Origin of the sequence: Chryseobacterium salivictor, from assembly GCF_004359195.1 — a bacterium.
Lineage (GTDB): Bacteria > Bacteroidota > Bacteroidia > Flavobacteriales > Weeksellaceae > Kaistella > Kaistella salivictor.
Map to the genome: position 1 here is coordinate 115343 of NZ_CP037954.1, position 57671 is coordinate 173013.

General features: G+C 38.1%; 61 protein-coding genes and 1 pseudogene (2 of these 62 running past the window's edge). 38 read left to right on the forward strand and 24 right to left on the reverse strand.

The window, feature by feature from the left end; genetic code table 11:
- Both ribD and NBC122_RS00550 read left to right on the forward strand, forming a co-directional pair.
- Positions 1–426 carry the 3' portion of a bifunctional diaminohydroxyphosphoribosylaminopyrimidine deaminase/5-amino-6-(5-phosphoribosylamino)uracil reductase RibD gene (gene ribD / locus NBC122_RS00545; RefSeq protein ID WP_133438506.1) on the forward strand. The gene continues 597 nt to the left of window position 1, outside the view, so the window shows 426 of its 1023 coding nt (coding positions 598–1023); the start codon falls outside the window, past its left edge; its stop codon occupies positions 424–426.
- Positions 427–428: 2 nt separating this feature from the next.
- Entirely contained in the window at positions 429–1037 is a 609-nt protein-coding gene (locus NBC122_RS00550; protein ID WP_133438507.1) for an IMPACT family protein, read from the forward strand.
- Between the two features lie 104 nt (positions 1038–1141).
- Here NBC122_RS00550 and NBC122_RS00555 read toward each other — a convergent pair whose 3' ends face one another.
- Positions 1142–1849 carry a zinc metallopeptidase gene (locus NBC122_RS00555; RefSeq protein ID WP_133438508.1) on the reverse strand — a complete coding sequence of 236 codons (708 nt, stop codon included), beginning with the start codon at positions 1847–1849 and terminating at the stop codon, positions 1142–1144.
- Between the two features lie 109 nt (positions 1850–1958).
- On the opposite strand from NBC122_RS00555, the gene NBC122_RS00560 reads away from it, so the two are divergent.
- From NBC122_RS00560 to NBC122_RS00685, 26 genes are all read left to right on the forward strand, one after another.
- Entirely contained in the window at positions 1959–3098 is a 1140-nt protein-coding gene (locus NBC122_RS00560; RefSeq protein WP_133438509.1) for a GTP cyclohydrolase, read from the forward strand.
- Positions 3099–3105: 7 nt separating this feature from the next.
- Positions 3106–3294 carry a hypothetical protein gene (locus NBC122_RS00565; RefSeq protein WP_133438510.1) on the forward strand — a complete coding sequence of 63 codons (189 nt, stop codon included), beginning with the start codon at positions 3106–3108 and terminating at the stop codon, positions 3292–3294.
- A gap of 116 nt (positions 3295–3410) precedes the next feature.
- Entirely contained in the window at positions 3411–3782 is a 372-nt protein-coding gene (locus tag NBC122_RS00570) for an NADH-quinone oxidoreductase subunit A (protein WP_133438511.1), read from the forward strand.
- 43 nt (positions 3783–3825) lie between these two features.
- The gene (locus NBC122_RS00575; protein WP_133438512.1) at positions 3826–4383 is read left to right on the forward strand and encodes an NADH-quinone oxidoreductase subunit B; all 558 of its coding nucleotides are present in this window, start codon (positions 3826–3828) and stop codon (positions 4381–4383) included.
- Positions 4384–4388: 5 nt separating this feature from the next.
- Entirely contained in the window at positions 4389–4883 is a 495-nt protein-coding gene (locus NBC122_RS00580; RefSeq protein ID WP_133438513.1) for an NADH-quinone oxidoreductase subunit C, read from the forward strand.
- A 42-nt stretch (positions 4884–4925) separates the two neighbouring features.
- Positions 4926–6149 carry an NADH-quinone oxidoreductase subunit D gene (locus NBC122_RS00585; RefSeq protein ID WP_133438514.1) on the forward strand — a complete coding sequence of 408 codons (1224 nt, stop codon included), beginning with the start codon at positions 4926–4928 and terminating at the stop codon, positions 6147–6149.
- A gap of 131 nt (positions 6150–6280) precedes the next feature.
- Positions 6281–6790, forward strand: coding sequence for an NADH-quinone oxidoreductase subunit NuoE family protein (locus NBC122_RS00590; RefSeq protein WP_133438515.1), 510 nt, complete (start codon positions 6281–6283; stop codon positions 6788–6790).
- Positions 6791–6802: 12 nt separating this feature from the next.
- On the forward strand, positions 6803–8158 hold the full coding sequence (nuoF, locus tag NBC122_RS00595) for an NADH-quinone oxidoreductase subunit NuoF (RefSeq protein WP_133438516.1): 1356 nt from the start codon (positions 6803–6805) through the stop codon (positions 8156–8158).
- A gap of 47 nt (positions 8159–8205) precedes the next feature.
- The gene (locus tag NBC122_RS00600; RefSeq protein WP_133438517.1) at positions 8206–9036 is read left to right on the forward strand and encodes a hypothetical protein; all 831 of its coding nucleotides are present in this window, start codon (positions 8206–8208) and stop codon (positions 9034–9036) included.
- A 22-nt stretch (positions 9037–9058) separates the two neighbouring features.
- Positions 9059–10057, forward strand: coding sequence for a 2Fe-2S iron-sulfur cluster-binding protein (locus NBC122_RS00605; RefSeq protein WP_133438518.1), 999 nt, complete (start codon positions 9059–9061; stop codon positions 10055–10057).
- Between the two features lie 2 nt (positions 10058–10059).
- The gene (nuoH, locus tag NBC122_RS00610; protein WP_133438519.1) at positions 10060–11121 is read left to right on the forward strand and encodes an NADH-quinone oxidoreductase subunit NuoH; all 1062 of its coding nucleotides are present in this window, start codon (positions 10060–10062) and stop codon (positions 11119–11121) included.
- Positions 11122–11175: 54 nt separating this feature from the next.
- Complete coding sequence (locus tag NBC122_RS00615; RefSeq protein WP_133438520.1) at positions 11176–11724, forward strand: NuoI/complex I 23 kDa subunit family protein; 549 nt, start codon at positions 11176–11178, stop codon at positions 11722–11724.
- Position 11725: 1 nt separating this feature from the next.
- Positions 11726–12220 carry an NADH-quinone oxidoreductase subunit J family protein gene (locus NBC122_RS00620; RefSeq protein WP_133438521.1) on the forward strand — a complete coding sequence of 165 codons (495 nt, stop codon included), beginning with the start codon at positions 11726–11728 and terminating at the stop codon, positions 12218–12220.
- 4 nt (positions 12221–12224) lie between these two features.
- A complete protein-coding gene (gene nuoK / locus NBC122_RS00625) occupies positions 12225–12554 on the forward strand; it encodes an NADH-quinone oxidoreductase subunit NuoK (RefSeq protein ID WP_133438522.1) in 330 nt (109 codons plus the stop codon).
- Positions 12555–12560: 6 nt separating this feature from the next.
- The gene (gene nuoL, locus NBC122_RS00630; RefSeq protein ID WP_133438523.1) at positions 12561–14456 is read left to right on the forward strand and encodes an NADH-quinone oxidoreductase subunit L; all 1896 of its coding nucleotides are present in this window, start codon (positions 12561–12563) and stop codon (positions 14454–14456) included.
- A 3-nt stretch (positions 14457–14459) separates the two neighbouring features.
- Positions 14460–15953 carry a complex I subunit 4 family protein gene (locus tag NBC122_RS00635; protein WP_133438524.1) on the forward strand — a complete coding sequence of 498 codons (1494 nt, stop codon included), beginning with the start codon at positions 14460–14462 and terminating at the stop codon, positions 15951–15953.
- An 84-nt stretch (positions 15954–16037) separates the two neighbouring features.
- Complete coding sequence (locus NBC122_RS00640; protein ID WP_133438525.1) at positions 16038–17417, forward strand: NADH-quinone oxidoreductase subunit N; 1380 nt, start codon at positions 16038–16040, stop codon at positions 17415–17417.
- Between the two features lie 135 nt (positions 17418–17552).
- A complete protein-coding gene (locus NBC122_RS00645; RefSeq protein WP_133438526.1) occupies positions 17553–18149 on the forward strand; it encodes a TetR/AcrR family transcriptional regulator in 597 nt (198 codons plus the stop codon).
- Between the two features lie 35 nt (positions 18150–18184).
- The gene (locus tag NBC122_RS00650) at positions 18185–19432 is read left to right on the forward strand and encodes a TolC family protein (RefSeq protein WP_133438527.1); all 1248 of its coding nucleotides are present in this window, start codon (positions 18185–18187) and stop codon (positions 19430–19432) included.
- A gap of 58 nt (positions 19433–19490) precedes the next feature.
- Positions 19491–20462 (forward strand): HlyD family secretion protein, encoded by a 972-nt coding sequence (locus tag NBC122_RS00655; RefSeq protein WP_133438528.1) that lies wholly within the window; start codon positions 19491–19493, stop codon positions 20460–20462.
- A 239-nt stretch (positions 20463–20701) separates the two neighbouring features.
- Positions 20702–21634, forward strand: a complete 933-nt coding sequence (locus NBC122_RS00660; RefSeq protein WP_133438529.1) for an ABC transporter ATP-binding protein — start codon at positions 20702–20704, stop codon at positions 21632–21634.
- A gap of 1 nt (position 21635) precedes the next feature.
- On the forward strand, positions 21636–22388 hold the full coding sequence (locus NBC122_RS00665) for an ABC transporter ATP-binding protein (protein WP_133438530.1): 753 nt from the start codon (positions 21636–21638) through the stop codon (positions 22386–22388).
- Positions 22389–22403: 15 nt separating this feature from the next.
- On the forward strand, positions 22404–23504 hold the full coding sequence (locus NBC122_RS00670) for an ABC transporter permease (protein ID WP_133438531.1): 1101 nt from the start codon (positions 22404–22406) through the stop codon (positions 23502–23504).
- A 219-nt stretch (positions 23505–23723) separates the two neighbouring features.
- A complete protein-coding gene (locus tag NBC122_RS00675) occupies positions 23724–24848 on the forward strand; it encodes an ABC transporter permease (RefSeq protein WP_133438532.1) in 1125 nt (374 codons plus the stop codon).
- Between the two features lie 209 nt (positions 24849–25057).
- Positions 25058–25429 (forward strand): hypothetical protein, encoded by a 372-nt coding sequence (locus NBC122_RS00680; RefSeq protein WP_133438533.1) that lies wholly within the window; start codon positions 25058–25060, stop codon positions 25427–25429.
- The gene (locus tag NBC122_RS00685) at positions 25426–25917 is read left to right on the forward strand and encodes a hypothetical protein (RefSeq protein WP_133438534.1); all 492 of its coding nucleotides are present in this window, start codon (positions 25426–25428) and stop codon (positions 25915–25917) included. The genes NBC122_RS00680 and NBC122_RS00685 overlap by 4 nt, the downstream gene beginning before the upstream one ends.
- A 72-nt stretch (positions 25918–25989) precedes the next feature.
- Here NBC122_RS00685 and mazG read toward each other — a convergent pair whose 3' ends face one another.
- On the reverse strand, positions 25990–26760 hold the full coding sequence (mazG, locus tag NBC122_RS00690) for a nucleoside triphosphate pyrophosphohydrolase (RefSeq protein ID WP_133438535.1): 771 nt from the start codon (positions 26758–26760) through the stop codon (positions 25990–25992).
- Between the two features lie 108 nt (positions 26761–26868).
- Here mazG and NBC122_RS00695 point away from each other — a divergent pair, with 108 nt between their 5' ends.
- Together NBC122_RS00695 and NBC122_RS00700 are read left to right on the forward strand one after the other, a co-directional pair.
- Positions 26869–27279 (forward strand): transposase, encoded by a 411-nt coding sequence (locus NBC122_RS00695; protein WP_133438536.1) that lies wholly within the window; start codon positions 26869–26871, stop codon positions 27277–27279.
- Between the two features lie 23 nt (positions 27280–27302).
- Complete coding sequence (locus NBC122_RS00700; RefSeq protein WP_246012477.1) at positions 27303–28109, forward strand: IS3 family transposase; 807 nt, start codon at positions 27303–27305, stop codon at positions 28107–28109.
- A gap of 288 nt (positions 28110–28397) precedes the next feature.
- Here NBC122_RS00700 and NBC122_RS00705 read toward each other — a convergent pair whose 3' ends face one another.
- Genes NBC122_RS00705 through ruvX form a run of 3 tightly spaced genes read right to left on the reverse strand, consistent with a single transcriptional unit; the run spans position 28398 to position 29993 of the window.
- A complete protein-coding gene (locus tag NBC122_RS00705) occupies positions 28398–28949 on the reverse strand; it encodes a DUF5606 family protein (RefSeq protein ID WP_133438538.1) in 552 nt (183 codons plus the stop codon).
- A gap of 58 nt (positions 28950–29007) precedes the next feature.
- Complete coding sequence (gene def / locus NBC122_RS00710; protein ID WP_133438539.1) at positions 29008–29580, reverse strand: peptide deformylase; 573 nt, start codon at positions 29578–29580, stop codon at positions 29008–29010.
- Positions 29577–29993, reverse strand: a complete 417-nt coding sequence (gene ruvX, locus NBC122_RS00715) for a Holliday junction resolvase RuvX (protein ID WP_133438540.1) — start codon at positions 29991–29993, stop codon at positions 29577–29579. The genes def and ruvX overlap by 4 nt, the downstream gene beginning before the upstream one ends.
- 144 nt (positions 29994–30137) lie before the next feature.
- Between ruvX and NBC122_RS00720 the strand changes: the two genes are divergently transcribed.
- Positions 30138–31178: a zinc-dependent alcohol dehydrogenase family protein gene (locus NBC122_RS00720; protein ID WP_133438541.1), complete on the forward strand. Its 1041-nt coding sequence runs from the start codon at positions 30138–30140 to the stop codon at positions 31176–31178.
- A 95-nt stretch (positions 31179–31273) separates the two neighbouring features.
- Positions 31274–31750, forward strand: a complete 477-nt coding sequence (locus NBC122_RS00725) for a SixA phosphatase family protein (protein ID WP_133438542.1) — start codon at positions 31274–31276, stop codon at positions 31748–31750.
- 226 nt (positions 31751–31976) lie between these two features.
- On the opposite strand, the gene gcvP is transcribed toward NBC122_RS00725, so the two are convergent.
- From gcvP to NBC122_RS00820, 19 genes are all read right to left on the reverse strand, one after another.
- The gene (gene gcvP, locus NBC122_RS00730; protein WP_133438543.1) at positions 31977–34835 is read right to left on the reverse strand and encodes an aminomethyl-transferring glycine dehydrogenase; all 2859 of its coding nucleotides are present in this window, start codon (positions 34833–34835) and stop codon (positions 31977–31979) included.
- A gap of 400 nt (positions 34836–35235) precedes the next feature.
- The gene (locus NBC122_RS00735) at positions 35236–35886 is read right to left on the reverse strand and encodes a DnaJ domain-containing protein (RefSeq protein WP_133438544.1); all 651 of its coding nucleotides are present in this window, start codon (positions 35884–35886) and stop codon (positions 35236–35238) included.
- 208 nt (positions 35887–36094) lie between these two features.
- On the reverse strand, positions 36095–36334 hold the full coding sequence (locus NBC122_RS00740; protein ID WP_133438545.1) for a hypothetical protein: 240 nt from the start codon (positions 36332–36334) through the stop codon (positions 36095–36097).
- A gap of 225 nt (positions 36335–36559) precedes the next feature.
- Positions 36560–37003 (reverse strand): SRPBCC family protein, encoded by a 444-nt coding sequence (locus NBC122_RS00745; RefSeq protein WP_133438546.1) that lies wholly within the window; start codon positions 37001–37003, stop codon positions 36560–36562.
- A gap of 17 nt (positions 37004–37020) precedes the next feature.
- Positions 37021–37446, reverse strand: coding sequence for an SRPBCC domain-containing protein (locus NBC122_RS00750; protein WP_133438547.1), 426 nt, complete (start codon positions 37444–37446; stop codon positions 37021–37023).
- A 17-nt stretch (positions 37447–37463) separates the two neighbouring features.
- Entirely contained in the window at positions 37464–38330 is an 867-nt protein-coding gene (locus NBC122_RS00755; RefSeq protein WP_133438548.1) for a VOC family protein, read from the reverse strand.
- Positions 38331–38362: 32 nt separating this feature from the next.
- Entirely contained in the window at positions 38363–38776 is a 414-nt protein-coding gene (locus tag NBC122_RS00760; protein WP_133438549.1) for an SRPBCC domain-containing protein, read from the reverse strand.
- Positions 38777–38838: 62 nt separating this feature from the next.
- Complete coding sequence (locus tag NBC122_RS00765; protein WP_133438550.1) at positions 38839–39252, reverse strand: SRPBCC domain-containing protein; 414 nt, start codon at positions 39250–39252, stop codon at positions 38839–38841.
- Between the two features lie 90 nt (positions 39253–39342).
- Positions 39343–39840, reverse strand: coding sequence for a thiol peroxidase (gene tpx, locus NBC122_RS00770; protein WP_133438551.1), 498 nt, complete (start codon positions 39838–39840; stop codon positions 39343–39345).
- Positions 39841–39953: 113 nt separating this feature from the next.
- Positions 39954–40439 carry a thioredoxin family protein gene (locus tag NBC122_RS00775; protein ID WP_165983170.1) on the reverse strand — a complete coding sequence of 162 codons (486 nt, stop codon included), beginning with the start codon at positions 40437–40439 and terminating at the stop codon, positions 39954–39956.
- Between the two features lie 4 nt (positions 40440–40443).
- The gene (locus tag NBC122_RS00780) at positions 40444–42729 is read right to left on the reverse strand and encodes a TonB-dependent receptor (protein WP_133438553.1); all 2286 of its coding nucleotides are present in this window, start codon (positions 42727–42729) and stop codon (positions 40444–40446) included.
- 151 nt (positions 42730–42880) lie between these two features.
- The gene (locus tag NBC122_RS00785) at positions 42881–43318 is read right to left on the reverse strand and encodes an META domain-containing protein (RefSeq protein WP_133438554.1); all 438 of its coding nucleotides are present in this window, start codon (positions 43316–43318) and stop codon (positions 42881–42883) included.
- A gap of 196 nt (positions 43319–43514) precedes the next feature.
- On the reverse strand, positions 43515–44087 hold the full coding sequence (locus NBC122_RS00790; RefSeq protein WP_133438555.1) for a pentapeptide repeat-containing protein: 573 nt from the start codon (positions 44085–44087) through the stop codon (positions 43515–43517).
- Between the two features lie 68 nt (positions 44088–44155).
- The gene (rlmF, locus tag NBC122_RS00795; protein WP_133438556.1) at positions 44156–45130 is read right to left on the reverse strand and encodes a 23S rRNA (adenine(1618)-N(6))-methyltransferase RlmF; all 975 of its coding nucleotides are present in this window, start codon (positions 45128–45130) and stop codon (positions 44156–44158) included.
- 219 nt (positions 45131–45349) lie between these two features.
- The gene (locus NBC122_RS00800) at positions 45350–45787 is read right to left on the reverse strand and encodes a carboxymuconolactone decarboxylase family protein (protein ID WP_133438557.1); all 438 of its coding nucleotides are present in this window, start codon (positions 45785–45787) and stop codon (positions 45350–45352) included.
- 142 nt (positions 45788–45929) lie between these two features.
- Positions 45930–46439 carry a GNAT family N-acetyltransferase gene (locus NBC122_RS00805; protein WP_133438558.1) on the reverse strand — a complete coding sequence of 170 codons (510 nt, stop codon included), beginning with the start codon at positions 46437–46439 and terminating at the stop codon, positions 45930–45932.
- Between the two features lie 169 nt (positions 46440–46608).
- A complete protein-coding gene (gene hemN / locus NBC122_RS00810; protein ID WP_133438559.1) occupies positions 46609–47967 on the reverse strand; it encodes an oxygen-independent coproporphyrinogen III oxidase in 1359 nt (452 codons plus the stop codon).
- A gap of 151 nt (positions 47968–48118) precedes the next feature.
- On the reverse strand, positions 48119–49147 hold the full coding sequence (locus NBC122_RS00815; protein WP_133438560.1) for a WD40/YVTN/BNR-like repeat-containing protein: 1029 nt from the start codon (positions 49145–49147) through the stop codon (positions 48119–48121).
- Positions 49148–49377: 230 nt separating this feature from the next.
- Positions 49378–51063 (reverse strand): amino acid permease, encoded by a 1686-nt coding sequence (locus tag NBC122_RS00820; RefSeq protein WP_133438561.1) that lies wholly within the window; start codon positions 51061–51063, stop codon positions 49378–49380.
- Between the two features lie 236 nt (positions 51064–51299).
- Between NBC122_RS00820 and NBC122_RS00825 the strand changes: the two genes are divergently transcribed.
- From NBC122_RS00825 to NBC122_RS00850, 6 genes and pseudogenes are all read left to right on the forward strand, one after another.
- Complete coding sequence (locus tag NBC122_RS00825; protein ID WP_133438562.1) at positions 51300–51908, forward strand: Crp/Fnr family transcriptional regulator; 609 nt, start codon at positions 51300–51302, stop codon at positions 51906–51908.
- Between the two features lie 245 nt (positions 51909–52153).
- Positions 52154–52465, forward strand: coding sequence for a rhodanese-like domain-containing protein (locus tag NBC122_RS00830; protein WP_133438563.1), 312 nt, complete (start codon positions 52154–52156; stop codon positions 52463–52465).
- Positions 52466–52469: 4 nt separating this feature from the next.
- Positions 52470–52904 (forward strand): OsmC family protein, encoded by a 435-nt coding sequence (locus NBC122_RS00835; protein ID WP_133438564.1) that lies wholly within the window; start codon positions 52470–52472, stop codon positions 52902–52904.
- Positions 52905–53066: 162 nt separating this feature from the next.
- Positions 53067–54362: a TolC family protein gene (locus NBC122_RS00840; protein WP_133438565.1), complete on the forward strand. Its 1296-nt coding sequence runs from the start codon at positions 53067–53069 to the stop codon at positions 54360–54362.
- 170 nt (positions 54363–54532) lie between these two features.
- Positions 54533–55609, forward strand: coding sequence for an efflux RND transporter periplasmic adaptor subunit (locus NBC122_RS00845; RefSeq protein ID WP_133438566.1), 1077 nt, complete (start codon positions 54533–54535; stop codon positions 55607–55609).
- Between the two features lie 80 nt (positions 55610–55689).
- Positions 55690–57671: pseudogene (locus NBC122_RS00850) on the forward strand (efflux RND transporter permease subunit) (it continues 1248 nt past the right edge of the window).

Sequence of the window (57671 nt, forward strand, 5' to 3'; positions counted from 1 at the left end):
ACCGACAATCCAAGTTTGACAACGAGAGAAATTGTGGGAAGAAATCCGGTGAGAATTTTAATCGATTTTGATTTAAAGGTTCCTGCCCATTTTAATCTATACAATGACGAAGCGGAAACGTTGGTTTTCAATGCTGTGAAAAATTCAGTTGAAAGAAATATTACTTTTATTAAAATAAAAAGGGAAAACTTCATAGAAAATCTAATGGAAAAATTATCTGAACAACAGATTCAGTCGGTTATCATTGAGGGTGGACGTTTTACTTTGCAACAGTTTATCGGCCAAAATCTTTGGGATGAAGCAATTATCATTAAAAATGAAAATCTGCATTTAATTCATGGAACAAAAGCGCCGGTATTTAATTTTGAAAAGTTCGAAACAAAACAATTTCGGGACAATCGGATTGAATTCTATAAAAATTCTTAACCATGGAATTTTCATTTGACACTATAAAATCGCCGGTCGAAAACATTCTTCTTAAAGAAAAAGGAAGCAAATTCATTGGCTTTGCTTTTCCCGTAGAAAATGAAAAAGACATAAAAGCGGCATTGGCGAGAGTTAAGGAAGCACATCCAAAAGCAACTCATCACTGCTACGCTTTCCGATTGGGAATAAATGGTGAAAATTACCGTGCAAACGATGACGGCGAACCTTCCGGCAGCGCAGGATTACCGATTTACAATCAACTGCTGGCGCATAATATTACCCAGGTTCTGCTGATCGTGGTCAGATATTATGGCGGAACAAAATTAGGCGTTTCGGGTTTGGTTAAAACATATAAAGAATCTGCCAAATTTACCTTGGAATCCTGCGAACTGATTACCAAAGAATTGCAGTCTGAAATAGAAATTCAGTTTGAATTTGACCAGCAAAATGTGATTTTCACCTTGTTAAATAAATTTGGCGCCAAAATCATCGATTTTAAAACAGAAGAAAAATGCACTATTACTGCCCAGCTCAAAACTTCTGAAAAAGAAAACATCTCAGAGCAGTTGTCTGAGATGCAGAATATTTCGTTTAAATTCCTGAATTCTTAGGAAACAACTCTTCCTAAATTCAGTTTTGTACCCGATTCTTTTTACTTAGCCTTTTTTACCTAGCTCTTTTCACTTGGTTCTTTTTACTTTTTACCTGGCTCTTCTTAATCTCTTCTCCCCATCAGCAGCGACGCCCAGTATAACAGTTGTGCCAATGAACCCAGTGCCGCAACAACATACGTTCTAGCCGCCCAGGTCAGGGAATCTTTCACCCCTACATATTCTTCTGAAGTCACCGTTCCGGTATCTTTCAACCATTTCATCGCCCGGTTACTTGCATCGTATTCCACAGGCAAAGTCACAAAGGCAAAAAGAGTGGTTACTGCAAACATGGCTACCCCAATAGCAAGAACGGTAGTGTTTCCATTTGGATTTTGGATGGTTCTGGTGGCGCCCATTAAAACGATACCACCGATTAATACAAACTGCATCAAATTAGAACTGATGTTGACCATCGGAACCAATTTTGACCGCAACTGCAACATAGAATAACCCACAGCATGCTGAACAGCGTGACCGCATTCATGTGCCGCAACCGCCGCCGCCGCTGCATTTCTCTGCATATAAACGCCTTCTGATAAATTTACTGTTTTATTTGCCGGATTATAATGATCCGTCAATTGTCCCGGAACTGAAATTACTTTAACATCATTGATGCCGTTATCTTTCAACATTTTTTCGGCGACTTCTTTTCCGGACATCCCGTTGCGCAAATGTACTTGCGAATAATGTTCGAATTTTGCTTTTAATCTGGATGAAACCAACCAACTCACCAACATCGAAATCCCAATAATTACATAATACCCTGTCATTTTTTCTTTTTTATCTAAATTTAATAATCGACTATCTAGCAATAAAAAACGTGCCAAAGTTTTTAGTTTTGGCCGAATGATTTATCTTTGTTTTCTCAAACTAAAACTGATGAATGTGATTACGATTCTTGAAGTAAAAACCGATGCTGATTTAAAAAATTTCATCAAATTTCCGATGGAACTCTACAAAAGTAATGAAAATTATGTTCCGCCCTTAATCAATGACGAAAAAAACATCTGGAATCCCAGGGAAAATGCGGCTTTAGATTATTCAGAATTCAAAAAATACCTGGCTTACATAGACGGAAAAGTGGTCGGCAGAATTGCAGTGATGATCAATCATAAAGAGGTCAATGAATTAAAAATCAAAAAAGTAAGATTCGGGTGGTTAGATTTTATCGATGATATCGAGGTTTCCAAGGCATTGATTTCGAAAGCCACTGATTATGCCAGAGAAAAAGGCATGAGTAAAATTGAAGGACCGATGGGTTTTACCAATTTGGACAAAGCCGGCATGCTGACCATGGGTTTTGATAAGACCGCAACGATGATCGGTTTATACAACTTTGAATATTATCCACAACATTTAGAAAAATTAGGTTTAGTAAAAGAAAAAGAATGGGTAGAATTTGAACTGGATTTCCCGGAAGTTCTGTCAGAAAAAGTACAGAAATTCAGCAATCTGATTGCCGAGAAATATAAATTAAGAGTACTCCAGTTTAAAAATAAAAAGGAAATACTTCCTTATGTAGAACCCATGTTCAGGCTTTTAGATGAAACTTACAAAACCCTCTCAACCTACACTCCCATTACAGATGAGCAAATAAAAACCTACCGGGAAAAATATTTCGGTTTTATTGATAAAGATTACATTGTATGTATCGTCGATGAACATAATGAGCTGATTTCCTTTGCGATTACAATGCCTTCTTATTCGAAAGCACTGCAGAAAGCCAATGGTAAATTATTTCCGTTGGGTTGGTACCATTTTTTACAGGCGGGCAAAAAGAACCTGCGTGCTAATTTTTATCTCATCGGAATTCACCCGGATTATCAAAGAAGAGGCGTAACTTCGATTATATTTAAAGAAATCTGGCGCAATTTCAGTAAAAAAGGGGTTAAAATCCTTGAAACCAACCCCGAATTAGAAGAAAACAAAAGTGTTCAGGTGCTCTGGCAGGATTACAATCCTGTAAATCACAAACGACGCAGAACTTACGCAATGGAAATTGGCAACGAAAAACAATAAGACAAAAATGAAGAAACAACTCTACATCTACATGGCGATGATCATTGCATTCATCGTGTACAACCAGTTTTTTCAGGTCAAAGATGCCCGGCTTAATGAAGCGATCAACATTATTTTTGCCAGTTTTCTTTTTCTGTATATCGGGTATTTGGCGTATCTGGTTTTGAAAAGAATAAAAGATACCGGCAAAAAATAAATTATATGCTTGTCATACATTTAATTTTTGTTTGTTAACAACGATATTTAAGGGTTATAATTTTTTCTATTATACTTAATTCCTTAAATTTGCATGATTAAGAAAATAATGACAAGATGAATCTTCCCGAAAATTATATCCCGATTATTCTTCAGATTGCGGTTGGTGCAGGTTTCGTTTTACTCTCTATCTTAGGAACTCATTTTTTAGGACCAAGACAAAAATCGACGTCTACCAAAAAGAATGAAAGTTTCGAATGTGGTGTAGAAGTAGAAGGAAATGCAAGAACGCCGTTCTCTGTAAAGTATTTTTTAACCGCCGTACTTTTCGTACTGTTCGATATCGAGATCGTCTTTTTTTACCCTTATGCGGTCAACATCCGTGAATTCGGTGTCGAAGGTTTCTTCGCAGTACTTACCTTTATCTCTGTATTTTTCATCGCTTTCGTTTATGTATGGAAACGCGGTGCACTGGATTGGGATAAATAACAGTCTGAAAATTTGAATTTTTAGTAACTTTAAGAAAATTAAAATGTCTGATAATAAACCAGTAATAAGAATGGATGCGGAAGCTCCGGAAGGTTTTGAAGGAGAAGGTTTTTTCGCCACCAAACTCAGCAGTGTGATTGGGATGGCAAGAAAATTCTCGCTTTGGCCATTGCCTTTTGCTACTTCATGCTGTGGAATTGAATTCATGGCTACGCTAAATCCAACTTTTGATGCTTCAAGATTTGGTATGGAAAGAAACTCTTTCTCGCCAAGACAGGCAGATATGCTAATGGTTTGTGGAACCATTTCCAAAAAATTAGGTCCAGTTTTAAAACAGGTATATACCCAAATGGCTGAGCCGAAATGGGTCATTGCTGTGGGTGCCTGTGCCTCAAGCGGCGGCATTTTCGACACTTATTCTGTTTTGCAGGGGATCGACAGAATCATTCCGGTGGACGTTTATGTTCCCGGCTGCCCACCAAGACCTGAACAAATCATTGAAGGCGTCATGCAGGTACAAGCGCTTTGCGAAGGTGAAAGCATCCGCAGAAGAGATTTACCGGAATACCAACAATTATTAGCCTCTTACGACATAAAATAATGGAAATGACGAATGACTTTGTTTTAGAAGCAATTACCAGAGAGTTTCCTGAATCCGTAATTTCGCATGATACGCCTTATGATTTCTTAACTTTAGAAATAAAGAAAGAAGATATCAAAAAGGTGATTCATCATTTAAAAGATTCTTCTCTTCAAATCAATTTCCTGACTGATATTTGTGGTATTCACTACCCTGAAACTCCCGAAAAAGAAATCGGTGTGATTTATCATCTTCATAATATGATGACTAATTTCAGAATACGACTGAAGACATTCATGACCAGAGAAAATGCAGAAGTAGATTCTATGACAGATCTCTACGCAGGTGCCAACTGGATGGAAAGAGAAACTTTCGATTTCTACGGAATTAAATTTAAAGGACATCCAGATTTAAGAGTCATCCTGAATATGGAAGATTTGGGTTACCACCCAATGTTGAAGGAATATCGTTTAGAAGACGGTACCAGAACCGACAAAGACGATAAAATGTTCGGAAGATAATTAGTTGAAAGGGAAATCCTTTTAACTTAAAGTCAAATAATTATGAAAGACAACGCACTCTCAAATATATTGAACCAGCACGATTCCAAGGAACAAATTGACGGACAATTATACACCTTGAATCTCGGCCCAACACACCCGGCGACCCACGGAATTTTCCAAAACGTCCTGACGATGGACGGCGAAAGAATTCTGCACGCCGAACAAACTGTTGGATACATTCACCGTGCTTTTGAAAAAATTTCAGAAAGAAGAAACTTCACTCAGATTACAACATTAACCGACCGGATGAATTATTGTTCGGCTCCCATTAATAATATAGGATGGCACTTAACTGTTGAAAAACTCTTAGGTTGCGAAATTCCAAAACGTGTAGATTATATGCGGGTGATTATGATGGAGTTGGCCAGAATTTCAGATCACCTGATCTGCAACGGAGTTATTGCGATGGATGCTGGTGCGATTACAGGATTAACTTATCTTTTCCAGGAAAGAGAGAGAATCTACGAAATGTATGAAGAGGTTTGTGGAGCAAGACTGACAACCAATATGGGAAGAATTGGAGGTTTTGAAAGAGATTTCACTCCGAAGTTCCATGAACTCCTGAAAACCTTCCTGAAAAAATTCCCGGTCGTATGGCAGGACTTCTGTTCGCTGAATGAAAGAAACAGAATCTTCATGGACAGAACCATTAATGCCGGACCAATTTCTGCGGAAAGAGCTTTAAGTTACGGCTTCACCGGTCCCAATCTACGGGCAACAGGCGTGGATTATGACGTACGGGTTGCTCAACCCTACTGTTCTTATGAAGATTTCGATTTCATAATTCCGGTTGGAACTTCCGGAGATACTTACGACCGATTCATGGTTCGCCAGCAGGAAGTTTGGGAAAGTCTAAAAATTATCGAACAGGCCTACACCAATTTACCGGAAGGACCATTCCATGCTGATCTTCCAGAGTTTTACCTACCGGAAAAAGCAGACGTTTATAACAATATGGAAGCTTTGATTTATCACTTTAAAATCGTGATGGCAGAAACCGAAGTTCCAAAAGGAGAAGTTTACAGTTGTGTGGAAGGTGGAAATGGTGAATTAGGATTTTATCTCGTAAGCGATGGTGGAAGAACTCCTTACCGTCTACACTTCAGAAGACCTTGCTTTATCTATTATCAGGCCTATCCTGAAATGATACAGGGCGGTTTGATTTCTGATGCGATTGTTACTTTATGCAGTATGAACGTAATTGCAGGCGAATTAGACGCGTAAAATTGAGTATTAAAAGAAAATAGATAAAAGATGAAAAATTTTTCAACTTTTATCATTAAAAAATTAAATAGAATACGGAACAGTTTCAGAGTCTTTACTCTTTGTTCTTTGTTCTTTAATCTATAAAAATAATGAGCGAAACGATTGCTTTTAAACCTGAAACCTTAGCTCAGGTCCATAAAATTACCGCACGATATCCTGCAGAAAGAAAAAAATCAGCTTTGATTCCGGTGCTTCATTTGGCACAAAAGGAATTTGGCGGCTGGTTGCAGGTTCCAGTAATGGATTACGTTGCAGAACTGTTAGAGATAAAGCCTATCGAGGTTTATGAAGTAGCGACATTCTACAGCATGTTCAACATGAAACCTGTAGGAAAATATGTTTTGGAAGTTTGTCAAACGGGACCGTGCATGTTAAACGGTAGCGATGAAATCATTCAACATATTAAAGATACATTGCACATCAATGCCGGAGAAACTTCTGCCGATGGACTGTTTACTTTAAAAACAGTAGAATGTCTTGGCGCCTGTGGCTATGCTCCGATGATGCAGCTCGGTAAATTTTATCATGAACATTTAACAAAAGAAAAAGTAAACGAAATCCTTGACCTTTGCAGACAGGGAACTCTTGCTTTGGATTAATTTATAAGAATAATGAGTAAAAAACTTTTACTTAAAGATGCCCATATAGAAGGAATCCGCACTTACGAAGTCTACCGGAAACAAGGTGGCTACGAAGCGGTGGAAAAAGCTTTCAAAATGGCTCCCGACGCCATTACCGAAGAGGTAAAAACTTCCGGATTAAGAGGTCGTGGCGGCGCAGGATTTCCGACAGGAATGAAGTGGAGTTTCCTGGCAAAACCCGAAGGAGTGCCAAGATACTTGGTGGTCAATGCAGATGAATCTGAACCGGGAACTTTTAAAGACCGGTATTTGATGGAACACATTCCCCACCTTTTAATCGAAGGAATGATCATTTCCTCTTTCGCTTTAGGAGCACATACCGCGTATATTTATATCCGCGGAGAGTTTGCCTGGATTCCGGATATTCTGGAACAGGCCATCGAAGAAGCCAGAGCTGCCGGATTTTTAGGAAAAAATATTTTAGGAACCGGTTTCGATTTAGAAATTTATGTTCACCGCGGTGCCGGTGCTTATATCTGTGGAGAAGAAACTGCCCTTTTGGAATCTCTGGAAGGTAAAAGAGGAAACCCGCGATTGAAGCCGCCCTTCCCTGCTGTTAAAGGACTTTGGGAGTCACCGACCGTAGTGAATAATGTAGAAACAATTGCGGCTGTTGTGCCAATTATCAATATCACCGGAGCAGAATATGCGAAAATAGGTGTTGGCCGTTCGACTGGTACAAAATTAATTTCGGCTTGCGGGAATATCAATAAACCGGGAGTTTACGAAATCGACATGACCATTACCGTAGAAGAATTTATTTATTCTGATGAGTATTGCGGCGGTATTCCAAATGGTAAAAAATTAAAAGCATGTATTCCCGGCGGTAGTTCTGTGCCGATTGTCCCTGCCAATTTATTGCTGAAAACCATTAATGGTGAACCAAGATACATGAATTATGAATCCCTTTCAGACGGCGGTTTTGCAACCGGAACAATGATGGGATCGGGCGGATTTATCGTTTTAGACGAAGATCAGTCTGTCGTTAAACACACCATGACTTTAGCCCATTTCTATGCGCACGAAAGTTGTGGACAATGTACGCCTTGTAGAGAAGGAACGCCTTGGTTGTATAAGATTTTGAAAAAAATACACAGCGGTCAAGGAACGCTGGCAGATATTGATTTGTTGTGGGATGTTCAAAGAAAAATCGAAGGAAATACAATTTGTCCGTTGGGTGACGCTGCCGCCTGGCCGGTTGCTGCCGCGATCCGTCATTTCCGCGATGAGTTTGAGTGGTATATCGATAATCCGGAATCTCAAACCCGAAATTATGGTTTGGCTAATTACGCCGACCCAATTCCGGTGGCCGCAAAAGCAGAGTAAAAAGAAGTTTTATTAAGAAGATATAAAGAGTACTGTCTCTTTTAAACATGAAGAAAGTAGTAGTTTTATCAGCGGTATTTCTAGGATCTGGTTTTGGCTTTGGTCAGGATATAACCCCTAAAAATGAACCATTGACCAAAAAAGGTCAAATGTTCGTTTTTTACGGGTGGAACAGAGGAGCTTTTAGTAACTCCGACATCCACTTTAAAGGAAAAGGCTACGATTTTCAGTTGAATAATGTAGCCGCGGCAGACAGACCCACGAAATTCGGATTGGTTTATTTTGATCCGGCCTGGTTTACGGTAACGCAGTATAATTTCAGAATAGGATATTTTATCAAAGATAATTTAGCTTTAGTTTTGGGAATCGACCACATGAAATATGTGATGAACCAAAATCAAACCGTTGGTTTTTCAGGAACGGTTTCCGACCCGAAATATGCAGCTTATGTGCAAAACGGACAGGTGAATTTAGCAGATGAAAATTTCCTGACTTTCGAGCATACCGACGGATTGAATTATGAAAACCTGGGTTTGGAAAAATATCAAAATCTCATTAATAAAGACAAAATAGATTTGGTTTGGTCTTACGGTGCAGGTATTGGAGTGATGTTTCCAAAAAGTAATGTAAAATTATTCGGGAATGAAAGAAGCGACCGTTTTCACGTTGCAGGAATGGGAACCGATCTGAGAACAAGTTTGAATTTAGTATTCTGGAAACACTGGATGGCCAGAGTTGAAGCAAAAGCTGGCTACATCAATATGTGGGACATTAAAACGACTTTAAATAATAAACCTGACAAAGCAACCCAAGACTTTGTTTTCGGACAGATTAATGCAGGGATAGGATACACTTTTAATACAAGAAAAAATAATTAATTCATTTTTGAATTCATCCATAATGAGCGAAGAAGTTAAAAAATTCAAAATAACCATCGATGGTCAAACTACCGAAGTTTTGCCTGGCACTTCTATTCTGGAAGCCGCGAGACAAATCGGCGGTAAATCGGTACCACCGGCAATGTGTTATTACAAACCGCTGGAATCCAGCGGCGGTAGATGTAGAACCTGTCTGGTAGAAGTATCTAAAGGATCTGACGCTGATTCACGACCGATGCCGAAATTAGTCGCGAGTTGCAGAACAAGCGTGATGGACGGAATGGAAGTGAAAAACCTCACCTCCGAAAAAACTCAGGAAGCCAGAAAAGCCGTAACAGAATTTCTACTGATCAATCACCCGCTGGATTGCCCTATCTGTGATCAGGCAGGAGAATGTCATTTACAGGATTTAGGTTACGAACATGGTTTAGAAAGAACAAGAACAGAATTCGAAAGAAGAACTTTTGAGCCGGAAGATATTGGTCCTAATATCAAGTTGAATATGAACCGCTGCATCCTTTGTGCAAGATGCGTTTTAGTGGCCAATCAGTTGACCGAAAACAGAGAACACGGTATTTTGTTCCGCGGAGAACACGCAGAGATTTCGACCAATCTGAACAAAGCTTTAGAAAATGATTTCATTGGAAATGTCATTGATGTTTGTCCGGTTGGTGCTTTAACCGACAGAACGGCAAGGTTCGCGAGCAGAGTTTGGTTCACCAAACCAATGAATGCCACTTGTGAATGTTCAAAATGTGCAGGTAAAGCAGTCGTTTGGATGAAAGGCGAGGAAGTGATCAGGGTAACTGCCAGAAAAGACCAGTATGATGAAGTACAGGATTGGATCTGCGACGACTGTAGATTCCACAAAAAAGATTTAAAATACTGGACGATTGAAGGACCACGTCATATCGACCGCCATTCGGTAATCTCTTTGAACCATTACGAAAAACCTAAAAATATGATCAGTCTTTTGGATAATCCAGATGCAAAAGAACTGAGCGATAAAGACGAGAAATAATTATGGAGTTAATCACTTTTAAAATAATATTAGTTGTTACACTTTTCGCAGTATCCTTAGGTGTTGCCGCCTATTCTACTTGGGGTGAAAGAAAAGTGGCGGCGATTCTGCAAGACAGAATTGGTCCAAACAGAGCCGGTCCTTTCGGGCTTTTACAACCTTTAGCCGATGGTGGAAAACTTTTCTTCAAAGAAGGATTTGTTCCGCAGGGAGCCGATCGGTTTTTATTCTATATCGGACCTGCCCTAACCATGTTTATTTCCCTCATTACCGGAGCAGTAATTCCTTGGGGAAAATCTTTGAATATCGGTGGGAATTCTTTTGACATTCAGGTGGCCAATATCGATGTAGGGGTTTTGTACTTGATAGCAATGGTTTCCATCGGAGTTTACGGAATGATGATTGGAGGCTGGGCTTCGAATAATAAATACTCGCTGATCGGTGCAATCCGTGCTTCATCACAAATGATTTCTTACGAACTGGCGATGGGTCTTTCTCTTCTTTCTATTATATTAATGGCCGGAAGTTTAGATTTACATTTCATCACTTCATCCCAGGGTGCAGGTAAAATATGGGGTTTTATTCCGGCAGACGGAATGAACTGGAATATCTTCTATCAGCCTTTAGCATTTATCATCTTCTTCGTTGCAGCGATGGCAGAAACGAACAGAGCTCCTTTTGACTTACCGGAATGTGAATCGGAGCTGGTGAATGGTTATATGACCGAATATTCCTCCATGAACTTCGGGCAATATATGTTCGGTGAATATGTCAACATGTTTATCTCCAATGCTTTGATTGCAACCTTATTTTTCGGCGGATTTAATTATCCTGGAATCAACTGGGTTTCTGAAAACTGGGGTGAAAATATTGCCGGAACTTTAAGTATTTTCGCAATGTTAGCGAAAGTAGTATTTGGAATTTTAGTCTTTATGTGGATCCGTTGGACCATCCCAAGATTCAGATATGACCAATTGATGCATTTGGGTTGGAAAACACTGATTCCTTTAGCATTAGTGAATTTAATAATTACTGCTGCAGTGATTGTTTTCTTCGCCCATTAATTAAAAATAGAAGTTTTAATGCAATACTGAAAAGTGGCGCTAAAACCCATTAATATGAAACTGACAAACAGATCAAAAGTAGTCTCGAACAAAGAGATGACTTTTATGGAAAAATTATACCTCCCGGAAATTTTTAAGGGAATGGCAATTACGTTAAAGCACGCAATAGCGGGACCGAAAGGTAAAGTTTATTCTTACCCTGAAGTTCAAAAACCAAGAACTAAAATCTGGCGCGGACTTCATGTATTAAAACGTGATGAAGAAGGCCGAGAAAGATGTACCGCTTGTGGACTTTGTGCAGTGACCTGTCCTGCTGAAGCAATTACCATGACGGGTGCTGAACGGACCAAAGACGAACAACACCTCTATCGTGAAGAAAAATACGCATCGGTTTATGAAATCAATATGCTGAGATGTATTTTCTGCGGTCTTTGTGAAGAGGCTTGTCCGAAATCAGCGATTTATTTGACAGACCGTTTGGTGGATGTGGAAACCAACCGCGGAAGTTTCATTTATGGTAAAGATAAACTGGTGGAAAAAATCAATGAAAGAATTGATATTACGGAGCGTCAAAGTGAATTGCAAAAAAAATCAGTAAAATAGTATGGAACAGATCATCTTTTTCTTCGTGGCATTTTTGGCATTGGCAAGCGGATTTTATTTTGTTTTTGCAAGAAACGCCATCTACGCTATTCTGTCGCTCATCGTTACTTTCTTTTCGATTGCTGCCTTGTATATTTTACTCAATGCGCAGTTTTTGGGAATTGTACAGATCATTGTTTATGCAGGTGCGATCATGGTTCTGTTCCTCTATATCTTAATGATGCTGAACCTGAATAAGGAAGATGAAAGCAGAAAGAAAAACCTTCCCAAATTCATCGGCGTATTTTCCGCAGGATTATTATTGGTAGGAATTTTAGGAGCATTCAAAGGTTTGAACCAAAAAACATTTGCAGGAAATGCCGATTCGTCGGTTGGTTTAACTAAAAACCTTGGCCGGTTATTGTTTAACGAATATGTTTTGCCGTTTGAGTTGGCCTCAATCCTTATTCTTGCCGGAATTGTAGGAGCGGTTTTAATTGGTAAAAAAGATTTATAGAATTATGGGAGAAGTAAATACATTTATACAGGCAGTTCCGCTGGAATATTTCATTATTCTAAGTTCTGTTCTGTTCAGTCTCGGTGTCATGGGGGTTTTGATCCGCAAAAATGCCATCATCATTTTAGGATGTGTAGAGTTGATGCTGAATTCTGTAAACCTTTTGCTCGCAGCGTTCTCCTCTTATAAAGGTGACGGGAACGGGCAGATTCTGGTTTTCTTCATCATGGTGGTTGCCGCTGCGGAAGTTGCCGTAGGTTTAGCAATTATCGCGATGCTGTACAGAAATACAAAATCAGTAGATATCAGTATTTTTAATAAATTAAGAGGATAATAAAGGATGGAAAATTTAGTTTACGCGATTATACTTTTACCACTTGCAGGATTTCTGATCAACGGCTTATTCGGAAAAAAACTTCCGAAGATGTTCGTAGGAACTTTGGCAACTGCGGTAGTATTTGCTTCATTTATTATTGCTTTGAGTTTATTCTTAAAGTTTAATGCAGATTCACAACCCGTTATTGTAAGAGCTTTTGAATGGTTCAGGATTAATGGTATTCAGGTGAATTTCGGTTTCCAAATCGATCAGTTATCATTAATGATGATCATGATTATTACCGGAATCGGATCTTTGATTCACCTCTACTCTATCGGATACATGAGTACTGACGAAGGTTTTCATAAATTCTTTTCTTATCTGAATTTATTTATCTTCATGATGTTGCTTTTGGTAATGGGAAGCAATTATCTGATTCTTTTCATCGGATGGGAAGGGGTTGGATTATGTTCTTACTTACTCATCGGCTTCTGGTACAAAAACAAAGAATACGGTGCAGCAGCAAGAAAAGCATTTATCATGAACCGTATTGGAGACTTGGGAATGATTATCGGGATTCTGATGATTGCCTCTCAAACCAATGCTGTCGATTACCTTTCTGTTGCTCAGAATTCAGGGAAATTCGAATTAGATTCTACGGTTATTATTTTCATCACCGCAAGTTTATTTATTGGAGCTGTCGGAAAATCTGCACAGATTCCATTATTCACCTGGCTTCCTGATGCGATGGCTGGACCAACTCCGGTTTCTGCATTGATCCACGCTGCGACGATGGTAACTGCAGGAATTTATTTAGTAGTTCGGTCAAATTTCTTATTTTCATTGGCACCAACCACGATGGACGGAATCCTCTTCATAGGATTATTAACCGCTTTGGTAGCAGCGTTCATTGGCCTTCGACAAAATGACATTAAAAAAGTTTTAGCCTATTCTACCGTTTCTCAGTTAGGATTTATGTTCGTAGCAGTAGGTACTGGTGCTTATACAGTAGCAATGTTCCACCTGATGACGCACGCGTTTTTCAAAGCGTTGTTATTCTTAGGTTCTGGTTCTGTAATTCATGCAATGAGCGGCGAACAGGATATGAGATTAATGGGCGGATTAAAGAAAAAAATTCCAATTACACATATTACTTTCTTAATCGGAACATTAGCAATTTCGGGATTCCCATTCCTTTCAGGGATGATTTCCAAAGATGAAATCTTAGCAAATGTTTATGGAAGAAGTCCTTATTTATGGGTCATCCTTTTCATCATTGCAGCGATGACCGCGATTTATATGTTCAGAGCATATTACTTAACTTTCCACGGCGAGTTTAGAGGAACGGAAGAACAAAAAAGCCATCTTCACGAAAGTCCTTTAAATATGACTTTACCTTTAATGGTTTTGGCTGTACTTTCAGTTATTGGAGGTTTCATTAATCTTCCGCATTTTATCGGCCACGGCAGCTATGCGAAGTTAGGGACTTGGTTACAGAATATTTACGTTTATGATGTAAAACTTCCAGAAGTTCCTTTGATGACAGAAATGATTCTTTTAGGTTTAACTGTTTTAATGTTCTTCGTAGTTTGGTTCATTGTAAGAAACATTTACGTTACTAAGAAAAAAATGGCTTTACCGGAAGAAGATTATACCGGCTGGGAGAAACTTTCCACCAGAAAATTGTACATCGATGAACTGAATAACGCAACATTTGTGAAATTCATCGAGGGTCTTGGTATCGGCGGAAATATGTTTGACAAAGGGGTTCTCAAAAGATTTGGGGATTACATCGGTACCGGAGCAGAAGATTCTGGAAGAGCCGCAAAAAAGCTTCAGAACGGAAATGTAGAGAATTACGTGCTCATCATGTCTTTAGCCATCGGAATTATTTTAATTGTTAACTTTATATTACAATAGTAAATGTCGTACCTATTATTAACATTACTGCTTTTACCTCTTATAGGCTCAGTATTGGTGTTCGCGTGGAAAAATCCCGCCAGTAAATATCTCGCATTAGGAATTGCATTTGCACAAATGTTATTGACCTTTTATATGCTGACCGGTTTCGATTTCAAACCTACCGTTGACGGAGTTTTGCAATATGAAATCAATTATCCGTGGTCCAACTATATCAAGAGTAATCTGCATTTCGGGATCGACGGAATGAGTATGCTGATGTTGTTATTAACCAATATTTTAACACCGCTTATTATCCTTTCTTCCTTTAATGAAAAACCGGGATACAGAAATACTTTTTACGGATTAATTTTATTAATGCAGTTCGGTTTAATTGGAGTTTTCACTTCTTTAGATGGTTTGTTATTTTATATTTTCTGGGAAGTAACCTTGATTCCAATCTGGTTGATCGCCGGAATTTGGGGACAGGAAGACAAGAAAATTCAGTTTACAACAAGATTCTTTGTTTACACTTTTGTCGGATCCCTGTTTATGTTGATCGGCTTGATCTACGTTTACAATCACTCCGCTTCATTTGCACTGACCGATTTGTATAACGCTGATTTAACTTCAGGAGCGCAAACCGTGATTTTCTGGTTTATCTTCTTTGCCTTTGCAGTGAAGTTACCGATTTTCCCTTTCCATTCCTGGCAACCGGATACTTATACGTATTCACCAACGCAAGGTTCCATGTTACTTTCGGGAATTATGCTGAAGATGGCGGTTTACGGTTTACTACGATGGTTATTACCAATTACGCCAGAACCGATTTTAGGACTTTCCGGACAGATTGTATTGGTTCTCGCAATTATCGGAGTCGTTCACGGTGCTTTAATTGCCATTATTCAAAATGACTCGAAAAGATTAATTGCCTATTCTTCTTTATCTCACGTTGGTTTAATGACGGCCGGTATTATGGCGTCTGCAATCTTGACGGTGAAAGGAACTTTGATGATTGAAGGTGGCGAAGGAGCGTTGATTCAGTCATTTGCTCACGGGATCAACGTCGTAGGACTATTCTACTGTGCAGATATTCTTTACAAAAGATTCAAAACCAGAGACATCCGACAAATGGGTGGTTTGGCAAGAGTCGCACCGAAATTCGCCGTTTTATTCATGGTCATTTTATTAGGATCAATTGCGCTTCCATTAACCAACGGATTTGTAGGAGAATTTATCTTAATCAAATCGATTTTCGATTACAGTATTATCGCCGCGGTGATCGCCGGAACAACCATGATTTTCTCCTCAGTTTACCTTTTCAGATTTTATGCAAAAGCCATGTTTGGAGAAGGGGACGAAGAAGTATTGGCAAGCGCAGCAGATTTAACCGGTGTTGAATTTTCAGTATTGGCAAGTTTGGTTGTTTTTGTAATATTCTTAGGAATATTCCCTCAACCAATCCTCGATATGGTGAACAGTTCGTTGAAGTTTATTTTCACTTCAATGATGAATTAATAAAATTAATAATTAAGAAATAAAGAGATCGAGACCAGGACGAAATCTGAAATCTCAAATCTATAAATCTCAAATCTATACTCAATGAGCGTTTTAATAATTATATTCCTTACCGCAGTTATCGCATTATTTGCGGGTGTTTTTGAACAGGGAAAATTCTCAAGATACATTGGTATTTTGGGACTGATGATTGCTTTTTATGTCAGTTTCTTACCGGAAATTTCATTCTTCAGCCAATACCAACACATGTTTGAGTTTGGGGCCAATGCTGCATTATTCACTAAAATAGCGATTGTCATAACAATATTGTTATTCTTTCTGGGAGGATTTTCTTTCAGCAATCACCGCAATCACCAGTCAGAATTATATGCGCTGATGTTATTTTCACTCTGCGGAGGAATCATTTTATTTGGATTCCAAAACTTAGTGACCTTATTTTTAGGAGTCGAGATTCTTTCAATTCCCCTCTATGTTTTGGCAGGAAGTAACAAAACCGATTTACGGTCCAATGAAGCTTCTATAAAATATTTCCTGATGGGAGCTTTTGCCACAGGATTCCTTTTATTCGGTGTTGCCCTGATTTACGGAAGCACCGGAAGTTTTGATCTTTATAAAATCCACGAATTTGCCGTTGTAAATCCTAAAAACTTAATGTTTATTTTAGGTGCGGTTTTAATGTTAGTCGCTTTAGCTTTTAAAGTTTCTCTTGCGCCTTTCCACATGTGGAGTCCGGATGTGTATCAAGGTTCGCCTTCGCTGATCACCGCTTTTATGATGTCGGTGGTAAAGATCGCTTCCTTCTTTGCTTTCTTTAAATTAATGACTATCGGCTTCCTGGGAATTACCGGAGAATGGATCAATATTATCGGTGTTTTAATTATCATTACTTTATTCCTGGCCAATGTCATGGGATTAGCACAAACCAACGTCAAAAGAATGTTGGCCTACTCTTCCGTTTCTCACGTGGGGTATTTATCTTTGATTTTCTACGGAATGAACAGTCTGTCAAGTTATAATCTTGCTTTCTACTTATTCGCTTATTCCTTAGCAACGGTAGGAGTTATGATGTGCTTGATCTGGGTAGAAAAACTGAAAAGAGAAACATCTTACACCGCATTTAATGGCTTGGGACACACAGAACCAATTCTTGCGGTTGCTGCAACAGTATCATTATTATCGATGGCCGGAATTCCATTAACAGCGGGATTTATGGGGAAATTTGCGATTTTCGCCCAAGCGATTGATCAGGCGCCATTTTTAGTTTTAGTAGCCGTTTTAGGATCTGCAATTTCAATTGCCTACTATCTCCGTCTGATCATGGTGATGTTTTTTCCTAAAGAAAGCAGTTTCAAAACCTCAGAAAAAGTTTCCTTAACTTACAATATCGTGGCAGTATTTATCATCTTCGCACTAGTGGCGATGGGAGTTTTCCCGGATTTGTTTGCTAAACAATTTGGACTTTAAAACCAAATTACCATATAATATTAAACGCAATTCTTCTGAGTTGCGTTTTTTTATTTCAAACGGTTTAATCATTTGATTAATTCATTTGTTTAAATCAAAAAAATAGTGCTAACTTTACTTTAGATTTAAAAAGATATGAAATCAGACGAACTTTCTTCCGAAGACAAAATATTACTCGCAGCCTCTAAAATATTTACCGAAAAAGGTTTCTCCGGAACCAGAACGCGCGATATCGCTGAAGAAGCAGGAATTAATGTGGCGCTTCTCAATTATTATTTCCGAACCAAAGAGAAATTATTTGAACAGGTCATGAAAGTGAAAATCGTTTTGCTTTTCGGAAAAATTATTCCAATCATTACGAACGAAAAAACTTCATTAGATGAAAAACTCGATTTGGCAAGTGCAAAATATTTCGAGATTTTGTCTGAAAATCCGAATCTTCCCATTTTCGTTTTGAGTGAAATTCAGAAAAAAACGTCAGAGGTGAAATCAATTCTTCCTTTTGACAAATTATTAAAGAATTCATTTTTGATACAACAGATTCAGGACCGCAAACCCGATATCGATCCTTTTCATTTCCTATTGAATTTTTTAAGCATGACGGTTTTTCCCTTTTTAGGAAAACCCATCTTACAGTCATTTGATTTAATGGATGACGCTGAGTTTCAAAAATTCGTGGAAGAAAGAAAAACGTTGGTTCCGATGTGGATCAAGATGATGCTGGATCATTAAATTACCTGTGCACCATTTTTTTAAATTGATTAAAAATGAGAATTTTAAAATATCTATTGCTGCTCCTCTTTTTCACTGGAAATGCCCAAACATTAACCATAGAAGAATGTTACGGTTTGGCCAAACAGAATTATCCGCTTATCAAAAGAAATAATTTAATTGCCAAAACAAAGGAATACAATCTGCAGAATGCCGCAAAAGGCTGGCTTCCAAAAATCCAGATTACCGGACAGGCTACTTATCAAAATGAGGTTACGCAATTGCCCATTCAAATTCCTAATTTTAGCATTAGTCCGCTGAGCAAAGACCAGTATAAAGTGTACGCAGATATTCAGCAAAATATTTACGACGGCGGAACGATCGCCGGTCAAAAGAAAATGGCTACCGCAAATTCTGACGTCGAACTGCAGAAAACCGAAGTCGAAACTGATCAGCTGGAATTGCGGATCAACCAAATTTATTTCGGAATTCTGCAAACCGATGAACAAATCCAGCAAACAGAACTCACGAAATCTGACCTTTTAAACGGCCTAAAAAAAGCAGAAGCACAACTACAGAATGGTGTTATCTATAGAAGTAACGTGGATATTCTGAAAGCACAACTCATCAATCTGGAACAGAAAGAGCTGGAACTTCAAAGTATGAAAAAAAGTTTCATACAAATGCTTTCCCTTTTCATTCAAAAAAATCTGGACGAAAATACTGAACTCCAAAGACCGGAAAAAATCCTTATTCCTCAACAAAATAAACGCGCAGAACTGAAACTTTTTGATTTACAAAAAATGGCTTTAGAAACCCAAAAATCATTGATTAATGCTAAAAACACACCAAAGTTAGGCGCATTTTTCCAGGGCGGTTACGGTAAACCGGGTTTCAACATGCTGAAAAATGAATTCGACCTTTTCTATATTGGCGGTTTGCGTTTGAATATTCCCATCACCGGATTTTATACCCGGAAAAACGATTTGGCTTTAATCCAAACCCAACAACAGGAAATCGAAGTACATAAAGAAAACTTCCTTTTCAACCTCCAGTTCGAAACCATTCAAAACAATAACGATCTGAATAAAATCCAGGAACTAATTAATAAGGACGACGAACTCATCATCCTGCGTGAAAGCATTAAAAAAGCTTCTCTAGCTCAGCTTGCAAACGGCGTTATCACAACAAGCGATTATCTGCGGGAAGTCAATGAATTGGATCGTGCTAAAAACCAGAAAATCACCCACGAAATCCAATATCTTTTAACACAATATAATCTAAAAGCACAACTCAATCAATGATTGAATGTTTGAGTTCTAAAATGACCGGCAATTTTCTTTAAAAATCAAAAAACTTCTCATGAAAAAATATATTTTCTTAATAACTGCTCTCATGCTCTTTTCCTGCAGGAATGCAGATCGTCATTACGATGCTTCGGGCACTTTCGAGGCCGATGAAGTCATGGTCAGCGCCAAAGCCAACGGCACCATCACCCGACTGAATGTGGAAGAAGGCCAAGAACTTACCCAAAATCAAAACGTTGGAGAAATCGATCCGAAAACGGTCGAATTACAGAAAGAGCAGGTTATCGCAAGTCTCGATGCAATCGGGCAAAAAACCAATTCGGCAATTCCTCAGATTCAGGTTTTACAGTCGCAGTATCATTCTCAAAATGCCAGTATTTCGGTATTAAAGGAACAGTTGCAAAATGCAGTCAGAGAACGCAACAGAACAGCGAATCTCGTCCGTGAAGATGCGGCAACCAGAAAACAACTCGACGATACAAACGGGCTCATCGATGTTATTCAAAAACAAATTTTGGCAGCACAAACTCAACTGAAAACGCTCACCCAGCAGATTTCTGCCGCAAAAGAAAATGTTGCCATTCAAAACAGAGCAGTTTTAAGTGAAAGAAAACCGACAGAAAAAAAAGTGGAACAGATCGATGAACTGCTGAAAAACAACACCATTGTAAGTCCCATTTCCGGAATGGTGCTGACGAAATATTCCAGTGAAGGTGAGTTTGCCACGGTGGGAAAACCAATTTTCAAAATGGCCGGTCTCGACCTGATGACTTTAAAAATATTTATCACCGGCGATCAGTTGCCGAAAATAAAAACCGGTCAGCAAGTGAAAGTTTTGCTTGACAAAGGCGACGGAAAAACCAGCGAAGTTCCCGGAACCGTTTACTGGATTAGTTCCAAAGCCGAATTCACACCGAAAACCATTCAAACCAAAAACGAAAGAGCGAACTTGGTTTATGCCGTAAAGATTCATGTAAAAAATGATGGTTATCTGAAAATCGGAATGTACGCCGACGTGAAATTTTAAAAACTAAAACAAAAAAACGTTGTAAGTATTAACCACAAAGTCACAAAAGCTGTATGGAAAAACTCAATAATAAAGTTCACAAAAGCAGAGAGGTTTTAAGCATATCCTTTTATCCTCTTTTGGTTCACTGAAATATATAGTTAACTTTTGTCTCTTTTGCGGTTAAAAAAACTATATATAATTCCACAACCAGCAACAAAAATCCAACATCCAGCACCAAACACCTAGCATCCATCTTCATGAAATCAATCACCGTCCACAACCTCGTAAAAACCTACGGCAAAGACAAAGAAAAAGTCCTTGCGGTGGATGACGTGAGTTTCGGTGTTGACCACGGCGAAATATTCGGATTGATCGGTCCAGATGGTGCCGGCAAAACTTCCATATTCAGAATGCTGACCACGCTTCTTTTGCCCAATTCCGGCTCTGCAACGATTGAGGATTTTGACATGGTCAAAGATTATAAAAACATAAGGAATATCCTGGGATATATGCCGGGGAAATTTTCGCTTTATCAGGATCTAACCGTCGAAGAAAATCTGAAATTTTTCGCCAGCGTTTTCAATTCAACCATCGAAGAAAACTACGGTTTAATCAAAGATATTTATATTCAGATTGAACCTTTTAAAACCCGGAGAGCCGGACAATTATCAGGCGGAATGAAACAGAAACTCGCCTTATGTTGTGCTTTAATTCACAAACCGAAAGTTTTATTTCTCGATGAACCGACCACCGGTGTAGATCCCGTTTCCCGGAAGGAATTCTGGGAAATGCTCAAACGTCTACAAACGCAGGGAATCACCATGGTTGTCGCCACGCCTTATATGGACGAAGCTTCACTCTGCGATCGAATCGCTTTAATGCAAAACGGAAAAATCCTGTCCATTGCAACGCCTGAAAACCTCAGCAATTCCTACCCCGACTTATTATTTGAAGTAAAAGCCGGCCGGACTTCTAAAGTTTTAAAAGCGCTGGAAAATTTCGAACAGAAAAAAAACGCCTATGCATTTGGTGAATTCGTGCATTTAAGCGCAGATCAAAACAGCAAATTCGAAATCGGTTCCATTCATCAATTTTTAAAAAATAAAGGTTTTGAAAATATAGAAGTCAAAGCCATAAAAGCAAATACAGAAGACAGTTTCATACAATTGCTTTCTCAGGAAAATCATTAAAATGAATACTCAAAATCCAAATATCGCCATCACTGCAGAAAATATCACCAAATCTTTTGGCGATTTTGTGGCGGTTGACCACATCAGTTTTGAAGTGAAAAAAGGAGAGATTTTTGGTTTCCTCGGAGCGAACGGTGCCGGAAAAACAACGGCGATGAAAATGTTCTGCGGGCTTTCTGTTCCGACTTTCGGAAACGCCAGCGTGGCAGGTTTTGATGTCTATCACGAAACAGAAAAGATCAAAAGAAATATCGGCTATATGAGCCAGAAATTTTCACTCTACGGCAATCTGACCGTCAAAGAAAATCTGGAGTTTTTCGGAGGAATTTATGGAATCCCCAGAAAAGAACTGAAAACAAAAAGTGCAGAACTCATCAAAGAACTGGGCTTAGAACAAGAGAAAAACAAACTGGTTTCTCAACTTCCGTTAGGTTGGAAACAGAAACTGGCATTCTCTGTCGCCATCTTTCACCAACCAGAAATCGTGTTTTTAGATGAACCTACAGGTGGCGTTGATCCTGTAACGCGGAGACAGTTCTGGAGCATGATTTATGACGCAGCTGACCGTGGAATCACCATTTTCGTCACCACCCATTATATGGATGAAGCAGAATATTGCGACCGCGTCTCAATCATGGTTGATGGAAAAATTGCCGCACTGAATACGCCATCCAATCTGAAAAAACAGTTTAATGCAGTAACCATGGATGACGTCTTTTATGAACTGGCGCGAGGCGCGAAAAGGACTGAATAAGAAAGCACTTTAAAAATGAAACAACTCCTCATATTTGTACAAAAGGAATTCTATCATGTTTTGCGTGATAAAAGAACTTTGCTCATTCTTTTCGGGATGCCGGTCGTGCAGGTTCTGCTTTTCGGTTTTGCCCTAAGTACGGAGGTTAAAAACACAAAAATCGGCATTCTCGATCAGGATAAGACCCAAATCTCCGCCGAGCTGATCTCAAAAATAAATGCCAACCAATATTTCGATGTCGATAAAAATTTGAAATCCATCAATCAGGCCGAAAATTCTTTTAAAGGTGGAGAAATAAAAATGATTCTGGTGATTCCGCAGCAGTTTACAGAAAATTTAATCTTAGGAAAAAAAATACAGCTCCAGCTGATTACCGACGGAACCGACATCAATTTCGCCAATCAGATTTACAATTTCATGTCCAATATTTTAATGGATTATTACGGACAGCGAACTTTACAGAGCTTTTCCGGTGTGCAGCCTGAAATAAGGATGCTCTACAATCCTCAACTCAAAGGGGCGCCCAATTTCGTTCCCGGCGTCATGGCTTTAATTCTTCTCATTATCTGCGTATTAATGACTGCCGTTGCCATCGTACGCGAAAAAGAATCGGGAACCATGGAGGTTCTTTTGGTATCACCCATGAAGCCATCCACCATCATTCTGGCCAAGGCGATTCCGTACTTTATATTGTCGATGGTTATTCTTATTTCCATCATGATTTTAAGTGTGACCCTACTCGATTTACCTATCAAAGGAAACCTGATCCTGCTTTTTCTGATCAGTACGATATTCATTATCACCAATCTTTTACTCGGGATTTTAATTTCAATTTTAACCGATACACAACAGGTCGCCATGCTGATTTCCCTCGTGGGAACAATGCTTCCCACGTTAATGCTGAGTGGCTTTATGTTCCCCATCGAAAACATGCCGGTTCCGCTGCAACTCATCAGCAACCTCATCCCGGCAAAATGGTATTATGAAATCGTAAAAAACGTGATGATCAAAGGCACCGGCCTGGAAGTCATCTGGAAACAGACACTAATCCTTTTCGCAATGATGGCGCTCTTGTTCGTCATCGCAGTGAAAAAATTTAAGGTAAGACTCGAATAATGGTTGAATAAAATAAGCCTGTTTTTTTGGGCAGACATTTCCGCCTTCCACTCCCGCTTTTTTGCCTTCGTAAGAATATTATTAAAAGAAAAAAAGGTCCAGGCAAAAAGAGCTCCGTTCAAGTCGGGCTGCAGATTTGTTATAAATTAAAAAGTATGATTAAAATAGAAAAAAGATTAGGGACCACTTCGTTGACAGATAAAAGATAACAGACAAAAAATGTTCAGAACTTTAGGCATATTAATCAAAAAAGAATTCCTGCAGATTTTCAGGAACAAAGCAATCCTGGCCGTGATTTTTGTGATGCCGGTTATTCAGTTGGTGATTCTTCCTTTGGCAGCGAGCTATGAAATCAAAAATATAAAAATTGCAGTCGTCGATCACGACAAATCCACTTTTTCAAGAGAACTTATCCGGAAGATTACCGCTTCAGGGTATTTTGAAATCATCAATTACGGTGAAAGTTATCCGCAGGCTTATCAGGAAATTGAAAAAGATAAAGTCGATTTGATTTTAGAAATCCCCAACAATTTCGAAAAAAATCTGGTTCGTGAAAACAACGAAAAAGTACTGCTCGCCATCAACGCCATCAATGGGACAAAGGCAGGACTTTCTGCCAGTTATCTTGCGCAGATTCTACAGAATTACAACCGGCAGATCCAGGTAGAACTCGCACCGGAAACCGAAAACATCACAAAAACATCGGGTTTGGAAATCGTTCCCCAATTCTGGTTTAATGAAAATTACAATTACAGACTGTCTTTGGTACCGGGAATTTTAGCGTTTCTGATTACTTTAATTTCCGGCTATCTGACAGCGCTAAACATTGTTCAGGAAAAAGAAAACGGAACGATCGAACAGATTAATGTATCGCCTGTTACGAAAGCAGATTTTATTATGGGCAAGCTCATTCCTTTTTGGTTACTCTCAATGCTGGCGTTTACTATCGGACTTTTGGTGACCATCTTGGTGTACGGAATTCAGATGCAGGGAAGTTTTCTGCTGCTGTACGGTTTTGTTGCGGTTTATCTCATCGCCATTTTAGGACTGGGGCTTTTGGTTTCTGTTTACAGTGAAACGCAGCAACAATCGATGTTTGTCGTCTTTTTCTTTATGATGATTTTCATTCTGATGAGTGGACTATTTACGCCCGTAGAAAGCATGACCGACTGGGCAAAATATATCGCCTACGCCAATCCGGTAACTTACGGCGTAGAAGCGATCCGTATGATTATACTCAAAAACAGCAGTTTCAAAGATTTGCTGCCTCATTTTGGATTTATCAGCGGATTGGCAATCGTTGTCATTTCGTGGGCGGTATTGCGGTATAGAAAAACGAATTAGAAATAGAGAACTTAAGCATTAGGAATAATAAAGGTATTAAAAAAATTAAGTTTATGACAAAAGTGTTCAGACAAAAGCGGCGAAAAACACCTTTCTTAATCCTCTTAATTCCTTAAAATAAAATATTGATTTCTTGTGTTTCAGACTGATTATAAGTTCTTTAATTAAAGAACATCAATTATTAAACGTATATTTATGTATTTACAATTATGAAAAAAACAATACTCCTCATCTTCCTTCTCCTGTTCGGATTTCTGACACTTTTCATGAGCAGTTCGGTCTTATTTGACTGGTTTGGGATTAGAGCAAAAGAAGGCAATTTCGTTCCGTTCATCGTTTGGGCGAACTGGCTTTGTGGAATGCTTTATTTGATTACTGCCTATGCCATTTTCAAAAATAAAATTTGGGCAAAAGTCCCTTTAATCATTTCATTAATAATTCTGGTTTTGGCTTATATCGGCTTATTTATTCACATTAATAATGGGGGAATATTTGAAACAAAAACGGTGGGAGCGATGGCTTTCAGAATTTTAGTATCCGCACTATTTTTATACATCATAACGAAAATTTCAAAAAAATGAAAAAACTATTTGTATCTGCAATCCTCGGATTAGCAATCGTAATTTCCTGTGAGAAGAAACAGGAGGAAAGCGTACACCAGGAGAAAACAGCGACAGAGCAATCCGCTGCTGACGAACATGCAACAGAAAATAAGGAAAAATCTGATGACCATGACGATCATGTAAAACTGGAATTAAACAACGGCGCAAAATGGGCTGCGAATGCAGAAATGAAACCTTTCATCTCCGAGATGGAAACCCAGCTTAATGCGTACCAACCGGAAAACAGTGACTATAAAATGTTGGCGGCTCACCTGAGTGCCACAAACGATAATCTTGTGAAAAGCTGCACGATGACAGGAAGACCTCACGAGATGCTCCACGCCTGGCTTGCTCCTCACATGAAAGAAATAGAAAAACTGAAAAAAGCTGAAAACCGAGAAGAAGCCAATCACATCGTTGGCGAGCTCAAAGAATCGATGGAGGGATACCATCAGTATTTTAATTAAATAATTTCATATAAACCTTCAGAAAACTCTGAAGGTTTTTTTAATTTTTCCTGAATATCAGTTCAGTGCAGCCTATTGACCCAATAGTTTAGCTTCTTCCCAAAGTTCATCCATTTGCTCCAGACTTAAATCTGCTAAACTGATATTTTTTGCGAGTGCCAGATTCTCCATTTTCTGAAATCTGCCGATGAATTTATTATTGGTTCTTTCTAAAGCCGAATCAGGATTGATACCTAAAATTCTGGCGTAATTAATGAGCGAGAAAAAAACATCACCCAACTCTGATTCTTTTTTATCCAGATCGGTTTCGGCGTGGAATTCCGCAAGTTCCTCATCTACTTTTTTCCAGGCATCTTCGGCGTTGGCAAATTCAAAACCGATTCCTTTTACTTTATCCTGAATCCGGTACGCTTTTATCAAACTCGGAGTTCCTTTCGTCACGCCAGAAAGTACGGATTTGTTGCCTTCTTTCAGTTTCAGTTTTTCCCAGTTTTGTTTCACTTCTTCTTCATCCTTCACCTCAATATTACCATAAATATGAGGATGGCGAAAAATAAGTTTTTCATTTAAAGAATTAATGACATCTGCGATATCAAAACTTCCTTTCTCAGATCCTATTTTTGCATAAAAAACCAGGTGAAGTAAAACATCTCCCAACTCCTTTTTGATCTCCGGCAAATCCTCTTCCAGCAAAGCATCAGAAAGTTCATAGACTTCTTCCAAAGTCAAGTGCCGAAGAGTCTGCAAAGTCTGTTTCTGATCCCACGGACATTTTTCGCGCAGATCATTCATGATATCGAGTAAGCGGTCAAAAGCGGCTAATTGTTCTGCTCTGGAGTTCATGTTGAGTGTTGGATGTTAGATGATGGATGTTGGATGTTGGATGTTGGATGTTGGATGTTGGATGTTTGTCCGTCCCTGATATAGGTTGACATAAATAAGTCAACAAATATGAAAGCAAACATTAAGAAACTGCAGAAGCATCGGGTTTTCAGTGAGGAATTTAAGAGGGAGATCGTCTCTCTATTTGAGAGAGGAAAATTCAGTGTATTACAGCTTGAAAAACTTTATGGAGTTTCGGATTCGGCAATTTATAACTGGATCTATAAATTTTCTACCTTTAACGAGAAAGGAATTAGAGTTGTAGAAATGAAAGAAAGCAGTGTACATAAGCTAAAAGAACTGGAGCAGAAGATTAAAGAGCTTGAGCAAGCCGTCGGTCAAAAGCAGATTATGATCGATTATCTGGAAAAAATGATTGATATAGCCAAGGAAGATCTGGACATTGACATAAAAAAAAATTACGGCAACCAACGCTCTGTTGGTTCAGGCAACATTCCGAAGAAAAAGAATTCCCCCTGAATGCTTTATATCGGGCAGTAGGGATCAGCAGGCAGGCGGTGCAACAATTTGAGTATCGACAGAATATTTTTGATGAAAAAGTACGTGTTCTCATGTTGGAAGCCCACGAACTACGGAATGAGCACCCAGGATGCGGAGTAGAGAAAATGTATTATGCCTTAAAGCCTGAATTCATGGGCAGAGACCGCTTCATAGAACTTTTTATGGAATTGGGCTTCAGGCTGGAGCACAAGAAGAATTACCGCAAAACGACCCATTCCGTCGCCTGTGAATATCCCAATCTTATCAAAGGTATGGAGGTAAATGCACCTAACACCATCTGGCAGTCGGATATTACGTATATTTACGTTAACGATAGGTTTTATTACGCAGTTTTCATCATTGATGTATACACGAAAAAGATTACAGGATACAAAATATCCAATAATATGAGGGCAACCGCGAATGTAGAAGCCTTGAAAATGGCGGTAAGAGACCATTGTTTTCCTAAAATCCATCACTCGGACAGAGGAGGGCAATACATTTATAAAGAATATGTCAAGTTGCTGAAAGAAGGGGCTACCCAGATAAGCATGGCCTTGTCCGCACAGGATAATGCATATGCAGAGCGGATAAACAAGACCATAAAAGAAGAATATCTGGATCGATGGAAACCCATGAACTTTGAACAGTTGAAGAAATTTACAAAGCGAGCGGTTAATCAATATAATAACCGCCGACCACACAATAACCTTGGCCGGTTATCGCCTGTAGAATTTGAAAGAAGATGGCAGGAAAAGGGATTTTCATCCCAACCCATTATCACCATCTATGATAATAATGAGCCGTAAAAAAAAAGAGGTTACCCAATGTGGAAAGCTATTAAAATATGGATAAATTTAGAAATGATTGCACTTAAAATTTACCCACATTTTAACAGCCACATTCAACAACGACCATGAAAATAATTATATAAAAACAAGTCAACACTATTCAGGGATTGGCAGTTGGATGTTGAATGTTGAATGCAAATTTAGTTTAAATAAAAAAACTTCGACAAAAATTTAATTCCTTGTCGAAGCAGATTTATTGTAATGGAAAAAATTATTGCAATATGCTGATTACAGATTGCGGCTGTTTTACCCCATTTTTCGGTGTGTACTTTTCGGCGCTGATTTGGCTGATGAAGTAGAAGCTTTTGCTTTCGGAGTAGTTGCTTTCTCTGTTTTTGGAGCTGCTTTTTTAGTTTCCTTTTTTTCTGCGATTGCAGGTTCTTCTTCGGCCGCTGCCTCTGGTTTAACAAAACTTTCCGGCGTAATATATCCCGCTTTGTGAAGGATGTTATACCACTGAGCCAATTTTTTGATGTCGGAAACATATACTCTTTCCTTGTCATAATTGGGCAGCGATGTAGACATCAGCGCGCGCAAATCCTCTTCGGAAGATTTATGAGAAATCGTTTCTTTATACTCTTCGTTTTTTGCCAAGTTTTCGAAAACTTCAAACAAAGGAACTTCATTGTCACTAGTAAACATCGCGATATTATCGAGCAAGCTTACTTGTGAAGAATTAGAAATACTGACTTTTTTCTTGGTCAGTACATCTTCGATGATAAATCCGTTTTTCAACTGCGAAATCAACTTGTAAAGTCCTGGTTTCCCGGAAATTGATATTATTTTCTCTAACTTCATTTTTTTAATATTTGTTTGAATTTTATTTTTAACTGGATCCGATTTTTAGCTGGATTATTTATTTCGGAAATCTCATTTTATAAGTCACGGAGACATCTCCATGGGAAATCTTCATCAGTTTCCCTTTTACTAATTTTTTCTTTAATGAACTCAAATGATCGGTAAACAGAATTCCTTCGATATGATCATATTCATGTTGAATCACACGCGCTCTCATGTCTGAAAAAGTATCGGTATGTTTAACGAAATTTTCGTCATAATATTCGATCAGGATTGTTTCTTTTCTTTTCACATCCTCACGCACATCGGGAATTGACAGGCAACCTTCATTGAATTTCCATTCTTCGCCACTTTCTTCCAGGATTTTTGCGTTGATAAAAACCTTTCTGAAATCCTTCAGTTCATCGGCAATATCTGCATAATCCTCGTCTTCTGCCAACGGAGAAACATCTACTACAAAAAGGCGTATATCCAGACCAACTTGCGGTGCTGCCAAACCTATGCCGTTTGCGCTGTGCATGGTTTCGAACATATTGTCCACTAAAGATTTCAGTTCCGGATAATCTTTGTTGATTTCGTGGCAATGTTTTCTTAATACAGCATCTCCAAATGCTCTTATCGGTAATATCATTTCTGTTTCTGTTCTAAATAATTTTGCAATATCAGGGTTGCACTTACTTTATCGATCAATCCTTTTTCTTCTCTTTTCTTCTTGGTTTTCCCACTTTGTGAGATAAAAAAAGAAGCCATTTTCGAGGTAAAACGTTCATCAAAACGATCTACTCCAACGGTCGGAAATTCGGTTTTGAATTTTTCTATAAACTTCAAAATATGAACTTCCACTTCGTTTAAATTTCCTTTTAAATCAGTGGGAAGGCCTACTACGATTTGCTCTACCTTGTTTTCACTAAAATACTTTTTTAAAAATAAAAAAACATCTTTGGTGGCAACAGTATCCAAACCACTGGCAATGATCTGCATATCATCGGTGACCGCAATACCGCACCGGGCTTTTCCATAATCAATTGCTAAGATTTGTGACATTGGGTGCAAATTTACAAATATTTGTCTTTGCGTACAATATTTAAAAAAGTAGTGATTAAAATCATTTCTTTTTTAGGAAAAGTCACCGGTAATCTTTCTACCTTTAATAAGGCAAAAAATGCCTCACTAATAATCACATTCATTATGAAAGCTTTAGTATTTAAAGGACCCGGACAAAAAGACCTCGTCGATTGTCCGATGCCGGTGATAAAAGAATCAACCGACGTGATTGTAAAAATGGTAAAATCTACCATTTGCGGAACAGACCTTCATATTTTAAAAGGCGATGTTCCAGAAGTAACTCCGGGAAGAATCCTGGGACATGAAGGAATTGGTATTGTAGAAGAAGTCGGAAGTTCCGTCATCAGCTTCAAAAAAGGAGATAAAGTATTGATTTCCTGCATTACCTCCTGTGGAAAATGCTCGAATTGCAAAAAACAACTCTATGCCCATTGTTCTGATGGCGGCTGGATTTTAGGACATTTAATCGACGGTACCCAGGCGGAATATGTACGCATTCCTCACGGTGACAATTCGCTTTATCCGCTGCCACCAGATATAAATGAAGAAGGAGCAGTGATGCTGAGTGATATCTTACCCACCGGTTTTGAAATCGGTGTACTGAACGGAAAAGTAAGTCCCGGCGATACTGTGGCTATCGTTGGTGCAGGACCTATCGGATTTGCAGCACTGCTTACGGCACAGTTTTTTGCTCCTTCAAAAATCATTATGATTGATGTGGACCAGGAAAGACTGGAACTTTCAAAAAGTTTTGGTGCCACCGATATTATCAACAGCGGAGCCGGTAATGCCGTAGAAGCCGTGAAAAAAATCGTCGGCGAACAGGGAGTTGATGTCGCCATAGAAGCGGTGGGCATCCCGGCTACTTTTGACATTTGCCAGAAAATCCTGAAACCCGGTGCTCACCTTGCTAACGTAGGCGTACACGGAAAACCTGTGGAACTGCATATCGAAGAACTATGGATCAGAAACGTAACCATTACCATGGGACTGGTTTGTACCAATACGACACCGATGCTTCTGAAAAATGTAGAAAGCAAAAGACTGCAACCCGAGAAACTCATTACCCACCGTTTCGATTTCAAAGACATGATCCGTGCGTATGAAGTGTTCGGTAATGCCGCAAAAGAAAAAGCACTGAAAGTCATTATTAATTTTAACTGATTTTTTAAAAATGTTTAATTTTTCACTTTAAAAAAGGGGAAGTAAGCTCACTTCTCCTTTTTTTTATTTAATTTTAGTCTCCGAAAAAAAACCAAATGAAAACACTGATTCTTGTCCGCCATGCTAAAAGCGACTGGCCTGAAAACACCGAAGATTTCGACCGGCCACTTGCTGAAAAAGGGATACATGATGCCGAGAAAATGTCTCATTTTCTGAAAGAAAAAAACATTGAAATCGATAAATTCTTCACCAGTCCTGCTTTACGGGCATTTTCAACATGTGAAATTTTCAACAAAGAATATAATATTGAAATCGAGACCATTCAGAAGCTGTATAATGCATCCGACACTAATTTCGAAAATATCACGCTGGGATTAGATGACCACTTGGACAAGGTCGCAATGTTTTCTCACAATAACGGCATCTCGAATTTTGCCAACACCATGTCTGATGATATGCTTATCTTCCCAACTGGCGGTGTTGCGGGTTTTGAAATAGACTGTGATTCCTGGTCTGATTTTCATTCTGCCAATAAAAAACTGATCTTCTTTTATGACCCGAAGAACATTTAAATCATCTACCGAAAAACATCAATGAAAATTGAACGATCCGGTTAAGGTGGTGAAAACAATTTCTGTAAAATTTACCTATAAAAAAGAAAGTGTCTCAATACTCCAACTAACCCTCAGAGATTCTAATATTTGAACCCTATGCTCGAACAGGAGTCCGTGAGAAAACCATAAAAAAAGCCGTTTCATATAGTTATGAGACGGCTTCTTTATTTTTATTTCTATTTAATTACATATAACTTTCAATCGGTGCACAGGTACACACCAGATTTCTGTCGCCGTACGCTTCATCAACACGGGAAACCGACGCGAAGAATTTGTGATCACGAACCCAATCCAATGGATAAGCAGCTTTTTCGCGGCTGTACGGTCGGTCCCATGTATCTGAAATCACGACCTGTTCTGTATGTGGCGCGTTTTTCAAAACATTGTTTGCGGTGTCATACTTTCCTTCTGCGATTTCATCAATCTCTCTTTTTATTGAAATTAATGCTTCTGCAAAACGGTCCAATTCAGATTTACTTTCAGATTCAGTTGGTTCAATCATTAAAGTTCCTGCAACCGGGAAACTTACTGTTGGAGCGTGGTAACCGTAATCCATCAAACGTTTTGCGATATCCGCAACTTCAATTCCCAGTGGTTTAAACTGGCGGAAATCGATGATACATTCGTGAGCAACTCTGCCTTTCTCATTCGAATAAAGTACCGGGAAATGCTCGCCCAGAACTTCTTTTAAATAGTTGGCGTTAAGAATCGCATGACCGGTCGCCTTTTTCAAACCAAACGTTCCCAGCATTTTGATATAGGCGTAAGAAATATTCAGCACTAAAGAAGAGCCGTAAGGCGCACCGGAAATAGCGTCAATAGACTCTTTGGTTCCGATTTTAATATTAGGATTGCTCGGTAAAAATTTCACCAAATGCTCTGCCACACAGATTGGGCCAACTCCGGGACCACCGCCACCGTGAGGAATCGCAAAGGTTTTGTGTAAGTTCAGGTGACAAACATCGGCACCAATATTTCCAGGCGACGTGTAACCAACCTGTGCATTCATATTCGCACCATCCATATAAATCTGTCCACCGTGGGAATGAATTAAATCTGTTATTTCAATGATATTATCATCAAAGAAACCGTAGGTTGACGGATAAGTAATCATCACTGCGGCGAGATTTTCACTGTGCAGTTCGGCTTTTGCTTTTAAATCTTCGAAATCGATTTCACCGCTTTCCAGATTTTTCACCACCACTACTTTCATGCCCGCAAGCACTGCGGACGCGGGATTTGTTCCGTGAGCGGATTGTGGAATCAAAGCGATATTCCGGTGACCTTCGCCACGGGATTTATGATATTCGCGAATCACCATTAACCCTGCATATTCGCCTTGCGCACCAGAATTTGGCTGCAAAGATGTTCCTGCAAAACCTGTGATTTCTGCTAAATCTTTTTCTAATTCTTTAATTAAGATTTGATAACCTCCGGCTTGTTCAACGGGCACAAACGGATGAACACTTCCCCATTCTGCCCACGACAACGGTAACATTTGGGTTGCGGCATTCAGCTTCATCGTACAGGAACCAAGTGAAATCATTGACTGCGTCAAAGAAAGATCTTTTTTTTCCAAGCGTTTGATGTATCTCATTAATTCGGTTTCCGTATGGTATCTGTTGAAAACTTCTTCTTTAAGAATTTCGTCTGCTCTTAAAAACTCCTGTGGAATTTGAACTTCTTCTTTAAAAGTTAATTTGAAACTTTGTTTGTCTAAAAATCCTGCAAAAGCATCAAAAAGATACTGAACTTTGGCCGTCGTAGAAGATTCGTTTAAAGAAACACTTACAATTCCTTCCGAGAAATAATTAAGGTTGATTTTTCGGTCACGCATCATTCTCATTAAACGACTTTTATCGTCTTCATTAATTCTGAATTTTACGGTATCGAAAATTGGTCCTTCTACCACTTTATAACCCAAAGTTGCCAGTCCGTCTCGCAAAGCAACCGCTTTGAAATGGATTTGGTCAGCAATGAAATTCAAACCTTTCGGGCCGTGGTAAACAGCGTACATTCCAGCCATAACCGCCAAAAGAACCTGTGCGGTACAGATATTAGAAGTTGCTTTTTCTCTCTTAATATGTTGTTCTCTGGTTTGAAGCGCCATTCTCAAAGCTCTCTTTCCGTAAGCATCCTGAGAAACTCCGATAATTCGGCCGGGAAGATCACGTTTGTATTCGTCTTTACAGGCAAAAAATGCAGCGTGAGGACCACCATAGCCCATCGGAATTCCGAAACGTTGGGTCGTTCCAACTGCGCAATCTGCGCCCATATCTGCCGGTGATTTCAGTTTCACCAAAGACATCGGATCACAGGCAACAACTACTTGTAATTCAAATTCTTTATACTGTTGAATGTTTTCTGAATAGTCGATAATCATTCCGTTTTTCCCCGGATACTGCAAAATAACACCAAAAAAAGACCCGTCGAACTGATGCGTTTGGTGATCACCAACAATCACCTCGATTCCTAAACCTTCTGCTTTTGTTTTCAAAACAGCCAACGTTTGCGGGAATACTAAATCTGAAACGAAGAATTTTTGAGCTCCGGCTTTTTTCTGTGTTTTTGTTCTGCTCTCAAAGAACATGTGCATGGCTTCGGCAGCAGCAGTAGATTCATCTAAAAGGGAAGCATTCGCTAATTTAAAACCGGTCAAATCACAAACCACCGTCTGGAAATTTAATAATGCCTCCAATCTCCCTTGAGCAATTTCTGCCTGGTAAGGCGTATAAGCAGTGTACCAGGACGGATTTTCCAAAATATTGCGTTGGATGACACTTGGCAAAACAGTGTTGTGATATCCGAAACCGATATAGTTATCGAACATTAAGTTTTTTGCAGCCAATTCTTTGGAATGCGCTAACATTTCCTGCTCCGAAAGTGGATCCGAAATATCGAGCTCTTTCTGCAATCGAATCGAATCCGGAATGGTCTGACCAATTAATTCTTCAATACTTTCAACGCCTACTTTCTCTAACATCGCTTGTGTATCGGCTTCATTCAAGGAAATGTGACGATTTACAAATTGTGTGGTATTCATATATTTTTACTAGATTTTTTCTGAAATAAAGGTTCGTAAAAATACAAATTTTTGCGCATTACCACAATTGATAAATCTCATTTAATTAAGATCATAGACCGCTTTGCTTATAGACAAAAGATAAAATACTCTAATTGCGAAAAAAAACTCTAATCGCCTGAAGAATACTTTTAAATTTCCACGTTCCTTATTTTGATTTATTCTAAATTAGGTTTATATTTGCAGCATGAACGGTCAAATTATCCCTTTTAAAGTATCACCACTGATGCCCTTTAGCGAAATTAAAGAGGAATTAACCTGTGGTAAAAAGAATTGCTGTAAAAAATTTAAGAAAGGAAAACGATGTAAGAAATGTCCCGGCCGGCTTAAAATGGTTTAGAAAAAACCATCGGATTTCTTTTTAATTAAAGAAATTCTCCCACAATATGATAATGACAATAAGCATCATAATGAGTGCGATGATGATCCGGATCAACCTCGGAATACCATGCGGATTAATGGATGTCGGGTTTTCGGGTTTAAATAGATTTTCGACATCATTTCTAAATTCCTCGCTTTTATTCTCATAGATTTCGGTGATTGTAATTCCTTGCACCACCGTTTTATTCAACAGCGAATTGGTCACGTGCAATAACAACTGAAATTTCCCGTCCTGAAATTCCGTGATTCGGATTACTTTCTCGCCATATCCTTTCTGCAGGCCAAATGGCAACACTTTTACAATATCTGCATTTTGAGTCTGCCACGAAATAATCACTTCCTCCCCTTTTTGAACCCTCACTTTATTCGCCGAAAAAAATTTAATTGATGGTGGAAGATTCGGCCGGTAACTTCTTTGCTGATGACTTAGATTATCATCGTAAATTCTGCGTTTCTCAGCATCAATTAACATTTCGTACGCTTCCTTAATTTCCATGAAACGGGTTTCGAAAAAATGATCATCGGGATTTTTATCGGGATGGTATTTTAAAGAGAGTTTACGGTACGCTTTTTTGATGTCTTCTTCTGAAGCATTTTCTTTAACACCGAGAAAATAATAGTAATTTTTCATTCCAGTTTAAAAACGTTTTCCAAACGTAATTTGGTGAGCAAAAGTAAGGATTTTAAAAATTAATTATTCCAAAAAAAATCAAATCTGCTGTAATAATAAGTATCTGCGTAAGGTAAAACATAGAGAGAAGATCAAAAAAGTGCAGAAGAAATAATTCTCTGCACTTACAATAATTTAGTGTGAAATGAGATGGGATTTAAGATTCACTTCATTTTTTACAGCATTCCGACTCATATTGATTTTTAATTTTATTCTTCATTTCCAAATATTTTTCGTCATCCATTTCCCGAATTTTGTCAACAACACCAAAAGCCGTTTTTTCTTTGATTCCATATTCCTCAAGAATAGCTTTCATGGCTTTTCTTCTTTGATACATTTTGTTTGCTACCATGACCAAACCTAGTACAGCGAAAGCTCCAAGAGCCGTTTTTACATTTGAATTTTTCATTTTTTGAAATTTTAAAATTTACGTTGAACTGATTTTCTAAAAAATAATGACCTCCTTTTTACTTTAAATATTTATTCTTTTTTAAAGTTACCGGAACCATTTTTTTTTTGACAGAGAATCAACTGAAAATTCACTTTAAATAAATTTTGTAATTTTTATTATGTTCAAAAAGCAGCAATCATTATTCCACAATAAACAAAGCAGATATAAAACTGATATTCTTTTCTATTCTTTTTCAGCCAGCTTTTTAAGCATTGCGAAACCTTCATTAAAACCTTTATTCATCGCATCTTCATTTTCATTGCTGACATGAACAGTCGCCGTGAGTTGGGTGGTATTTTCGTCAATCGCCCGCAGAAAATATTTTTCTTCGGCACCACTCCAGTCTTTAACTTCCCTGGTATACGTATCTTCTACACCATCTCTGACTGTTCCAAGATGCCTGAAAATAACTTCATTGGGCTCGTCTAAACTTTCAATGGTTGACACCATTCCTTCACCTTTCTGATTGGTAAAATAGGTTTTGCCACCGACTTTCCAGTCGGATTTCATCTGCGAACCTGGCGTAAAAAACTGCGTCCATATCGGATAGGTTTCCGGGCTCCAGAGTAAATCCCAAACTTTCTGAATCGGCGCACTGATATGAATTTCGTAATCTAAAGTTTCCATGGTTTTGCGTTTTAAAATTATTGCTCTTCCGAAAGTTCTTTTATCTTTTCAAAATTTTTCGGATATTTAGTATTGAAGAAATCAACAAATTCATCCAGCGAATTTACCCTTCCTATTAAAAGGGTTTTGTTTTCATAGGGTTCTAAAAAATAACTGATGGTCGAGTCTTCCCAGTCCTGAGGACTGAGTTCACCATCGAAAATCCATCCCAGATGTTTCATGCTGAGCTCCCGGTTGGGAATGTTTTTGATCACCTTATTATACATTCCATTATTTTTGGGATCGAGAAATTTCATCACGCTTCCCTCTTCCCAGGTTCCCTCGAAATAGGTTCCCTCATTCATCGCAGAAGCCCATTTTTGGTAAGCATCCTGAGTAAAAAGCACTTCCCAAACTTTTTCAGGAGTGGCATTAATCTGTATTTTGAACTCTAATAATCTCACTTCTGTTCATTTTATTTTTAAGAATTATAAGCCTCTTCTAACTTGGAAATTTCAATTTTCTGCATGCCCATCATTGCTTCTACGACTTTTTGCGCTTTCACAGGATGATCGAAATCATTCATCAATTCTAATAATCTTTTAGGGACAATTTGCCAGCTGACTCCGAACTGATCTTTTAACCAACCACACATTGATTCCCGGCCACCGTCTGCAATGAGTGAATTCCACAAATGATCGGTCTCCACTTGATTGGCAGTCATCACAACAATTGAAATTCCTTCATTAAAATCAAACTGATGATCGTAAGAATTATCCATACAGAAGAGCGAGTAATCATCAATTACAAAATGACCATGCTGTATATTTTCTGGATTTTCCTGACTTTTCCCGCCGATTCCTTCCCCATATTTCAGTACACTTTCTATTCTGGAATTGGGGAAAATTCCGGTGTAAAACTCCATCGCTTTCATCGCTTTTCCATTATTCTGATGAATGAATATCAAGGTAGGAATTATTTTCTGACCACTTTTTTTGTCCGTCAGATTGATCTGCCAGGTTACGCCAAACCGGTCACGGACCCAACCGTATTTTTTAGACCACGGATATTCGCCCAAATCCATCAAAATGATGCCGTCTTGAGAAATATTTTCCCAGTATTTCTGAACTTCCTCTACGGTTTCACAAAGAACCATGAAAGAGATAGAAGCGTTTTTTTCGAATTGCGGTCCGCCGTTGAGAAACATTAATTTCTGCCCGAACAGTAAGATATTTAAAACAACCGGAGTATCAGCGGTAATTTTTCCACCAAAGGTTTCACAGTAAAAATCAGCGGCTTCTTTTCCATCACCGTTGAACCAAAGACAGGGAAATATAGTATTGTTCATATTCTTGAATTAAAAAAACGCTATAAAATTTATTAATTATTTTCAACGTATTTATGAAAACGGTCTAAAATTGCGTAATAACCTACTCTTTGCATTTCAGTGGAATATTGCTCTTCCGGTTCGAAAACTTCGACAACTTCAGTGGTGGTTTCATCAATTTTATTAAAATAAACTTCGATTGTTCTGCCATCCCTTAAAATACTTTTCACATATTCCAAATCTCTGATTTCAACGATTTGGCCGGAAAAATCATAACCGAAACTTTTATCTTTATATTCCAGGCGATAATCAAAGGATCCCCCTTCGCGAAAATCGATCACCGCTTTGGGGCAATGCCAGTTCGGTGTGGTAAAGTTCCATTTCACAATATGCTTTGGATTGTAAAAATAATCCCATACTTTTTGAATGGGTTTTAGAATGGTAATGTTTATCGTTATAGGCTCCATAGATTATTTTTTATAAAAATACGGAATAATTTTTAAAATTTCATCCAGAGCAGTCTTTGCGGTTAATAATTCTCTACATATTTATGAAAATTATCCAGAATGGCATACCAACCTTCCCTTTGCATGGGCTCTGGCTGGCCTGGATCCGGTTCAAATATTTCGGTCACTGTGGTCGTATTTTGATCAACAATTTCAAATAGCACCTCTACTTTTCTGCCATCTTCCAAATGGTATTTTATATTTTCCAAAGGAGCAACCTCATCGTAGATTCCTTTAAAATCAAAACCGAAACTCTGGTCTTTTGCTTCCATTCTATAGTTGAATTCGCCACCGATCTGTAAATCATTTTCGGCTTTGGGGCAAGTCCATTCATCACTTGCGAAATTCCACTGGGTGATATGTTCGGGTTGGGTGAAAAGTTCCCAAACGGTTGAAACGGGTTTTAGAATAGTTATTTCAATTTTTATTGAATCCATTATTTAAATATTTAAAGTTAAAAATTTTCGCTATAAATAAAAAAACTTGCCAGTTTATTACTGACAAGTTTTATGATTGGTTTTTACAATTTACTTTAAAGCATTCAAAGCTGCTTCGTAATTAGGTTCCTGTGCAATTTCGGGAACCTGTTCGGTATATATTACTTTTCCGTTTTCATCAGCCACAATTACGGCACGGCTCAAAAGATCCTGCATTGGGGAATCGGAAATTTTCACTCCGAAATCATCTCCAAAAGAGCCCCGGTAATCTGATAAACTTACCACGTGATCCAGACCTTCTGCTGCACAGAAGCGGTTCAGTGCAAAAGGCAAATCTTTGGAAACATTGATCACCACAGTATTATCTAATCCTCCTGCTTCTTCATTAAATTTTCTCGCAGAAGCTGCACAAACACCGGTATCAATACTTGGAAAGATATTGAAAATCTTCTTTTTGCCGGAAAAATCATCATTGGTCTTTTCTTTTAAATCCACATTGATCAGTTTAAAATTTTTCAACGTGGTTCCTATTTCTGGCAAGTTACCGACTGTGTGAACCGGATTGCCCTGTAATGTAATATCTGCCATAATTTCAATTATTTATATTATTTATATTCATTCAAAATTAGGGAAAATTTAACCAAGATCAGAACAATGAAAGTTAAATTAATCTTAATTAAACCTTCTGTTTCCATAAATATTTAGTCATCATTTATTTTTTTTAATAATTTAAGCATTTCTGCGGCAGTTAAAAAACCAGTGTATTGCAATACAATTTCATTCTTTGGATTTAAAATCACCAAAGTTGGATAAGAAAGCTGTCCATCAATATTACCTAACGAGTCAACCAATTGGTGATGACCTGTATTTATCCCTGTTGGCTGGTATTTAAAAACAGTTCCTGCAAAGTAAATTTCTGCTTTTTCTTCACCATTAATATCCACAAAATAGAAGTTTTCATTTAAGATTTTCTGTACTTCTTCATCTTTAAAAGTAGCGTTTTGCATCGCTTGACAGTAGTTGCACCAGTCGGTATGAACAAAAACCACTACGGTTTTCTGTTCGGTTTTCTGCAATTCTTCTGCACGTTCCAACGGATGCTTTTTCATTTGTGAAAAAGTCATCATTAAGCCCCAAAAAATTAAGACAACAGAACTTGATTTTTGAAAAGTTGATAGTGGTTTCATGATTTTATTTAAACGTAAATCTAACTCCGAGAAAAGAACGGATTCCCTGATTGGGCGCGTACACATAATTGGGATCAAACGTTAAGGCATAAGGATTATCGGGTGTTGCGACCACTTGGCCACTGGAATCAAATTTTACCTGTTTGTTAAAAGGATCGTTGGCTCTGGAAATAATAAACGGGGTTCCCTTATTCGGCGTCCAGTTTAAAATATTTTTAACACCAGCATAGATTTCAAATTTCTGAAAACCCTCATAAGTAAACTGAATATTCTGAATACTCCACCACGGTGAATACCGTTTTCTGGGATCTAATTGCCCTAACAAAGGTAAACGCATGAGACTAGAGATATTTCCCGTATAATCGATGGCCGTTTTCCATGCTCTTATTTTATAGGAAACCGCCCAGATCCCCATGAATTTCTCTGTTAAAATCTGATGTTCTGTGATTCCGTTGTCGGTGATGGTATTTTCCATTGCTGTTCCACCCATAATAAACTTTAAACCATTCGCAAAATTAAGATTGGCATTTAAACTAAATCCTTTGCTGACTGCATTTCCACCGATATTATCATAGATGATTTGAGACGTGTTGGTTTCGTAATCGGGAACGATTCTGTTGGTAAAATAAGTGTAAAAAGCACTCGCATCCAAAGCAATATGAGAGCCTGAACCGAAATACATTTTTTTAGTATAATTAAGGTTGATGTTATAAGATTTTTCAGGTTTCAAATCGTTTAAAACCACAACATTTCTCGCCCCGGTTAAAGCAGCATGATCTTCGGTAAAAAGGTTCACCACACGAAATCCCGTTCCCGCATTAAGTCTTAAAATATTATTCTGATCGACAGACCATTTATAAGCCATTCGCGGTGTAAAAATATTTCTGTGGATATTATTATAATCGTATCTGAAACCTAAAAGCAACTGATGATTTTCTGCTAAACGGATTTCATCCTGAATAAAAACTCCGGGAAGATAAGTTTTTTCGGGTTTGTTTTCGCCCAGAATCGTTGAAGTTCCGGCCGTATTGTCGTCATAATAAGTATATCGCATCGCTGCACCAAAGAGCAGATCATGATTTCCTGCTTTTTTATCCCAATTCAGCTGACTGAAGGCAATTTTTTGGTTCGCGATATAAGATGTTTCCCCGTAACGGCTGTCCTGATCATGATTTACAAAAGAAAATCCCAAAAAAATTTTCTCATTGACAGGCAACTGGTAGCTTCCAAAAAATTCGGTACGGCTGGTGTAAATACTTTCACCATAAATCTCATCACCTCCACGATAGGATTTATTCCAGCGCATATCGCCGCCCCAACGTTCTTCATACATATATCTTGTAGCTATGGAAAACAGCCGATTTTCTTTCCTTTGAAAATTCCATTTCTGGAAAAGGGAAATGCGGTCCTGTAGAGTAACATCTGTGAAATTATCGTGGTTGTTATCAATTTTATTTTGGTAATTAAAATAATTAATTCCGGTGAGGACTTTTGCTTTTTTACCTGCGTTGAATTTAAAACCGACATCCAAATTGTATTCGCCCCAAGTAGTCGAAAAAAGATCGGCACTAAACAACGGCGCAGTGTGCGGGTTATTCGTGATCACATTGATCAAGCCACCAACCGCTTCGCTTCCGTAAAGAGAAGACGCAGGGCCTTTTACAATTTCAATTCTTTCTACCAAAGAATTAGGAATCCCAGACATTCCGTAAACAGTTCCGAGCGAACTGACGATCGGCATCCCATCAATCAAAACCATGGTATATGGACCTTCCAAACCATTGATGTGAATATCTCCGGTGGAACAGATATTACAATTCAGCTGTGGTCTTACGCCATTTACATTTTGTAAAGCATCGAAAATATTGGGTGTTGGGTTTTTCTTAAAATAAGCCGGAGAATAAACTTCTATCGTGACCGGACTGTCCGATCTTCTTACCGATTTCAGCGTTCCGGTGATTACGACATCTTCAATATCAGAACCTCTGTCGGTGGCTTTTAAATTAATATCTAAAGTTAAACTGTCATTTTCTTTGATGACCACCTCTTTGTAAAAAGGCTGAAAATCATTTAATTTCACTCTTACTTTATAGTGGCCCGATGGAATTTCGCTAAATCTAAAAACGCCCGAACTGTCCGAAAATGTAGAATAATCTGTTCCTTCCAGATCAACACCGACGGCAGGTTTTAGAATTCCTCCTCCTGTAATTTGCCCTGTAATGGATGAATGTTGCGCAAAGTAAAAACCTGTTGCTATCAAACATCCAAAAGATAATAATCCTCTTTTCATTAAAACATATTTAAGTTATAATGGCAAAACTACAAAAGTTAGTCTAATCTAACAATTAAAATAGGAGAAATTATCCCCTATTTTTAAACCAAAAAAAAGCAAGAAATTAATCTTGCTTTTTTGGTTTAAATGATCTTTAAAGAAAATATAATTATTGTTTTTTTATCATTGATTTTTTAAATCTCATCATGACAACGTCGCTCATCAAAAGTTCCAATTTACCTTCGTCAGTAATTCTGTAACTGGTAATTCCTTTCATCCCTTTTAAGAAAAACACTTCGCCGTCACCACAATATCTCAGGGTAGTGATACCGGGATCAGCAAACGAAATCTTATTTCCATTCAACTTAAAGTCGGTGTTATAACCGTTGCAACCTGTTGTTCCGTTAACAGTGTTTGTTGATTTATTGAAAGTAATCGCCGGTTTTTCATCCGGAAATAATCCCTGGAAAGCAATTCTGGGTCCGGTGATATATTCCAGTTCCCATGCGTTATTATACAATTTTGAACTGTCGCCAAACGTATTGGTAGAACATGAAACTACGAATAAGGAAATTAATGCGATTAAAAACAGAGTGTGCTTTTTCATAATGATAGTATTTGATTTAAGTTAAATTACAGAATCATTCTTTTTTCTAAAATAAAATGATGATTCTGTAAACGGTAGCTTGCAATAACTATGCTAGTAAAAAAGAAAAAAAAGAAAAACCCAGAAAGTTTTTCCTATATAATCAATAATGAATTGAAAACGAACATATTAAACGATTGTTTAATTTTTAAAAAAATTATTCCTGAATGACAATATCATATTTGTCCAGCAGTCCGGAAATACCCAGGACTGAAAATTTCGCCTTTTTGAGACGGTTATTTTCAGGATCGATGGAATAATTGTAAGCGGTTCGAAAATCTGCTTTTTCTAAAATACTGTGTACAAAAATAGCCTGTGCAAGATCGCAGTTGTCAAAAATAACACCGGTTAAGTTGGATTCTGAAAAATCGATTTCCCGTAACTGACAATTTCTAAAGGCGGTTTTTTTGATATTCATCTGAAAAAAAGTCGAATGGCTCAATTGGCAGTTTTCAAAAGAAAAGGACAGTCCAAAATCATTGCACGTTTCAAACTGAAGACCGAGCATTTTACAGCCGTTGAACTTCACCTCCCGCAAAACCGTTCCATGCAGCAGCGCCAGGCTCCAGTTGCAATCCCGGAATTCGCAGTCAACGAATTTGAATTCAGTGAGATTCGTTTCCTCAAAATTGCAATTCGTAAACAGGCAGTTTTCATATTCTCCTTTAATTAAAGGTTTTTGGGAAAAATCTATTTTGTCAAAAGTTTGGTCGTGTAAATTATAAGACATGAATCTTTTTGTTAGTGTTTAGATCACTACTAATTATGGTAAAGATGAAATGAAAAAAAGCAAATTTTCTATTTATCTTCTGTTTTTCTCCATCTCGTTTCCCGCCACTCTTTTTGCTCTTCTTTCGACAGGAAAGACCATGCGATAATTCGACTCGATTTATTGCCTGTTCCGATGGGAATGGTTTTAATTTGGGCAACTTCCATTTCATTTAAGGCTTTATAAATCCCTTTCAGATTCGATTGTTTCGACACCAAAGTCGAAAACCAAAAACAGTTCTCTGCAAATTTCTGACTTTCGGTAATCATATCGTGAATGAACCTGGATTCGCCTCCTTCACAAATCAATTCACTGCTGATGCCTGCAAAATTAAGCGCCGGTCTTTCGGTTTTTTTACCTCTGAGGTTTTTCACTTTTCGATGACTTCCTTTTTGAGCTTCCTCACTGGAAGAGTGAAAGGGAGGATTGCACATGGAGAAATCAATTTTCTCCTCACCGCTTAAAATTCCTTCAAAAAAAGCTTTCGGATTCTCCTGTAAACGGACTTCGATTTTTCCCTCCAGAGATGGATTTAAAGTGACAATATTATTTGAGGATTCAGCAGACTGCGGATCGATATCTGACCCAATAAAATTCCAGCCATATTCTGAAACCCCGATGACCGGATAAATACAACTCGCGCCAACACCAATATCTAAAACTTTGATATTATCACCTTCCGGCAAATCACCAAAATTACTTTGACCTAACAAATCCGCCATATAATGCAGATAATCGGCTCTACTGGGAATGGGCGGACATAAATTTTCATCCGGGAAATCCCAGTTTTTTATTCCGTAATAATAATTCAGTAAAGCTTTATTGAGCAATTTTACCGCTACAGGATTTGCAAAATCAACCGATTCCGTACCATATTTATTAACCGTAATGTGTTCTGCCAATTCAGGAACCGCTATTTTCAGGGCATCTAAATCATATCTTTCGCGATTTTTATTTCGGATATGAAGTCTTATTTTTTCTTGTGTATTTTTTTCTGTTGACATAATTGATGTTGATTTCTTGGCTGAGATTCAGTGGAACTCACCTCTTAATTCTTAATTTGCAAAGAACGAAAAAAGCAGGTTGGAAACCTAACAATCTTAGTCAGTAGTTTTCTCTTCACTCGTTTATTTCGGAAAATTTATAATTTTCCTGCGAATGTGCAATTCCGTTTCTTGAAACTATTCGAAACCAATGCGACTGATATGTATTTAAAAAAGCGATTAATCTAAAGGTGTTCTTGTAGTAATCGCTATTCTGTTCCAACCATTGATGGCGACAACTGCCATGATGACCGCAGCCAATTCCTTGGGTGTTAAATGTTCTTCGGCATTTTTATAAACCGGATCTGGAACATGACCTTCTGTAATCAAGGTCATCGCTTCTGTTAACGCCAAAACTGCCCTTTCTTTCTCTGTAAAAAGGTCGGTTTCCCGCCAGGCATCCAATAAAAATAATCTTTGTGAGGTTTCACCCAATTTCATAGCGTCACGCGTATGCATATTAATGCAGAATGCGCAGCCATTTATTTGCGAGGCTCTGGTTTTAATAAGTTCGTAAAGCATCTTATCCAAACCACTTTGGGCAAGATATTTTTCAAGTCCGATCATGGCTGCGTACGCCTTGGGATCTACTTTTGAGATATTTATTCTGGTTTCCATTATTGAATATTTTATATGTTTTCATCTCAAAAAAAACTACTGTTTTACTTAAAAAGGTAGAAAGAAGCTGAAGATTTCGGATTCAATACCTTGTAAATCAAACTAAATAATTAAAAATCTCCTCAAGCAAATCGATTGATTATTACAGTTTGATCTCAAAATAACACACGTCGGCATTTTGATAATGTTCCTGCAGGTCAGAAGAATCTTTTAACTTTTTCATTCCTAAAAAATTGAATCCGCAATTTTTATAATGACTGATTAAGCGATCGTTTTGTCCACAGGTATCCATTCTTACAAATTTTTTATTTTCTTTTTCGGCAAATTCTTTTGACCAGTCGGCGATGATCTTCACAAAATTATTTCCTCTGAAATCAGGATTCGTCGCGATCCGGTGCAGGTAGATGGCATCATTGTTTTCCCGCTCCTCCCAAATCTGCGGATCATTATAAGTAATCGCCCAAATGCAGGCAATTTTATTATCAATGATTAACTTGAACTGCCGGTTTTCCAGTACTTCAGTCGCAATAAAATCTTTATCAAATTCCGGCCAGACATTTCCGGGAAAGGTGATTTTTTGATAATCGATCGCGAATTTATAAAGTCTGAAAATTTCGGGGATATCGTCTAAAACGCTGTTTGTGATGATCATTATTTAAGGTAAAATTTAACTTGTTTTCGTAAAGATAATGATAATCGGGTCGAAAATCCGGAGATGTGCCCGTAAAACATTAAAAAAAACAAAAATCGAAACTTTTAATTTTCAGGTAACGAAAAAAGCGACTTTTTAAGGTCGCTTTCTGTTTTCATTTAATATCAAATTATATCGTCATCGAAAAAATCCTTGTTTCAGGTTTGTTCCGCATCATTCTTAAATCAAAAGTCATCGCCACATTTCGGGTAAAAGCGCGGCCTTTTTCGGTGATTTTAATGGTGTTGTCAGATATTTCTACCAAGCCATCGGTTTCCATTTCTTTTAAGGCTTCCAAAGCATTTTCGATTTCGGGGAAAGCAGTTTGCAAATCCCAGGAAGTTTCTAACCGGCACATTAAATTCAGAATATGTTTTCTGATGATTAAATCTTCCTGATTCAAAACGTGTCCTTTTACCACAGGAATAGTTCCTTCTTCTACGATTTTCTGATATTCCTCTACACTTTTATTATTCTGGGCGAAAGCATACCAGGAATCTGAAATTGCAGACATTCCCAACCCAACCATTAACTGGGTTTTACTTGAAGAATATCCCATAAAATTTCGGTGAATATCGCCGGAAACCATCGATTGATAAAGGTCATCGTGTTCCAAAGCGAAGTGATCCATTCCGACTTCGATATAGCCTAATTCTTCCAACAGCTTTTTTCCGTTGGTGTATAATTTTCTTTTTTCTTCACCGCTTGGCAAGTCGTTTTCGTCGAAACCTCTTTGTCCAACGCCTTTAATCCAGGGAACATGGGCGTAAGAATAGAACGCTAAACGGTCCGGTTTTAATTCCAAAGTTTTGCGGATCGTATATTCCATTTTCTCCCAGGTATGAAATGGCAGACCGAAAACCAAATCGTGGGAAACTCCTTTATAGCCCATTTCACGCGCCATTTCGGTTACCTTTTTCACATTTTCAAAAGGCTGAATTCTGTTGATCGCTTTCTGAACCTGAAGATCATAATCCTGCACCCCGAAACTGGCTCTTCGGAAACCTAAATCATATAAAGTCTGCAAATGCTCACGTGTCGTATTATTCGGATGTCCTTCAAATGAAAACTCCGGATGTTCGGCAATTTCTGCTTTGGCAAAAATTCCTTCCAGTAGAATTCTTAAATTTTCTGGAGAAAAGAAAGTGGGTGTTCCGCCACCTAAATGGAGTTCCTTAATTTTTGGCGTTCTACCAAATAATTTCACATATAAATCCCACTCTTTCAGAACCGTTTCCAGATAAGGAGTTTCGACAGAATGTTGCTTGGTAATTCTTTTGTGACAGGCACAGAACGTACACAACTGCTCACAAAACGGCAAGTGAATATAAATGGAAATCCCTTCGGAATCGTTGGTTTCATTAAAAGTTCTCAGGACAGACTGTTGCCAAAGATCGCTGGTAAAACTGGCATCATCCCAAAAAGGAACGGTTGGATAAGAAGTATAACGCGGTCCGGGAATATTATATTTATCAATTAAAGAATTCATTTGAAAGTATGTTTTTTACAAATATTTATGAAATTCATTTTGAAATTTCATTTTGCAAAAATACGAAATAAGTTAAGAGTGGTCGAATTATGAAATAGAACTTGTGAATATTACAGATGAGTTTTGACAGTTTTAAAAAGTGGGATAATCACTAAAGACTCTCACTGAACGTCATCTTCACAATCCTGTTTTTTCCTGCAAAAACAGCCGTATTCTCATCGGTCCACTCGCAAACATACAGTCCTTTTTCCTCTGAAATGGTTTTCCAGGTTTTACCGTAATCATCAGAAAATTCGATATTTTGATCACCAACAGCAATCATATCTTTTCCTTTCGATTTCGGTCGGAATTTTACGCAGGTTTTATAGCCTCCATTTTTTCCGGAAGCTTGAATTTGCCAAGTTTTTCCGCCATCGTATGTGGTGGCGATGTTATTGATATTTTCTGCTTGTTTGGTATAATCTCCTCCAACAGCGATTCCGAAATTTTGATCATAAAAATCGATAGAATAGATTCCTTGGGAAGAAGTTCCCTGAATGAAAGGGGTTTCGTATAACTGAATTTTCCCTGTTTTCAAATTCATCTTTATTATTCGAGACGCCATTCCGCCTGTGGCTATCCAAATATTTTTCTTAGAAGAGGCTATATTGGTATTGCTTGCAGCAAAAGCAGCTTCTCCTTTTTTCAAATCCAAAAGCTCTTTATTAAGATAATTAATATTAAAATTTACATTGCCGGTGAATCTTGCAAACTTCAATTTTAAATTCTCTTCAGGATCGCTGAAAGTATAAAAATAATTACCGTGAAAATGCAGAGCGTCATAAAAAGCGTTTTTCGCGCTATCGGTATGCACCACTTCCGGTTTCATCGTCGACTTATCAATTCTAAAAAAGTAAGCAGGACTTTCAATATTGATGCAGTAAAAGTAAGCATGATTCTGCGCTAAGGTGCGAAACTGCAAATTCTCACCAGACAGTCTTATTTGCTTTTTATCCGCAGAATCCTTTAAACTGACATATCCAAATTTAGAATCCGTTCCGGAATACCAAACTTTTCCATCGTAAATCTGCAAGGCGCGAATGGAGATATTATCTTTTAACAAGGTTTCAAATTTTACTTTTTGAGCAAAGTGGAAGTTTAAACATAAAAGAAACAGCAGGAAACCGAAAGCTTTTTTCATGGAGATTTAATTTAATCAAAAATAGTAAAAAATGCCGAGTGTTTTTTTAACGTTAAGAGATTATGGCAAATTAAGATTTTCATCGAGAATTATAATTAAATTGAATCTGACTGGGATTTAGCTCTGAAAAAAAATCTGATGGGGAAAACAGTTACGAATTTAAGTTTTAACCAAAAAAAATCCCGCCAAAAAATGACGGGAAATCTTTTATTATATTTTATATCTTGATATTACTTTTTGTATTTAAAGAAATAATATCCATATAAAATAGTGTGAACAATAAGCATTCCTATAGAGAACATGATCAGACCACTGTCATCAACCTCTGCATTCTGGTGATGCAGATAAGCCAATACTGCCAGAAGTACAACTAAGAAAATACCCGAAATAGCAGTTACAGAATAATTTTTCGGATCGTCAGTCGTGTTATTTTGTTTTCCTAAAATAGAGTTCTTAATTCCACGATAGAGATAAACATCCAGACCGATCATCATCCAACATACCAAACGAATCCAGGTATCAAACGGTAAGAAAACCATCATACCAAGACACACCAAGACACCTAAAACCGGAATCAAAGGAACCAGCGGCGTTCTGAAGGCACGCGGCGCATCTGGCTGAGTTTTTCTTAAAACCAATACTCCTACACAAACCAGAATAAAGGCAAATAAAGTTCCGATACTGGTCATTTCACCCACTACTCTGCCGGGTACGAAAGCTGCAAATAAACTTACGAAAACCAAGAAGAAAAGATTGGATTTATAAGGAGTTCTGAATTTTGCATGAACTTCACTGAAAACTTTTGGCAACAAACCATCTTTACTCATCGAGTAGAAGACACGGCTTTGCCCCATCAACATTACTAAAATTACCGATGAATATCCCAACAAAATCGCTAAGATAATCGTGGTATTCAACCAGGGATATGCAGGAACCATTGTTCCGTTCACTACACTTCCCATCGCTTCAATTGCAATTGCAACCGGCGCTAAATGATCGCCACCACCACCGGCAGTAAATGCTTTATAGTTCACAACCCCTACCATTACGTACGCGAAAATAATATACAGTACAGTACAGATAAGGAGCGATCCCATAATCCCGATCGGCATCGATTTTTTCGGATCTTTGGTTTCCTGTGCAGCGGTTGAAACTGCATCAAAACCAATATAGGCAAAGAATACGACTGCGGCGGCCCGAATGATTCCAGACCAGCCATATTCACCAAATTTCCCGGTGTTTTCAGGAATTAGCGGAGTTAGGTTTTCTGCCTTTACGTATTTCCATCCTACTACAATAAAGATAATTACAATAGAAACTTTAAGAATTACTATTAAAGTATTTACGAATGCAGATTCACTCGTTCCCTTAATTAAAATCAAGGACATAATGCTTACAATGAAAACAGCCGGCAGATTGATTAAACCTGTGTGAGCTACGCCATCGACAATATAACTGTCAAAGGGTGTCATCATTAAATTATTGGGAAGCGAAACTCCAAAACTGGAAAAGAATTTCCCGAGATATCCCGACCAGCTCGAGGCTACAGTTGCTGCTCCTACCGCATATTCGAGGACTAAATCCCAGCCGATAATCCAGGCAATAAATTCACCCATCGTGGCATACGAATAGGTATAAGCGCTTCCTGCAACAGGGATCATTGAGGCAAATTCTGCATAACACAATCCGGCAAAAGCACAACCAATAGCTGCGATAATAAAGGAAATCATGATTCCGGGTCCGGCGTAATTAGCTGCCGCAAGCCCGGTGATTGAGAATAATCCGGCACCAATAATGGCACCGATTCCCAGCGCCACCAAAGAAGCGGAAGACAATGTTTTTTTCAATCCGTCTGAAGTCTCGTCAGATTCTGACAAAAGCTGGCTCAGCGGTTTGGTTCTCCAAAGATTTGACATTTTATATTTTTTAAGATTTTCAAAAATATAAAAATTAACTAATTATCACCTCTTTTTAGTCAATTTCTTTTTGAAAAACTCTTTAAAAATCGCTAAAAACCTGAATTCCATAGCGAAAACGCAAAATCACATAGGCATATAATAGATATTAAACAAATACTTTTCTGTTTAAAATCATAAGAACCGGTGAATTTTATACCAAAATTTAAAATCAGAAATTTAGTTAACTTTATACCATGGTTTTAAAAGATATTTTCCAGTCAGATTTAGTAAGAGAAATTGAAGAATCCGGTAACCTCAAACATTTCAAAGCAGGTGAAACGATCGTGAATATGGATTCGTACATCAAAAATATTCCGGTGGTGCTTTCCGGAAGCATTAAAGTCATCAGAACTGAAGAAGACGGCCGTGAAATCCTGCTCTATTATTTAACACCGGGCGAAAGCTGCATCGTTTCCATTCTTTCAGGGATGAAAAATGAAACTTCTAAAATAAAAGCCGTCGTAGAAGAAGATGCGGATATCATGCTGATTCCTGCAGATAAAGCCAAAGAATGGGTGAAAAAATATCCGGACTGGACCGAATTTATTTTTGATCTGTACCAAAAACGTTTTGAAGAACTTTTGGATGTGGTCAATTCAGTGGCTTTCCAGAAAATAGATACCCGCCTTTTACACCTTATCAAGCAAAAAGTGCTGTTATATAAGTCCAAAGAAATTTCGGTTACCCATCAACAACTTGCTGATGAATTGGGAATTACGCGCGAAGCAACAAGCCGCGTGCTGAAACAGATGGAAAAGGAACATCTCCTTATCCTTTCCAGAAATAAAATTGAACTTCTTTGATTGGACGACAAATTTTCTACCGCAAAAGAGGCAAAAGAAAACATTGGATTTTAAGCACTCCAAAAGAAAGAAAAGGTAGTGTAGATCTTTATTTCGCTTTTGCAGACTTTTGAATAACTAAATTTTCAACCTGAACTTTTGTTTCTTTTGCGGTAAAAAATTTAAGCTTCTGTGATGTAGATTACTGTAGCCTCAATTTCTCTGACTTAAATTTGCATTATTAAATCAATCAAAAACACAAAATTATGTTAGACACCATTAATCAACTTTTCGGATTCAATAAAACAGATTACGCAGACCTTATAAAGAACGGGGCTGTCATTGTAGATGTGCGCAGTAAAGAAGAATTTGCCGGCGGTCATATCAAGAATTCCATCAACATTCCTGTAGATCAACTTCTGAAAAATCTATCGAGATTGAAAGACAAAAACAAAACCATCATCACGTGTTGCGCTTCTGGAATGAGAAGTGCTTCTGCAAAAACGCTGCTTGTAAAAAATGGCTATACCGATGTTCATAACGGCGGCGGTTGGGCAAGTTTAAACAGTAAAATTTAAAAAAATGGAACCTCATTTATATAACGTAGATATTACCTGGTCGAAAGACCGGCAGGGAGAAATGTCTTCACCGGAACTTTCCACAACCGTAGAAATCGCTACTCCACCGCAATTCCCAAAAGGCGTGGAAGGAATTTGGTCTCCCGAACATTTGTTCACTTCTGCAGTTGCAAGTTGCCTGATGACCACATTTTTATCTATCGCGGAAAATTCCAAATTAGAGTTCACAGGTTTCACGTGCAAATCACACGGAAAACTGGAGCAAATAGAAGGAAAATTCCTAATGACAGAAGTTATTTTGGAACCAACTGTTACTATTGCGAATGAAAGCGAACGTGAAAAAGCAGAACGTGTTTTACAAAAATCTAAGCAGCATTGCTTGATCTCCAATTCAATAAAGTCGAAAGTCACAATGAAAACTACAATCGTCACTCTTTAAAAACACATCTTATCAATGATAGAAATAAAACCTCGAGAAGTCGGGGTTTTGTTTTTTTCATCCAATATGAAACCAGCAAAATTTCTTTATTAATGGGCTTTGTGATAAACATCACTGTACAGGATTTTTCACAGTCTTACTTTTGTCATCAAATTAAGATTTATGAAAAAATTATTGTTTTTACTCTTTATTTCTACCCAAATTTTTGGTCAGGATACTCTTCAGATTTCTAAAAAAGATTTGGAAGCCCGAATTGAAGGACAAAATTTATCGGTAAAATTAGCCAACGATGAAGTGAATGCTGCAAAAGCAAGTTTACTGGAAACCAGAGCGATGTATTTGCCTAATGTAACCGCTTCTTACACGGGAATTTCCACCAATAATCCATTGATGGCATTTGGTTCAAAACTGAATCAGGAGCGCATTACGATGATGGATTTTGATCCGGCAAAACTCAACAATCCAGATAATATTTTCAATTTCGCCACGAAACTGGAAGTTCAGCAACCGATTTTTAATAAAGATGCCGTTTATCGGAAAAAAGCGGGCGAAGTTCAGGTAGATGTTTTAAAAATAAAAGCAGAACGAACCAAAGAATATCTTCAGTTCGATTTGAATAAAGCCTATCTGCAACTGCAAATGGCTTATAAAGTGGTTAATGTTTTGGAAAAAGCCAGACAAACCACACTTGCCAATAAAAAAGTCATCGACAATTATTACAAAAACGGCATGATACAAAAATCAGAAGTTCTGTACATGGAGGTAAGAGTTTCCGAAATCGAAAGCCAAATTCAATATGCGAAATCCAATGTGAGAAATACATCTGATTATCTCTATTTTTTGTTGAACGAAGATTCTAACAATAAAGTTCTTAAACCTCAGGACGAATTCTCTTATCAGGAAAATATTGTAGAAGAAAATCCGCAACTGAATGTGAACAGAAAAGATTTGCAGGCGTATGAGAAATCTTTGGAAGCATACCATTATCTCATCAAATCATCGGAAGCGAAATTCTTACCCAAATTAAATGCATTCGGCAGTTTTGAATTACATGACAACAAGCCCTATCAGTTTAATGCCAACGGATATTTGGTCGGACTGCAATTATCCTGGAATATTTTCGACGGTTTAAAAGCGAAAAGCGAACAGGAAAAATACCGCGCAGATTTATCCAAAGCACAAACTGAAATTCAGCAATACCAAAAACAAAATCAGTTGGAACTCAACAAATCTTACCGACAGGTTTTAGATGCAGACCGAAAAGTTTCCCTCACCAAATTATCTTGGGAACAAAGCGGTGAAGCATATAGAATCCGAAAAAACAGATACGGTCAAGGTTTAGAAAAATCATCAGATTTACTTTCCGCCGAAACCCAAATGTCCCAAAAAGAACTGGAATATCAGCAGGCCATTTTCGAATATAATTCGGTTTTGGAATATTATAAATTTTTAAAATAGCAATCAGACAAATAGAGAATAGACGAATCTCTATTATCTATTATCTATTATCTATTATCTAAGAAATGAGATTAAGAGACATGAGATTGAGACAAAATCCAACTTCTATCTAAATTCTCACATCTATTATCTATCAGTCTATTATCTATCATCTTTTAAAAAAAATACTTATGAAAATATTAGTTTACTCCGTCCTTCTTTTAGGATTATCGATGAGTTGTTCCGCTGACGAAAAAGGTGCAGCGCTTTCACAAAAACCGGTTCAGGTAACCGTCAATCAACCGGAATCCAATTCTGAAGGTGCTTTTGCAACCGCAAGCGGAAAATTAGTTTCCAAAAATTCTGTAAATGTAAGCACCAGAATGATGGGCTATATCACCGGACTGCGCGCAGAAGTTGGGCAAAATGTGCGTGCTGGTCAACTGCTGGTAAGCATCAATTCCACCGATATTCAGGCAAAAGGTGGACAAGCCAACGCCCAGATTTCACAGGCACAGGCAAATTTTAACAGTGCTAAAAAAGATTACGACCGTTTTTCTAATTTATATAAAAGCCAAAGTGCTTCTCAAAAAGAATTGGATGATATGCGAGCGCGGTACGAAATGGCAAAAGCAGGATTAGACGCGGCTCAAGCAATGAAAAGTGAAGTGAATGCACAATACAGATACACCAATATTACCGCGCCCATTTCCGGAGTCATTACTGCAAAATATGCCGAACAAGGCGATATGGCAAGTCCGGGAATGCCTTTGCTGACGATCGAATCTCCATCTGCTTTACAGGCACAGGTATTGGTTTCTGAGCAAAATATCACTTTAATAAAACAGGGAATTCCTGTGAAAATCACCTTGAAATCAACCAATCAGGAAGTCGGCGGAACAGTTGCGGAAATCAGCAGATCGTCCGCAAACACAGGTGGACAATACTTGGTTAAGGTGAATGTCTCCGACAGTGCCAATCTCCTCTCAGGAATGTTTGTGAACGTTCAATTCCCCTTTAAAAATAATGGAAAAACGAATCTGGATTTCCAGGAAGGTGTGATGATTCCCAAATCTGCTTTGGTAGAAAACGGACAGTTAACCGGAGTTTATACCGTAAGTTCAAACAATACTGCAATTCTTCGTTGGGTGAAAACCGGAAAACATTTCGGCGATCAGGTGGAGATTTTATCCGGTCTGAATGCGAAAGAACCGTACATCGTTTCTGCAGAAGGAAAATTGTTTAACGGAGCCAAAGTCACTAAATAATGTAACAATATATCAATGTAACAGTTTACCAAATTGGTACAGCATTAAATTGTTTTATTGGTAAACTAAAATTTAAAATTATGCAAGAAGGAATAGCAGGGAAGATTGCCAAAGTCTTTATCAATTCAAAACTCACCATTCTATTAATGGTTGCTTTGATGGTAATTGGCGCATACAGTTCCACTTTAATACCGAGAGAAGAAGAGCCGCAGATCATTGTTCCGATGGCAGATGTAATGGTCGGTTATCCCGGTGCAAATCCCACAGAAGTAGAAAACCGCGTGGTGAAACCTTTGGAAAAAATAATTTCCAACATCAAAGGTGTAGAGCATGTTCACAGCATGGCGATGAACGGAAAAGCCATGATTATCGTACAATTTTACGTGGGCGAAGACACCGAACGTTCTTACGTGAAACTCTACGATGAGATGATGAAGAACAAAAACATCTTCCCAAAAGGAGTGTATGAACCTTTGATAAAAACGCGTTCCATCGACGATGTTCCTATGTTGGGTTTAACGCTTTGGAGCGAAAAATATAACGATTTTCAGTTAAGACAAATTACAGAAGAACTTTCATCTGAAATAAAAAAGGTGAAAGATGTTTCTTTAACTAACGTGATTGGAGGAAGAAGCCGACAGTTAAAAGTAATTATTGATAAAGATAAAATGGCAGAATCCAATGTAGATGCATTGGGAATTATGCAGATGATTCAGGCGAATAACGGAAGTTCCCAATCCGGAAGTTTCTCCAGTAACGATCAGGAATATTTACTCACAACAGGTGAATTTTTAAGTTCTGCCGAAGAGGTCGGAAATCTCGTGATCGGAACTTCGCAAAATATGCCGGTTTATTTGAAACAGGTAGCAAAAATTGAAGACGGTGCTTCCTCTTCCACGAATTATGTAAAGCAACCGAAAAAGGCAAGAGTTTCTTATCAGAATATCCTGCGGTAACGCTTTCTGTTTCGAAAGTTAAAGGTGCAGATGCAATGCATATTTCCGAGAAAATTTTAGCAAAAGTAGAAACTTTAAAGAAAACTCTAATTCCCAATGATGTTCATGTAGAAGTCACCCGGAATTACGGGGAAACTGCGTCTCATAAAGTTTCAGAATTAATGGGACACTTGGGAATCGCCATTGTTGCCGTAACCATTTTGGTGATGCTTGCCATGGGATGGAGAGGCGGATTGGTCGTTTTTCTATCGGTTCCTTTAACTTTTGCTTTAACGCTTTTTTCCTATTATATGTTGGGTTATACGCTCAATAGAATTACGCTTTTCGCCCTGGTTTTCGTAGTGGGAATCGTTGTTGATGACAGTATTATCATTGCAGAAAATATGCACCGGCATTTTCACATGAAGAAATTACCGTTCAAGCAAGCCGCAATTTTCGCCATCAACGAAGTAGGAAATCCGACAATTTTGGCAACATTTACGGTAATTGCAGCGATTTTACCGATGGCATTTGTCTCCGGAATGATGGGGCCTTATATGTCTCCAATGCCTATTGGAGCGTCGATTGCGATGTTACTTTCCCTTTTCGTAGCATTGACGATTACGCCTTATTTAGGATTCCATTTATTAAAGGTAAAAGATTCTGAAGAACATAAAGAAGAACAGGGTCTGGAAACAGGTTTCATCTACAAAATTTACAAAAAAATTGAGCAACCATTGCTGGATAATGGTAAAAAAAGATGGACGATGCTCGGAGTTACTTTTATATTATTAATGATTTCCATGTTGGCTTTTGGTGCAAAATGGGTGGCGGTAAAAATGCTTCCGTTTGACAACAAAAATGAAGTTCAAGTGGTCATCGATATGCCCGAAGGAACGACTTTAGAAAGAACTGCGGCCGCTACACAAGACATCGCGCAATATCTGAAAACCGTGCCGGAAGTGGTGGATTATCAATCTTATATTGGGTCGGCATCTCCCATTACTTTTAATGGATTGGTTCGTCATTACGACATGCGTGGAAGCAGCAATACAGCGGATATTCAGGTGAATCTTTTGCATAAAGAAGACCGGAATCTGCAAAGTCACGATATTGCAAAAGTCATT

Excerpts from the sequence above, each read along its gene's own strand:
- NBC122_RS00800 (WP_133438557.1), bottom strand. The coding sequence starts at position 45,787 with ATGGAAACCAGAATAAATATCTCAAAAGTAGATCCCAAGGCGTACGCA.
- NBC122_RS00775 (WP_165983170.1), bottom strand. The coding sequence starts at position 40,439 with ATGAAACCACTATCAACTTTTCAAAAATCAAGTTCTGTTGTCTTAATT.
- NBC122_RS00575 (WP_133438512.1), top strand. The coding sequence starts at position 3,826 with ATGTCTGATAATAAACCAGTAATAAGAATGGATGCGGAAGCTCCGGAA.
- mazG (WP_133438535.1), bottom strand. The coding sequence starts at position 26,760 with ATGAACTCCAGAGCAGAACAATTAGCCGCTTTTGACCGCTTACTCGAT.
- NBC122_RS00670 (WP_133438531.1), top strand. The coding sequence starts at position 22,404 with ATGAAACAACTCCTCATATTTGTACAAAAGGAATTCTATCATGTTTTG.
- NBC122_RS00685 (WP_133438534.1), top strand. The coding sequence starts at position 25,426 with ATGAAAAAACTATTTGTATCTGCAATCCTCGGATTAGCAATCGTAATT.
- NBC122_RS00830 (WP_133438563.1), top strand. The coding sequence starts at position 52,154 with ATGTTAGACACCATTAATCAACTTTTCGGATTCAATAAAACAGATTAC.
- NBC122_RS00780 (WP_133438553.1), bottom strand. The coding sequence starts at position 42,729 with ATGAAAAGAGGATTATTATCTTTTGGATGTTTGATAGCAACAGGTTTT.
- NBC122_RS00675 (WP_133438532.1), top strand. The coding sequence starts at position 23,724 with ATGTTCAGAACTTTAGGCATATTAATCAAAAAAGAATTCCTGCAGATT.
- NBC122_RS00790 (WP_133438555.1), bottom strand. The coding sequence starts at position 44,087 with ATGTCTTATAATTTACACGACCAAACTTTTGACAAAATAGATTTTTCC.
- NBC122_RS00745 (WP_133438546.1), bottom strand. The coding sequence starts at position 37,003 with ATGGAAACTTTAGATTACGAAATTCATATCAGTGCGCCGATTCAGAAA.
- gcvP (WP_133438543.1), bottom strand. The coding sequence starts at position 34,835 with ATGAATACCACACAATTTGTAAATCGTCACATTTCCTTGAATGAAGCC.
- NBC122_RS00645 (WP_133438526.1), top strand. The coding sequence starts at position 17,553 with ATGAAATCAGACGAACTTTCTTCCGAAGACAAAATATTACTCGCAGCC.
- NBC122_RS00605 (WP_133438518.1), top strand. The coding sequence starts at position 9,059 with ATGAGCGAAGAAGTTAAAAAATTCAAAATAACCATCGATGGTCAAACT.
- NBC122_RS00550 (WP_133438507.1), top strand. The coding sequence starts at position 429 with ATGGAATTTTCATTTGACACTATAAAATCGCCGGTCGAAAACATTCTT.
- NBC122_RS00655 (WP_133438528.1), top strand. The coding sequence starts at position 19,491 with ATGAAAAAATATATTTTCTTAATAACTGCTCTCATGCTCTTTTCCTGC.
- NBC122_RS00615 (WP_133438520.1), top strand. The coding sequence starts at position 11,176 with ATGAAACTGACAAACAGATCAAAAGTAGTCTCGAACAAAGAGATGACT.
- NBC122_RS00680 (WP_133438533.1), top strand. The coding sequence starts at position 25,058 with ATGAAAAAAACAATACTCCTCATCTTCCTTCTCCTGTTCGGATTTCTG.
- nuoF (WP_133438516.1), top strand. The coding sequence starts at position 6,803 with ATGAGTAAAAAACTTTTACTTAAAGATGCCCATATAGAAGGAATCCGC.
- NBC122_RS00585 (WP_133438514.1), top strand. The coding sequence starts at position 4,926 with ATGAAAGACAACGCACTCTCAAATATATTGAACCAGCACGATTCCAAG.
- NBC122_RS00695 (WP_133438536.1), top strand. The coding sequence starts at position 26,869 with ATGAAAGCAAACATTAAGAAACTGCAGAAGCATCGGGTTTTCAGTGAG.
- NBC122_RS00665 (WP_133438530.1), top strand. The coding sequence starts at position 21,636 with ATGAATACTCAAAATCCAAATATCGCCATCACTGCAGAAAATATCACC.
- NBC122_RS00555 (WP_133438508.1), bottom strand. The coding sequence starts at position 1,849 with ATGACAGGGTATTATGTAATTATTGGGATTTCGATGTTGGTGAGTTGG.
- NBC122_RS00640 (WP_133438525.1), top strand. The coding sequence starts at position 16,038 with ATGAGCGTTTTAATAATTATATTCCTTACCGCAGTTATCGCATTATTT.
- NBC122_RS00600 (WP_133438517.1), top strand. The coding sequence starts at position 8,206 with ATGAAGAAAGTAGTAGTTTTATCAGCGGTATTTCTAGGATCTGGTTTT.
- def (WP_133438539.1), bottom strand. The coding sequence starts at position 29,580 with ATGATATTACCGATAAGAGCATTTGGAGATGCTGTATTAAGAAAACAT.
- NBC122_RS00835 (WP_133438564.1), top strand. The coding sequence starts at position 52,470 with ATGGAACCTCATTTATATAACGTAGATATTACCTGGTCGAAAGACCGG.
- NBC122_RS00565 (WP_133438510.1), top strand. The coding sequence starts at position 3,106 with ATGAAGAAACAACTCTACATCTACATGGCGATGATCATTGCATTCATC.
- NBC122_RS00820 (WP_133438561.1), bottom strand. The coding sequence starts at position 51,063 with ATGTCAAATCTTTGGAGAACCAAACCGCTGAGCCAGCTTTTGTCAGAA.
- NBC122_RS00735 (WP_133438544.1), bottom strand. The coding sequence starts at position 35,886 with ATGAAAAATTACTATTATTTTCTCGGTGTTAAAGAAAATGCTTCAGAA.
- NBC122_RS00620 (WP_133438521.1), top strand. The coding sequence starts at position 11,726 with ATGGAACAGATCATCTTTTTCTTCGTGGCATTTTTGGCATTGGCAAGC.
- NBC122_RS00635 (WP_133438524.1), top strand. The coding sequence starts at position 14,460 with ATGTCGTACCTATTATTAACATTACTGCTTTTACCTCTTATAGGCTCA.
- NBC122_RS00840 (WP_133438565.1), top strand. The coding sequence starts at position 53,067 with ATGAAAAAATTATTGTTTTTACTCTTTATTTCTACCCAAATTTTTGGT.
- NBC122_RS00825 (WP_133438562.1), top strand. The coding sequence starts at position 51,300 with ATGGTTTTAAAAGATATTTTCCAGTCAGATTTAGTAAGAGAAATTGAA.
- hemN (WP_133438559.1), bottom strand. The coding sequence starts at position 47,967 with ATGAATTCTTTAATTGATAAATATAATATTCCCGGACCGCGTTATACT.
- nuoL (WP_133438523.1), top strand. The coding sequence starts at position 12,561 with ATGGAAAATTTAGTTTACGCGATTATACTTTTACCACTTGCAGGATTT.
- NBC122_RS00765 (WP_133438550.1), bottom strand. The coding sequence starts at position 39,252 with ATGGATTCAATAAAAATTGAAATAACTATTCTAAAACCCGTTTCAACC.
- NBC122_RS00705 (WP_133438538.1), bottom strand. The coding sequence starts at position 28,949 with ATGAAGTTAGAGAAAATAATATCAATTTCCGGGAAACCAGGACTTTAC.
- tpx (WP_133438551.1), bottom strand. The coding sequence starts at position 39,840 with ATGGCAGATATTACATTACAGGGCAATCCGGTTCACACAGTCGGTAAC.
- NBC122_RS00570 (WP_133438511.1), top strand. The coding sequence starts at position 3,411 with ATGAATCTTCCCGAAAATTATATCCCGATTATTCTTCAGATTGCGGTT.
- NBC122_RS00590 (WP_133438515.1), top strand. The coding sequence starts at position 6,281 with ATGAGCGAAACGATTGCTTTTAAACCTGAAACCTTAGCTCAGGTCCAT.
- NBC122_RS00580 (WP_133438513.1), top strand. The coding sequence starts at position 4,389 with ATGACGAATGACTTTGTTTTAGAAGCAATTACCAGAGAGTTTCCTGAA.
- NBC122_RS00815 (WP_133438560.1), bottom strand. The coding sequence starts at position 49,147 with ATGAAAAAAGCTTTCGGTTTCCTGCTGTTTCTTTTATGTTTAAACTTC.
- NBC122_RS00560 (WP_133438509.1), top strand. The coding sequence starts at position 1,959 with ATGAATGTGATTACGATTCTTGAAGTAAAAACCGATGCTGATTTAAAA.
- NBC122_RS00740 (WP_133438545.1), bottom strand. The coding sequence starts at position 36,334 with ATGAAAAATTCAAATGTAAAAACGGCTCTTGGAGCTTTCGCTGTACTA.
- NBC122_RS00725 (WP_133438542.1), top strand. The coding sequence starts at position 31,274 with ATGAAAACACTGATTCTTGTCCGCCATGCTAAAAGCGACTGGCCTGAA.
- nuoK (WP_133438522.1), top strand. The coding sequence starts at position 12,225 with ATGGGAGAAGTAAATACATTTATACAGGCAGTTCCGCTGGAATATTTC.
- ruvX (WP_133438540.1), bottom strand. The coding sequence starts at position 29,993 with ATGTCACAAATCTTAGCAATTGATTATGGAAAAGCCCGGTGCGGTATT.
- NBC122_RS00785 (WP_133438554.1), bottom strand. The coding sequence starts at position 43,318 with ATGAAAAAGCACACTCTGTTTTTAATCGCATTAATTTCCTTATTCGTA.
- NBC122_RS00760 (WP_133438549.1), bottom strand. The coding sequence starts at position 38,776 with ATGGAGCCTATAACGATAAACATTACCATTCTAAAACCCATTCAAAAA.
- nuoH (WP_133438519.1), top strand. The coding sequence starts at position 10,060 with ATGGAGTTAATCACTTTTAAAATAATATTAGTTGTTACACTTTTCGCA.
- NBC122_RS00660 (WP_133438529.1), top strand. The coding sequence starts at position 20,702 with ATGAAATCAATCACCGTCCACAACCTCGTAAAAACCTACGGCAAAGAC.
- NBC122_RS00755 (WP_133438548.1), bottom strand. The coding sequence starts at position 38,330 with ATGAACAATACTATATTTCCCTGTCTTTGGTTCAACGGTGATGGAAAA.
- NBC122_RS00805 (WP_133438558.1), bottom strand. The coding sequence starts at position 46,439 with ATGATCATCACAAACAGCGTTTTAGACGATATCCCCGAAATTTTCAGA.
- NBC122_RS00845 (WP_133438566.1), top strand. The coding sequence starts at position 54,533 with ATGAAAATATTAGTTTACTCCGTCCTTCTTTTAGGATTATCGATGAGT.
- rlmF (WP_133438556.1), bottom strand. The coding sequence starts at position 45,130 with ATGTCAACAGAAAAAAATACACAAGAAAAAATAAGACTTCATATCCGA.
- NBC122_RS00650 (WP_133438527.1), top strand. The coding sequence starts at position 18,185 with ATGAGAATTTTAAAATATCTATTGCTGCTCCTCTTTTTCACTGGAAAT.
- NBC122_RS00720 (WP_133438541.1), top strand. The coding sequence starts at position 30,138 with ATGAAAGCTTTAGTATTTAAAGGACCCGGACAAAAAGACCTCGTCGAT.